Source organism: Pseudarthrobacter linnaei, from assembly GCF_055412825.1.
This window is the reverse complement of the sequence record NZ_JBVAYX010000008.1, coordinates 1-57,671: the sequence shown is the minus strand read 5'-3', so window position 1 is coordinate 57,671 and position 57,671 is coordinate 1. Positions and strand designations below refer to the sequence as shown.

Genomic DNA, 57,671 nt, shown 5'->3' with positions numbered 1-57,671 from the left:
TTCCCTGCTCGGGGCGGCGTTCTTTGTGCTGCTCGCGGCGCTGGCCGGGCAGTTCCAGCTGCAGACGGACTGGGGGCTGCTGTCGGTGGGCGCCGGGCTGCTGTGCATGTTTCTGATCAACATCGCCGCCAAGGCGCTCAAACTGTTCCCGAAGTACGGCTGGATCAGCAACTGGGTCTTCGCCCTCACCATGGCCGGGCTGGTGACCTGGTTCGCGCCGCACCAGTGGACCTGGCTGCCGGTCTCGATGCTGACCGGGGTGCTCGTCCACATTGTCGGGGACATGATCACCACCGGGGGAGTGCCGCTGCTCTGGCCCATCGTGGTCAGGCCGCCGAAAATCCTGCGGAAACTGCCGCTGCTCAGGAACGTCTGGCGGTCCAACGGGGCGTTCTCCATCCCCCTGCTGGGCCGTGCCGGCTCGCGGCGGGAATGGTTCGTGCTGATTCCGGTCAGCGCCTACGCCATGATCGGCATGTTCGGCGCGGTCCTTGCCCTGGCCCGGTTGCACTGGCCGGACGCCGTCGCCCTGGGAACCGGGCTGATCCAAAGCCTCATCGGGGTGCTCGCCGCAGCGTAGCCCGCAGCGCGCCCGCCGAGCGTCATGTCCGGCCCGCGCTACAGTCGGCCAGCGTCGCCGCTTAAACAACTGAAGCCCCGGAAATCCGGAGCTTCAGTTGTTTAAGTACGTGGTGTTTAGAACTCGCCCGCGGAATCCGAGCGGCCGGTGACGGTCTGCGGAATCCAGAATGCCAGGGCGAACAGGACGAGGCACGCGGCCATCGGCCACGGGTTGCCCAGCGTCAGGAAGCTCAGGGAGTACAGGGAACCGGCGAAGAGGACCATCATCAGGACGAACAGGATGATGCTGGAGCCGAGGCTGTTCTCGTTTTGCGGCGTCGTGGCAGTAGTGGTCTTGCTGGACATTCGTTCCTCCTCGGCCCCGTGGGGCTCAAAACTGTGGCGGCTGCCGGAACGGATCAGTACGCGGAGGAACCCTGTTCACCCTTGACGATCGCGATGCCGGAGCTGGCGCCAATACGTGTTGCACCTGCAGCAATCATAGCCTGTGCGTCGGCGAGCGAACGCACCCCGCCGGAGGCCTTGACGCCCAGGTCCGGGCCCACGGTGCTGCGCATCAGCGCGACGTCCTCGGCGGTGGCCCCGCCGCCGTTAAATCCGGTGGACGTCTTCACGAAGTCCGCGCCCGCCGCGACGGCCGCCTCGCAGGCCAGCACCTTCTGGGCGTCGTCCAGCAGCGCCGTTTCGATGATGACCTTCAAGATGGCGCCGCCGTCGTGCACGGCCTCGGCGACGGCCGTGATGTCATCGACCAGGGCGCCCTTGTCGTTGGCCCGGGCCGCAGCAATGTTGATCACCATGTCGACTTCTTCGGCACCGTCCAGCACCGCGCCGCGGGCCTCAAAGGCCTTGACGTCGCTGGGCGTGGCGCCCAGCGGGAAACCGACGACGGAACACGTCAGCACGCCGGAGCCCTTCAGCGCCTTCTTGACCGTCTTGACCCACACCGGGTTGACGCACACGGACTTGAACCGGTACTCGGCGGCCTCGGCACAGACCTTGAGGATCTCGGCCTCGCTTGCCTCCGGCTTGAGCAGGGTGTGGTCAATGTAGGAGGCGATGTTAGCGGGGATGGTGCTTCCGGCAGTCGCGGCGGCTTCGTTGCTCATGGGGTCCCTTCGTGGCTTCTCAGGTGTCCATCTTGCCACAACGGGCCGCCCGCCGAAGGGGCGTCCGCGCGGGCGTTCGGCAGCGGGTCCGGCAGCCTTTCAGGCAGCGTCGGCGAAGGGTTCAGCCAGGCCGGCCCGGAGCAGTTGGGAGGCGCAGACCGAGGCGGCGGAGGAGGCGGCCACGAGCAGTCCCAGCCGGACGCCGTCGAACACGGCGGCATCCCCGATGGCCCAGATCCCCGGGACGGACGTACGGAAGTCACGGCCGATCACAATCCCGCCCTGGCGCCCCGTCCTCAGGCCGGCGCTGACCGCGAGGGCGTCGCGGGCAACCGGCTCCTCGGCCAGGACCACCAGGTCCCCGGCCATGCTGGAACCGTCCTCGAACACAATGCCCGCGGCAGCGAGCGTCGAACCGGCGGGGGTGGGAACGACGGCGGCCGGACGCTGCGTGGTGCGGATCGGGCGGACGCCGCGGGCGCGCAGTACGGCCTCGGCCTGGCCCGCGGCCGTTCCGGTGCCGACCAGGATGCCCAGCGGCCGCCGGCCCAGGACCCGGGTGACATCCTTGACGGCCTCGCCCAGCCGGGCGGCGTCGTCGATGGTGGAGTAGTTCAGGCACCGGCCTACCCCCGCCAGCGGCGCTCCGGCAGGGGAGGACCCGGTCGCGATGACCAGCTGGTCGTAGCTGAATTCCAGGCCGTCCGCCGTCGTGACGTAGCGGCTGTCCGGGTCGATGTAGCTCGCCGGCTGGCCGAAGCGGACCGAAACCTGCGCAAGGGCGGCGAGCTCCAGCAGCTCCTCGGGGGCGTCGTCCCGGTTGCTGAGCACCGTGATCCCGCCGGCGAACGGGGCCCGGGTGAGCTGGCGGACGAGGGCCTGCGCGGCCGGGCCGGCCCCGGCGATGACGATCCGGGGACGGGTCTGGGAATCGGCGGAAACGGTGGGGGTGGCGGACATGGTGAGGCCCTTTCGCTGGTGGCCCGTGGTGTGGCCTGACTGCTTGATGAACCCAGCGTAGGCGGATGATTTTTCCGGCGTGTTTCCCCGGTGTTGCAGGATTTTCGCCGCCCGTTCGCCAATGTTTACCCGCCAGTAATGCCGTGGGTCACACCCGGATCCGGTAGCCGCGCTTCACCACGGTTTCCACGAGCCGGCCGTCCGGCAGGGCGGAGCGCAGCCGGCTCACCGTCATGTCCAGGGCATGGACCGAACCGCGGAGTTGCAGCAGTTCGGACAGCGACTCGCGGGACAGCACCGCGCCGCCGGCGCCCAAAAGGGCCCGCAGCAGCAGGAGCGGGGCGGGGGCCAGCTCCACGGCCTCGCCGTCGACCCGCAGCGAGCGGCCGCGGAGCTCCACGCGGCCCGAGACGGTGTCCAGGCGGCGGACGTGGTTGAGGGCAAGGTGCTCCACGACGAGCCGGATCAGGGCGCCCATCCGGAACCGGTCCGGGACCAGCGGCTGCAGTCCGGCATCGATGAGCGGCTGCGCCGTGATCGGGCCGACGACGGCGGTCGCCACGGTGGTCTTCAGGCTCTCCACGAGCTGCTTGTACAGGCCCATCTCGTGCGCGGTGGACCACATGGCATCCACTGCAGGGGCGCTGGTGAAGGTCAGCACGTCCAGGTTGCCGCTGCACGCGGCCTCGATCAGCCGCGGCAGCCGGTCGGCGCCGTCGGGCTTGACCCAGCGGTTCGGGGTGACGGTGAGGACCGTGGCGCCGGACATCCGGAGGCGTTCGAGCTGGCGGACATCGGTGTAGCCGTGCAGCTGCACCGCGACGGTTTTGCCGCGGACCCCCTCGGCAAGGAGCATGTCCACCAGCGTGGCGGTGGTTTCGTCGCTGCTGATCCCGACGTCGGCCAGTCCGGCCGCCCGGACGGCGCCGCGGGCCTTGGGTCCGCGGACGAACATCCGGGTGGCACCGAGGGTCTCCAGCAGCTGCTCGCCGATCCCGAAGGTGTCCGCGGCCTCGCACCAGCGCCGCATGCCGTAGGCAGTGGTCGCGATGCACAGCTCGGGGCGTGCGGCGATGACTGCCCGCGTGTCCTCGATCAGGTGTGCGTCCTCCTGCACCGGGGCGATCTTCAGTGCCGGCGCATGCAGCACCTCGGCGCCGCGCCGCTCCAGGGCCTCGATCAGGTCCTGGGACCGGCGGTGTGAGGTCACGCCGATCCGGAAGCCCTCCAGCGGCAGCTCCACAGCCTGCGCGGCAGTTCCCGGTGCTGTCTCCGCCACCGTTGTCGTCGCCGGCTCGGGGCTGGGGCCGGGCGGCCCGGCCGGGGCGATGGCGTTGAGAGCGCTCACAGCCCTCACGCTCCCATCAGGGACGCGGCGAGGCGGTCCAGTTCGGCTTCGGCTTCCGCGCAGCCCCGGTTGGCCTCGGCCACCCGGACGACGTCGCCGATCACCAGCACGGCGGGGTTGCTGCACTCCGCAGCCGCGGTGGTCAGGGTGCCCAGCTCGGCGATGGTGGTCCGCTGTCCGGGGCGGTAGCCGCGCTCGACGACGGCCGTCGGCATGTCCGCGCGCATCCCCGCCCGGCGCAGCCCGGCGGCGAGCTGGTGCAGTGTCCCGATGCCCATCAGCACCACGATGGTCCCGCCGAGCCCGGCGAGGTGCAGGTGCTCCTTCTCGGTCAGCGGTGCGTGGCCTGAGACCACGGTGAACATGTGGCTGACATTGCGGTGCGTGACCGGGATCCCGGCCGCGGCCGGCACGGAAATGGCACTCGTGACACCGGAGAGCACCCGGACGGGCACACCGGCCTTCACGCAGGAGGCCACTTCCTCGCCGCCGCGGCCGAACACGTACGGGTCGCCGCCCTTGAGCCGCACCACATTCTTTCCGGCCAGCGCCGCCTCCACCATGAGCTCCTCGATGCCGGACTGGCTGACCGGGTGGTGGCCGGGGCGCTTGCCCACGTCCACCAGCTCGGCCGTGCTCAGCGCGGGCAGTTCCTGGTAGGGGGCCAGCCGGTCGTAGAAGACGACGTCGGCGTCCCGCAAGGCCTTGACCGCGGCGACGGTCAGCAGCTCGGTGGTTCCGGGGCCGCCGCCGACCAGGGTGACGTGGCCGGCGGGGCCGGCGGCCGGCTCCACCGCGACCGGGATGCCGGTTTCGCGGCAGCGGTCCAGCAGCGCCTCCCAGCCGGGCTGGCCGTCGTCGACCGCGGCGACCAGGAAGGGCCGCTCCGGCAGCGGGCCGTCGTGGCGGGCACCACCCGGTCTGCTCAGCCGGGACACGACGGCGCCGGCCGCCCGGTAGCGGCGGACGGCCTGGTGCGCGGCGGCGTCCGAGCCGGTGACAAGGACCACGCGATCGCTGAGATCGATGCTGAGCTGCATGGCTAGACCTTACTTTCCTGGGCGGGGCGTTCCTGGGCGGGGACACCGGTCCCGGAGGGCCGGACCGGGATGCTGGCGGCGATCACAACCGGCTGCTGGGCGGCCAGCGCCTTCTCCTCCGCCGTGGCGGGGCGCATCTGGCCGCGCTCGTCGGGGACGAAGGTGATGGAATCGTCTTTCTGGTCCGGGGCGTTGACGAAGGAGCGAAAGCGGCGCAGGCGCTCGGGATCATGCAGCGTGTCGGCCCACTCGTCCACGTAGGTGTCGACGTGCCTGGCCATGGCGGCCTCGAGATCCGCGGCGATGCCCAGGGTGTCATGGACCACCACGTCCTCGACGTGCCTGATGCCGCCGGCGAGCTCCTCCTGCCACCGCGCCGTGCGCTGCAGGCGGTCGGCGGTGCGGATGTAGTACATGAAGTAGCGGTCGATGTACTTCACCAGCGTCTCGTCGTCGAGGTCCTTGGCCAGCAGCTGGGCGTGCGCCGGGGTGGCACCGCCGTTGCCGCCGACGTAGAGGTTCCAGCCGTCCGCGGTGGCGATGACGCCGACGTCCTTGCCGCGGGCTTCGGCGCATTCCCGGGCGCAGCCGGAGACCCCCATCTTGAGCTTGTGCGGGCTGCGGAGGCCGCGGTACCGCAATTCCAGCGCGATGGCCATGGCCACCGCGTCCTGGACCCCGAAGCGGCACCAGGTGGAACCGACGCAGGACTTCACCGTGCGCAGGGACTTGCCGTAGGCCTGGCCGGACTCGAACCCGGCGTCGACCAGTTCCTTCCAGATTTCCGGGAGCTGCTCCAGCCGGGCGCCGAACATGTCGATCCGCTGGCCGCCGGTGATCTTGGTATAGAGGTTGTATTTCCCGGCCACGGCGGCGATGACGCCGAGCTTCGTCGGGGTGATCTCGCCCCCGGCGATCCGCGGCACCACGGAGTAGGTGCCGTCCTTCTGCATGTTGGCCAGGGCGCGGTCGTTGGTGTCCTGCAGGGTGCCGCGGCCCGCGTCCAGGACGTAGGCGCTGTTCTGGCTGGCCAGGATGTTGGCGATGGTCGGCTTGCAGATGTCGCAGCCGGAACCGGTGCCGTACTTGGCCATGATCTCCTCGAAGGAGGTCAGCTCCAGGACCCGGATGGTTTCGAAGAGTTCCTGCCGGGACAGCTCGATGTGCTCGCAGAGGGCCTTGGAGACCTCGACGCCGGACTTGGCCAGTTCCGTCTCGAGCAGCTTCTTGAGCATCGGCACACAGGAACCGCAGCTGGTCCCGGCGCGGGTGCAGCCCTTGAGCTCGCCGAGCTCCTGGACCGGGGCGTTGCCCTCGCAGGCACCGCAGCCGTTGACGGTATCGCGGATGGTTCCGGCGGCCACGTTGTTGCAGGAACACAGGATGGCGTCGTCCGGGAGTTGGGTCTCCCAGACTTCGTCCCCGGCGTCGCCGCCGCCGGCCGCGGTGAGGTAGGCACCGGGTTCGGTGGGCAGTTCCCGGCCCAGCATGGGCCGCAGCGACGTGTACGGGGTGGCGTCCCCGACGAAGATGCCGCCGAGCAGGGTCTTGGCATCGTCCGTGGTGACGATCTTCTGGTAGACACCGCGGGCCGGGTCGGCGTAGACGATCTCCAGCGCGTGCTCGGTCCGGGCGAAGGCATCGCCGAAGCTGGCGACATCGACGCCGGAGAGCTTGAGCTTGGTGGCGGTGTCGAAGCCCGGGAACGTCGCGTCGCCGCCGTGCAGCCGGTCCGCGACGACCTCCGCCATGGTGTTGGCCGGGGCTACGAGGCCCAGGCACATGCCGCCGAAGTTGGCGACCTCGCCGATCGCCCAGATCCCGGGGACCTGCGTTTCGCAGCCGTCGGAGATGACGACGCCGCCGCGCGGGCCGAGATCAAACAGCGGAGCTGGATCCTCCGCCGCGGTGGTGCCCGCCGCAGCCGTTCCGCCTGCGCCAGCCGGTGCTGTGCCTGCGGGTGCTGTGCCGTCGGCCGCCGGGCCGTTGGCGGCACGGAACAGCTCGTCGCGGGGTTTGACGCCGATCGCGACGATCACCAGGTCGGCGTCGATGACGCGGCCGTCGGCCATCAGCACGCCGGTGACCTGGCCGTCGTCGTCGGCCAGGACCTCGGAGGGAAACACGCCGCCGTGGACGGTGAAACCCTTGGCTTCGATCAGGCGGCCCAGGGCCTGCCCGGCACCCTGGTCCAGCTGGGTGTTCATCAGCCAGGGGGAGCCGTTGATGACGATCGGGGTGGCGCCGAGCTGCTCGGTGCCGGCCGCGGATTCCAGGCCCAGCAGGCCGCCGCCGATGGTGACGGCGGTGACCTTCCGGCCCAGCTTCTCCGTCAGTTCCGCGATGGCCTTGTTGATGGCCCAGACATCTTCCAGCGTGCGGTAGACGTGGGCGAGTTCAGATCCCGGGATGGGCAGGCGGGCGGCGTCGGAGCCGGTCGCGACGACCAGTTCGTCATACGGGTACACGGCGCCGGCCGCGGTGGTCACGGTTTTGCCCGCGGTGTCGATGCCGGTCACGCGCTCGCCGGTCTGCAGGGTCATCGCCTCGTGGTCCCACATGGCGGCGCTGCCCAGGGTGAGGTCGACGTCGGCGTCGGTGAGGGCCTTGCTCAGCGCGACGCGGTCATAGGGGAGGTGGGCCTCCTCGGTGAGGACGGTGATGTTCCAGCCGTCAAGGCCCCGGGCGTGCATGGCGTCGGCGAAACGGTGGGCGGCAGGGCCGCCGCCGGCCACCACGACGCGGCGCGGTGCTGTGGTGCGCTCTGCGCCCTGGTTCTGGGGGCTTGAAGTCTGTCCGGTCACGGTGGGCCTTTCGCAGGGGCCGCAGTCGGTGCATTGCGGCCTTCTCAATCGAGGTGTCCAGCCAGACTAGGCAAGCGCAGTTTCGCTTCAGTTTCCCTTATGTTTCGTGATCTTAACTTCTGCATCACGGACGCGTTTCCGGCGGGGTGAGGTCTCTTTTACCCGCCGGACACATTTACTGCCTTCAGCCGAAACACCCGGGGCCTAGCTTGGGTATGTGGCCGCAGGAGCGGCGGAGCCCGGGAGAGATGCAGCAGAGAGGGGCCGAAAATGACCGCCGTACTTGAGAGCGCAGCACAAAGCTTTGTCCAACACCCCAGCTGCGGGACCGGCTGGCACCGCGTGTGCGCCGTGGAGGACCTGGAGCCGGCCTGGGGCGAGGCCGCCCTGATCGCGGGGCGCCAGGTGGCGCTGTTCCGCACGGTCTCCGGTGGGGTTTACGCCGTCGGCCAGGAGGATCCGGCCACCGGGGCGTGCGTGATGGCCCGGGGCATCACCGGTTCCCGAGGCGCACGCCCGACCGTCGCCTCGCCGCTGCACAAGGAGGTCTATGACCTCCGCACGGGGGAGTGCCTGGGCACGCCGGAACTTCGGCTCCCGACCTTCGGTACCCGGATTGTGGGCGGGTACATTGAGGTCGAGCTCTAACGGCTGACGTGCCGGAAGCTACAGGCCCAGTTACAGCCCCAGCGCCTCGCGGACGTCCGCCAGAACGGCGTCGAGCGCCGCGCGGGCCTCGTGCCGCGCCGCCGGCAGTTCGGCGGCCGAGCCGACGCTGCGGATGACCTCCAGGTAGCACTTGAGCTTGGGCTCGGTCCCGCTGGGGCGGATGATGATGCGGCTGAGGTCCCTCGTCAGGTACAGCAGGCCGTCGGTCGGCGGCAGCTGTGCGCTGCCCTCGGCGAGGTCCGTGACGGTTTCGACGGCGGAGCCGCCGAAGGACGCCGGCGGGCGGACGCGCAGCCGGTTCATCATGGCGTCCAGCAGGCCCAGATCCGCGACCCGGATGCTGAGCTGGTCGCTCGCATGCAGCCCGTGCACCAGGTACAGCTCGTCGAGCGTAGCGAAGATGGACTTGCCGTCGGCCTTCGCCGCCGCCGCGAATTCCGCGATCAGCACCGCGGCGGATATCCCGTCCTTGTCCCGCACCAGCGATGGCGCGACGCAGTAACCCAGCGCCTCCTCGTAGCCGTACAGCAGTCCGGGAACACGGGCAATCCACTTGAAACCGGTGAGGGTTTCCTCATGCGCGTAGCCCGCCGCGGAGGCGATCCGCGCGAGCAGCCGCGAGGACACAATCGAATTCGCGAAGACTCCCGCGGGGGTTTCACCGCCGCCGCTGCCACTGCCCCTGCCGGCGGCCAGTCGCGCCACGATGTGCGCCCCCAGCAGGGCGCCGACTTCGTCGCCGCGCAGCATCCGCCAGGCGCCGGTGTCCGGATCCTTGGCGGCCACCGCGGCGCGGTCCGCGTCCGGGTCGTTGGCGATCACGATGTCCGCATCCACCCGGGCGGCGGTCTCGAGGGCCAGGTCCAGGGCGCCGGGCTCTTCGGGGTTGGGGAAGTTCACCGTGGGGAATTCGGGATCCGGCTCGGCCTGCTCGCCCACCAGGGTGACGTCGGTAAACCCGGCCGCGTGCAGCACGGCCACGGCGGTCCCGCCGCCCACGCCGTGCAACGGGGTCAGGACGATCTTGAGGTCGCGGGCAGGGAAGTGCTCCGGTCGGGCCAGGGCGGCGACGGCGGCCTCGTAGCCGGCGGCGACGGACGGATCCAGCACGGTCCAGCCCTCCGTGGCCAGGGCGACGCCGGAAAGCCCGCCAACGGCGTCGATATCCGCCGCGATCAGGGCATCGTAGGGCGCCACGATCTGCGCGCCGCGTCCGCTCTCCTCGACGGCGTGGCGTCCCAGGTACACCTTGTAGCCGTTGTCCTGGGGCGGGTTGTGGCTGGCGGTGACCATCACGCCGCCGTCGCACTCCAGGGCGCGCACCGCATAGGCGAGCAGCGGGGTGGGCAGCGGGGCCGGCATCAGGAAAGTCTCGACGCCGGCGGCGGTGAGGACCGCCGCGGTCTCCTCCGCGAAGATATCCGAGTTGTGCCGGGCGTCGTAGCCGACAACGGCGCGCGGCCGGGTGCCGGGGGAGGCCCGGGCGACGGCGCCGGTCAGGAAGGCAGTGAAACCCGCGGCGGCGCGGCGCACCACAACGCGGTTCATCCGGTTCGGGCCGGGGCCGAGGGCTGCCCGCAGGCCTGCGGTGCCGAACTGCAGGGTGCCGCTGAAACTGTCGGCGAGCTCCTGGCGGGCCGACGCGGATCCATCGTCGGCCAGCCGGACCAGCTCGGTCAGGGTGGCGGCGGTGGCGGGATCCGGGTCCTGGGCGGCCCAGATCCGGGCGTCGCCGAGCAGGCGGGTGAGTTCGGCATCAGAAGACGTCATAGGAACCAAACTAGCGCCATTCGCCGCGGATACCTCCCCGACAAGCGAGAGTCCGCTCGACTGATCGATCACAGCCGTCCCGGTCCTCAGCCCTTGACAGCCAATTTTCCGGACACGTAGCGTCTGGAATATGAAGATGGGCCGTGGCGTGGAATGGGCCGTGCACAGTTGCGTCAATATGGCGTGGACACCGGCCGGCGAGGCGGTCAACAGTGCCCGGCTGGCGGAGTACTACAAGCTCCCCGGCGCCTACCTGAACAAACAACTCCAGGCGCTGGTCCGCGCCGGGGTCCTTGCCTCCGTCTCCGGCCCGCGCGGCGGTTTCCACCTGGCGCGCCGGCCGGAGAACGTCACCATCCTGGATATCGTCCTGGCCCTGGAGGGCCCCGATCCGGTGTTCCGCTGCGAGGGCATCCTGGCCAACGTCCCGGACGCCGATTCGGAGCATAACTACGTCCGGACCTGCCTGATCTCCCAGACCATGCGCCAGGCCGAACTCGCCTGGCGGCAGGCGCTGGCACGCCAGACGATCGCCGGGATCGCGGACTCGATGGAGCGGCGCTTCCCGCAGGACAAGGCAAAAGCGCTGCGCTACCTGGCCCCGCGGGGCTAGGGACTCAGAGCTTCGCGATGATCTCCGCCAGCAGTTTGGAGATGCGCGGGCCCGCGGCGTGGCCGGCTTCGAGGACTTCCTCGTGGCTCAGCGGCACCGGACTGATGCCGGCGGCGAGGTTGGTCACCAGCGAAATGCCGAAGACTTCCATGCCCGCATGGCGGCCGGCGATGGCCTCCAGCGCGGTGGACATGCCCACCAGGTTGGCACCGATCCGCTTGGCGTACTGCACCTCGGCCGGGGTTTCGTAGTGCGGGCCGGTGAACTGGGCGTAGATACCTTCGTCCAGGCTGGGGTCGACGTCGCGGGCCAGGCCGCGGATCCGTGCGGAGTACAGATCGGTGAGGTCCACGAACGTGGCGCCTTCCAGCGGCGACGTCGCGGTGAGGTTGATGTGGTCGCTGATCAGCACGGGCGTCCCGGGCGTCCAGTCCTCGTTCAGGCCGCCGCACCCGTTGGTCAGGACGAGTGTCTTGCAGCCGGCCGCGGCCGCGGTGCGGACCCCGTGGACGACGGCACGGACGCCCTTGCCCTCGTAGTAATGGGTCCGCGCGCCCAGCACCAGGGCGCGCTTGCCCTCCTTGGTCAGGACGGAGCGGATGGTGCCGACGTGGCCCACCACCAAGGGGGAGGAGAACCCGGGGACCTCGTCCGCGGAGAGCGTGGCGGTGGTCTCGCCGATCAGTTCGGCGGCGTCGCCCCAGCCCGAGCCGAGCACCAGGGCGACGTCGTGCGCGTCGATCCCCGTCTCTTCGGCGATGTAGTCGGCGGCGGCGCGGGCGGCGTCGAAGGGGTCCGTGTTCAGGAATTCTGTTGTACTCACCGGTACAAGTTATCCTGCCGGCGGCGTGCTGCCCAGCAACCGGTCCTGCACCTGGTCCGGCAGCTGGTTCTGCATTCTGCCTGGTGTGACGCGGGTCCGGATTCTTGGTGGTGCCGGTCCGGATGGTGGACAATAGCTGATTGTGACTACGCACCCTGATTTCAGCTCACCCCGCATCGCAATCCTGGGCGGAGGGCCCGGCGGCTACGAAGCTGCCATGGTCGCCGCCTCCCTGGGCGCGAAGGTCACCATCATCGAACGGGCGGGGCTCGGCGGCTCCGCGGTGCTGACCGACGTCGTGCCCTCCAAGACCCTGATTGCCACAGCGGACCTGATGACCCGCGTCGGCGAGGCCGGCGAGCTCGGCGTCAAGTTCGACCTCGACGGCGGTGACTGCACCCCCACAATGCGCGCTGACCTCAAGCACATCAACGACCGCCTGCTGCGGCTGGCCCGGCAGCAGTCCTCGGACATCCAGAAGGGCCTCGAAAACCAGGATGTCCGGATCCTGCTCGGCTCCGGCAAAATGCTGGACAGCCACACCATTGAGGTCCTCACCGCCGACGGCACGGAAATCATCGAGGCGGACGCGATCCTGCTGGCCGTCGGCGCCCACCCGCGCGAGCTGCCCACCGCCCGCCCGGACGGCGTCCGGATCCTGAACTGGGCGCAGATCTACACCATGGACGAGCTCCCCGAGGACCTGATCGTGGTCGGCTCCGGTGTGACCGGCGCCGAGTTCGCCTCCGCCTACAACGGCCTCGGTTCCAAGGTCACCCTGATTTCCAGCCGCGACCGCGTGCTGCCCGGCTCGGACGCCGACGCCGCCGAGGTCCTCGAGGGCGTCTTCGAACGCCGCGGCGTCAAGGTGCTGTCCCGCGCCCGTGCCGAGACCGTGGAACGCACCGAGGACGGCGTCATCGTCACCCTCGGCGACGGCTCCAAAATTACCGGAAGCCACTGCCTGGTCGCGGTCGGCTCCATCCCGAACACTGCCGGGATCGGCCTTGAGGAAGCCGGCGTGGCGCTCACTGAGAGCGGCCACATCAAGGTCGACGGCGTCTCCCGCACCACCGCGCCGAACATCTACGCCGCGGGCGACTGCACCGGCGTGCTGGCTCTTGCGTCCGTGGCCGCCATGCAGGGCCGGATCGCGATCGCGCACTTCCTGGGTGACAGCGTGACCCCGCTCAAGCTGCACCAGGTCGCGTCCAACATCTTCACCTCGCCCGAGATCGCGAACGTGGGCGTTTCCGAGGCGGAGATCGAATCCGGCAAGTACCAGGCCGACGTCGTAAAGCTCTCGCTGCGCAGCAACGCCCGCGCCAAGATGCGAAACCACAAGGACGGCTTCATCAAGATCTTCGCCCGCAAGGGCTCCGGCACCGTGATCGGCGGTGTGGTGGTGGGCCCGAACGCCTCCGAGCTGATCTTCGCGATCTCCCTCGCCGTCACCCAGAAACTGCACGTCGACGACGTCGCGAGCACCTTCACCGTGTACCCCTCGCTGAGCGGTTCGATCTCCGAAGCGGCCCGGCGCCTGCACGTCCACATGTAGCAACCCGTGCACGAAAGGGAGGACCCGGCGGCCGCCGGGACACTGCCGCCTCAGCCCGCTCCTTACGGCACCGGCGCCATCATCCCGGCGAGCCATTCACGCAGTCCCGGGCCGACGTCATCGCGTTCGACGGCGAGGGTGAACGCCGCCTTGAGGTAGCTGAGTTTGTCCCCGGTATCGAACCTCCGTCCGCGGAAGACGACGCCGTAGACTCCCGCGCCCGGCCCTTCCGCGAGGGCCAGAGTCTGCAAGGCATCCGTCAGCTGGATCTCCCCTCCGCGGCCCGGGGGCGTTTCGGCGAGGACATCGAACACGCGGGGATGCAGCACGTAGCGGCCGATCACGGCGAGGTTGGACGGTGCGTCGGCCGGCTCGGGCTTCTCGACCAGACCCGCGATGCGGAGGAAACCCTCACCTCCGGGTGCCGGGACTACGTCGGCGCACCCGTAGGCGCTGATCTCGGAAGGCTCCACTTCCATAAGAGCCACCACGGAGCCTCCTGTGGCAGCCTGCACCATGGCCATGGCGCCGAGGATGTCATCCTGCTCATCAATGAGGTCGTCCCCGAGGAGCACGGCAAACGGCTCATGGCCGATATGCCGCCGGGCGCGGAGCACTGCATGGCCAAGTCCCAGCGCGTCTCCCTGGCGGACGTAGTGAATGTCTGCCAGGGAAGAGGACGCACGGACGGCGGCCAGCTTTGTATGGTCGCCTTTGCGCTCCAAGGCTTGTTCGAGGGAGGGCTCGCGGTCGAAGTGGTCTTCCAGCGGACGCTTGTTCCGCCCGGTGATCATGACGATGTCCGTCAGCCCGGCACGGACGGCCTCCTCCACCACATACTGGATGGCCGGTTTGTCAACAAGCGGGAGCATCTCTTTGGGCATGGCCTTGGTGGCGGGAAGGAACCGGGTTCCCAGCCCGGCGGCGGGTATGACTGCCTTACGCATGAAGTCTCCTTGCGGTGCTTGGGTCGGGGGCGGTGCGGGGATGGTCGGGGGTTCTCGGGAGTGTCTGGGTGGCGGCAGCGAAGTCACGCGCCGACGCGAGGACCCGGTGGGCGGTTTCACCGCTCTCACTGTCGCGCAGCAGGCGGGCGGGTGCCAGGTCCCCCAGCAGCGGGTTCATGCCCTGGAACCAGGCCTGCACGACTTCGGGCGAATGCGTTTCGCTGAGCAACCGGGCGATCTGGTAGGTGTCCCGGAGACGGTTGATGACGGACTGAGCGGGAGTCCGTTCCTTGGCTGACCACTGGCGTACGGCGCGGGCTTCCTTGACCGATCCGATGTAGGCGACGAGTCTGACGCCGAGCAAGTCGCTCAGCGCCTGGACGACGTCTGCGGCGTCCATGCTCATTGCTTCCCGGTAGGCAATCAGCCCAATATCCGGGATTTCTGGTGAAGTCAATGTGTAACTCCTGACTGTTCGGGATGCCTCGGCCGCCAGCCCTTGTGGGGTGGCGGCCGAGGTATCAGTAGGGGAGAAATGGTCTCGCTAGCCGACGCCCACCTCCACCCCGGACGCGGCGGTCTCGAAGTCCAGGACAGTGACGAGCCCGGCGCGGACGGGGCGGCCGAGGGCCCGGTAGTCCCAGCCGGCTGCCTGATAGGCGTCCGAGTCGAGGGCGTGCCGGCCGTCCACGATGAACCTGGTTTCCACGAGCTCTGCGAGCCGGACGGGGTCGGCGTCCCGGAACTCGTCCCACTCCGTGAGCAGCACCACGACGTTGGCGCCCGCTACGGCTTCTTCGAGCGAATCCGAATAGCTGAGGTCCGGGTAGCTGCGGCGGGCGTTGGCCATCGCGGCCGGATCGTAGACGGACACGATGGCGCCGGAGTCGTGGAGCATGCGGGCCACATCCAGTGCGGGTGCGTCCCGGATGTCGTCCGAATTCGGCTTGAACGCGGCGCCCAGGGCGGCGACCTTGACCCCGGCCAGCACGCCGCCATTAAGCTCACGGACGAGGTCCACGGTGCGCTGGCGCCGCCTCTGGTTGATCGCATCGACCTGGCGGAGGAAGGAAACAGCCTGCCCGACGCCGAGCGTCTCGGCCCGGTGGGCGAACGCCCGGATGTCCTTGGGCAGGCAACCGCCGCCGAAGCCAAGGCCCGGCTTGAGGAACCGGCCGCCGATACGTGAGTCGTAGGACAGTGCCTTGGCCAGGTCGCTGACGTCGGCCCCCGTGGTTTCGCAGATTTCCGCCATGGCGTTGATGTAGGAGATCTTCGTGGCAAGGAAGGAGTTCGCGGCGACCTTCACGAGTTCCGCCGTGGCCTGGTCCGTGACGACGACCGGGGTTCCCGCAGCGATGATGGAGGTGTAGCAGGCGGCAAGCTGTTCACGCGCCCACTCCGACTGCGTTCCGAAGACCAGCCGGTCCGGTTCGAGCGTGTCTTTGATCGCGTACCCCTCGCGCAGGAATTCCGGGTTCCAGGCCAGTTCCACGAGGGTCCCGGCGGGGGCGACCTGGTGGACGAGGGCCGTCAGCCGGGCTGCCGTGCCCATCGGCACGGTCGACTTCCCGACAATCAGGCACTTGCGGCGCAGTTCGCGGGCCAGGCTGGTGACGGCCGCATCGACGTAGCTCAGGTCGGCGGCGTCGGAGCCCTTGGACTGCGGCGTTCCCACACAAATGAAATGGACGTCGCCGTGTTCCGCTGCCGTGCTCACGTCGGTCGTGAACCGGAGCTTCCCCGTCGCCAGGACTTCCTGCAGCTTCTCTTCCAGGCCGGGCTCGTAGATCGGGAGGTGTCCGTTGGAGAGCTGTTCGATCTTGGCCACGTCCACGTCGAGGGCGACCACGTCATAGCCCAGCAGGGCCATGCAGACGGCGTGGGTTGCACCCAGATAGCCCGTGCCGATGACGGTGATGTTGGGGTGGTTGTTGACGGCGGATACGGCGGCAGTGGTGCCGGTGGGCTGAGACATGGCCGACCTTTCGTTGGAAGGAGTTGGTGCTGGGCTTATGCCGTGGATCATGGATTCGTGCATTCGATGTTGCTGACGCCCCTCGCTGCGCCAGTGAGGGTGTTGGAGCAGGCGACGGTGTTGTTCATGGCGGGCCAGCTGGCGATGCCGAAACCGGACCCGTTGACGGCGCCCGAGTTGTTGGTGAAGAGGTTGTAGTCCCCCCATTCCTGGAGGATGTTGTGGGTCTCGTACCCGTTCTCGGGAGAGTTCTCGCCGCGGTTTGAATCGATCGTCCAGGCGTTGCCCTTGACGTTCATCCAGGCGGATGCCGCCGTCATTCCCGCGCCGTCAAAGCGGTTCCCTTTGACGATGCCGCCCACGGTTCCCTCCTTGATGTCGATACTCTCGGAGGTGGTGCCGGCGATGACATTGCCGGCGATGATGTTGTAGTTGCTTTGGTCCGGAAGGCAGGCGGTGTAGGTGCACCAGTTGCTGACGGCGGTGCCGATGTAGATCCCTTCGCCAAATTTCTTGTTACGATTCCCGGTGCCGCGGATGGTGTTGCCGGTGATGAGGTTGCTGCTGGAGTTCGTCCGCAGGTGGATTGCCTCGTCGCCGATGGCGGTGACGGCGAGGTTCTGGATGACGGAGCCCGTGCTGGAGTCCGCGACGATCCCCTTCTGTCCATTGCGGATGGTGAATCCGGACAGCACCCAGTAGCTGCTGCCGTCGAGGTGGAAGGCGTATCCCTTGTCCGTGCTGCCGGCATCGAGCACTGCCCCGCGGCCTCCGCACAGGTAGATCCTCTGCGCGGCCGTCCCCGAGTTCGTGGCGGTGAATCTTCCGGAATAGATACCGTCGGCCAGGTGGATTGCGTCTCCTGGTTTGGCGTCGGCCAGGGCCTCGGTCAGTTCTGCCGCCGTCGTAACCTTCGTGGTGTCCGCCGGGCACGGGAGGGCCTGGTCGGAGGGGAGCGGTCCGGCGCCGGGACGGGCGTCCCGTGCGCTCTGGCTCATTTCGGCGTCCCGGTCGACCTTGTCTTTTGAAGACGCCGACCGGGACGAGGTCGCGCCGGAGGCGCCGGCGTCCTCGGTATCCTCGGGGCTGTCGTCCGGGATGGCCGAGGCCGCGGCCGCTGCGGTGGGTTCCGCCGTGACGGCGATTGAGCCGCTGGGCGATTGAGCCGCCGTTGGCGGTGCCGCCGTGCGCGCGGCGACGGCGATGCCTCCGATGACGGCGACCAGGGCGATGACGGTCATGACGGTGGCGATGATCCACGGCACGGCTGTGCGCGGAATCATGAAAACGCTGCTTCCACATGGCCGCCTTCAGCCGGCCGGAACGTGCCTGCCTGTCCCCGATCGTCATCCGCGGTCCTGCGCCCGCGGGGCTTTTCTGACAAATCGGGGGAGGTCTCAGCGTCTGCCGGTCCCAGCGAATCCGGACGGACCTGCAGGGGGTCCAGGTCGGTGAAGGTGCTCATGGGCGCCTGGTCCGCGTACGGGTGCCGGATGGTCCGCTTGAGCCGCCGTCCCCGCAGGGCGGTGAACACGAGGATCAGACCGAGGACCGTCCAGAGGATGGTGAGGGGCTGAAAGAAGGAGGCCACCCTCTGCCAGAACGGCTTGGTCACCGTCCACTCGTTAGTGGTGTTGTGGGAAGTCGTTGCGTTGGTGGCCCGTTTGAGATCGACGGCGCTCGGCCCGCTGCCGGAGATGATGTTCGACCTCACGCTGATCTCCGCCGCCCCCAGGGCCGAGATGCCGTGGTTGCTCATGTTGGTGAAGCGGTTGCTTTCCACATCGGCGGCGGCATCGCGGAGGTACACGCCGACGATGCTGTTCGCGACGGTGTTGTTCGTGATCTTGCCTCCCGTGACGCCGTCCCGGAGGGCGATGGCCTGCGTAGCGAGGTTGCTCAAGTGGTTGTCGTCGACCGTCACTCCGGAGGCTGCATCCTGGACGACGATGCCCATCAGGCTGTCCGAGATGGTGTTTGAACGGACCGTGGTGCTTCGCCCGCCCCGGATCTCCAGCCCGTAGTGGGCGTTGCCCGTCATGGTGCTGTTGATGACCACCACATCGTTGCCGTGCGAACTGATGGAGGTGCCTGTTGCGGACGGACCCGTGGCCAGCGCACGACCGTCGATATAGATTCCGTCGCGGCCGTTGTTTTCGGCCTTGTCCGTGTCGAGCCGGACTGACCGGATTGAGCGGGAGAGCCGGAACCCGTCGACCGCGCTGTGACGTGCGGTGGAGTCGACGATGGTCGCGTTCGAAACGTTTCGGTGCAGCACGAAGCCGTCCATCCGGCTCCGCTCAGCGGTGACATTGTGGATGCTTACCCCCACAGCATTGGCCAGGAAAACCCCATAGACGTTGTCCGTGATCTCGGTGTTTACGACGGAGGCGGTCACGTAGCTGAAGTCCGAGTTCGTGGCCTCGCCCTCCAGCGCGGGGATGATGTCGCTGGGAAGAACAGCCCCCGGCACCGGCTCGCCGGCGGCGTCCTTTTCAACCTCCGGGAATTTGCTGTTCTTGGAGTGGTGCTTGGCCAGCGCGGCCCCCGCAGCGCCGATCGCCCCCGTGATGGGGCGGTCGGATCCTGTCATGGAGAGGCCGCCGGTCCTGCCGCTCCAGAATCCCAGCGACTCGAATGACGCATGCTCGATTGACACCGTGCCGCCAATGGACCTGATGTAGGCGCGCCCGTTGTCGGTGATCTGGCGTGATGTGCTGTGGTCCACGTCCCAGCTGGTGATCTTGACCGGTGCCGTGGCGCTGCCCGCAACGTTCAGCCTGCCGCCGTAGTTGACGATCGAGACGAACTTCTGCGCCGAGCTGACCATCTTGATGGTGAGCAGCCTGGAACTGCTCAAGGAGAGCGTGGCGCCGGACTCAATGACGATGTTCTCGCTCAGCAGGTAACTGCCGTCAGGCTGCCTGACGAACGTCTTGGGCGCGAGGGACAACAGGTCATCCATCGTGTAGTCCTTGGTGCGGGCGGTCAGGACCAGCGTGTATCCCGTTCCTGAGGCGACCCGGTAGGGAACGTTGAGACTGGAGCCCGTCCAGCGGGCAATCGATGCCTGGGTGCGGACCTGGATGAGGCGCTGGTCCTCGCTTGCCACCAGGGCTGCTTCGTTGGTCGGGTTGCCGGTGTAGTTGCTGCCGTCCGTAACCCCGGGGGTGAGATCGGAGGAGTCGTTGGTGCTCTGGGAGACGGCCTGGGAGACGGCGGCCGGTGCGGCGGCCGGCCGATCCGTGCCCGTGGCCCCTGCGGCCGGTGCGGTGGCGAGCAGCACCCCGAGGGCAAGGACGGCGGCTCTGCTCAGGTGTTTCATTTTGCCTCCGCCGTAGTGAGCGTCGATGATGTCTGGCCGGCGCCGCCCGTCTGGTTGTCGGTCCGGGTGAGCCAGCCCTGCTTGTTCATGGTGAAGAGGGCGTAGGTCTTGATCGGTAATGCGATCAGCACGACCATGACCGCCAGCAGCGGCAGGAGGAAGATCTCCCACGGGTGGCGGGACAAGTGGGACCACCCGCGGATCCCGCGGCCCAGGAGCAGCCACCCGATCGCCAGGGTGATTCCGAGGCCGGTAACCTCCAGGCGGCTGAAGAGAAGGTAGCCGATGGTGACGCCCATGGTCACAGGCGTCAGCAGGATCTGGAGCACCGTTACCTTGGTGACGAACGGCACCCGCCAAAGCCAACCCTTCTGGATCGCCGTGATATAGCAGCGATAGGAGTTCCGGCTCCAGCGCACGCGCTGCTTGACGAAGGCGCTGAACGTGTTCGGAAACATGGATATGGCGCGGGCAGTGGATTGGTGCACAGTCTTGAACCCTGCGGCGAGCACGAGCCAGGTCAGCCGGCCGTCGTCGCCGGCGATGCAGCGACGGCCAAGGAAGAATTCGTCTTCAAGGTTCGGGAGCAGGGGCAGCACGACGGAACGCCGGTAGGCTGCCGTCCGTCCGGACAGGCATGCAACTGCGCCGGCAGCACCCATTGCGGGAACGTAGTCGTAGTAGCGCAGGTTGACCAGCCAGTCGGCAATCCGCCGCCAGACGCTGCTGGACCGCTGATAGACGTTCTGCTGGGTTCCCACGCCGCCGACCAGCGGGTCAGCGAATGGCATCTGCACGGCAGCGAGGAGCCCGGGCTCCCAGGACGTGTCAGAGTCGACCAGCACGAGGACTTCGCCCGTGGCCTCCCGAATGCCCCTGCTCAATGCAGATCTCTTTCCCGCATGGCGGAACAGGATCGGGCGGACCGTGGGTTCGTCGCGGACGATGAGCCGCTCGTAGGCCTCCGTGTCCTTGACATCGAGGACGATGATGATCTCCGACGGCGCCTGGACCAGCCAGGTCTCAAGGCACTGCATCAGGATGTCCGGGTCCTCGTGGAAGGACGGGACAACGACCGAGGTGGTCGTGGAGAAGTCGTTGACGGTGGGACGGGCCCTCCTGGACAAAATCACCCGGTACAGCCAGAGCGCCCAGACCACGAGGCCGGCCAGCGCGACCGGCATGTAGACCTGGAACTGGGACAGGTCCGGGATCAGGGGCAGCGCCGCGGGGGCGCTGAAGCCCTGCACGGCCGCTACCACGTCAGCTCCCGGGAAGATTTGCCCGACAGGTGATTGCGGATGGGATTGACACCGGGATCGGCATCGGGTTTGGCCCTGTATTTGGGCAGAAGTGAACGACAGAATTTGCGCATTTTTTGGGTCCCCCTGAGTAGCTTTCGCTCCGACCCTCAAAACATATTTGCGATTCTCCGGGTCCGCCCGAGTAGGGGCTACCCAGATTTCACAGGCGCAGGCCAAGGGGTTGCACTTGGCCTTTTGATGCGACTACGTGCTGCAGATGGGCCGTGCTACCCGTTCTTTGGGGCGACTATCCGTGGGCGCGTAAATGCCCTTGACATCCGCACGGTTCGGGTATCACACGGCCAAGCACTCGTCTATCCCACGTGTTCCGGACTCCCGTGTCGTTCGGCCCTACGTCTGCAGCTACGGGCGCGGACATAGTGGAGGATGGCCAACATCTATGTCCCATATGGGAGCGTTGAAGGACAGACAGCCCAGATCGCCGAGTACATTGCAGAGCTGATCCGGGCCCAGGGGCACCAGGCAGAGCCGGCGGATCTCAAGCACGCCGGGGAGACCCTTCCGGCGGGCTACGACGCCGTTATCGTGGCAGCGTCGGTGCACATGGGCAAGCACGAGGGGTTCGTGACCGACTTTGTGAAGAAGAACCGTGGAGAGCTCGATCGCCTGCCCTCAGCCCTGGTTTCGGTGAGCCTGGCCGCCCACGGGGACGGGCAGAGCGCGGAAGGCTACGTGGAGAAGTTCGAGGAGGAAACGGGGTGGCGGCCCGCGCATGTCGGGCTGTTCGCTGGCGCCCTGCTCTACACGCACTACAACTTCCTCAAACGCCAGCTCATGAAGAGAATCACCAAGGACAAAGGGTCCCCGGACCTGGATACGTCCCGGGACTACGTTTACACCGAATGGGACGGCGTGCAGCGGTTCACCGAGGACTTCCTGGCCGGTTTGTCTGCCCCGGCGGGTTAGCAGCCGGTGCAGGGCTTATCGGTCAGACCCGGGCTTAAGAGCAGGCGTAGGGCGGGATCCTGTCCCAGACGTTGTAGGGCTGGAACCAGTGCTCGAAGCCCAGCCTTTCGGCGTCGTCCTCAAGGACGTCCAGGCTGCCCGAGAACAGCACTTCGCTGTCTGCGTCCTCCAGCAGGACTTCCTCCACCTGCGCCCGCCAGTCCTCCGGGAGGTCGAGTTCGTAGATGTCCTCGGTGATCTCCGCTTGGTCGAGCAGGCACCGGACGGCGAGTTCGGCAGCGAGGCATCCGGGGGCCGCCCAGCCGCGGACCAGGGACGCCGTGACGTCGGCGGCGACCACGATGAACTTTTGGGTGAATTTCGCGTCATAGCTGGCGGTGAACTGCGGCGGCAGCGAGGACAGCACCGAGGTTCCGGCGACGTCGGACGGGGTGAGGGTGTCGAGTTTGCTGAGAATGTCCAGATCCCGGAAAAGCTGGCCGATGAGGATGCTCGAGGAGTTCCACAGCAGGCCTGCCAGCAGGCGCGTCTGGCGCACGGCGTTCTGACGGTCCTCCGCCGGGACGGCGGCCATTTCCTCCAGGTCCTCCGGGTCGAACAGGAGCCGCTGCTCCGGCGTCATGTCATCCGGATGCGGGTCGAGGCCCAGCAGCTCGAGGCTCAGCCCGGTCAGCTTGTCGGCATCGGTCAGGAGTTCTTCGGTGATGTCGTCGTCGTCGGCGCTCATGGCCCCGATGCTACCCGCCATCCGTTCCGCGCCGGATTCGCGTTACGCGGAGGTGCCGGGCCGCAGTGTCACCGGGGCGGCAGTTCCCCTTCGAAAGAAGCCGCCCAATCCACCTCCGGGTTGGGTCCGGGGACCGCCACCCGGACCGTCAATTGGCCGGCGGGAATGACGGCGCTGACTTTGATCTTCTTGGTCTGACCCGGTTGCAGGATCCCCAGCCCTGCATCCGGGGTACTTGTCGCGGCGGCCGGCACGGTCTCGGCGAGCAGGCCGCGTTCGCCGTAGCGGACGATCAGGCTGCCCATTCCGGTGGCATCGAATGCCGCCGCGCTGCCGTTCTTCACCGTGATCTCGAAGACCGCAGCCACGCGGACCGTGCTGCCGGGCCCCGGGGCCTTCGTCCCGGCCGGGGTTGGCGTTGCGGTGGAGGGCAACGGCCCTTCAACGTTTTCGTATCCCAGTGGGCTAACGGAAACTTCAATCCCGCTCCTATAAACGAGCGCGCCGTTCCAGCCGCCGAACTTCATTCCCGGGACACAGCGGGCAATGCCATGGAGGCGGCCTTCGTCAAAATACCGGATGCGTTCAAACGAATCGCCATGATCGGCGCTGGAGGTCCAAGGAGTTTCATCGCCCAGTTCATTGAGACCCGCGGCGAGTTCCAGCGGAACCACGCTTGCCGCCGTGAGCGACGCGACCGGGCCCGACCTGCCGATGATCGTGATCGGCAGCGGCAGCACGCCCAGGGCGACGAGCATCCAGCCGGCCAGCGCGGTCCGCTTCAGGCCGAGCACGGCGGCCGGGAACGACAGTTCCACGACGCTGACGGCGATCACCGGTCCGTTCTCGCTGATGAATTCACGCAGGGCGGCGGGGTCGAAGGCAAGCCACACACGCCGCGATGAAGGCGGACGCGAGAGCGAGCAACAGGGGCGCGGTCGGGCCGGCCAGAACCAGGCTCCGACCGCGAGGATACCGAAATGTGCTGCGGGCAGCGTCGTAATGCTGGCCTGGGTCCTGAGGGCGGGCGGTAGGGGAAATAGACCCTATCTCCGGGCGGGTCGAGTATGCAATGTTGTCGCCATGTGGATCGTCGTGCTGCTCGTCATTGGGGTAGTGGTCGCTCTTTGGCACATCATCCTGGCCGGGCTCGTCCTTTGGGCGCTTGTGGCCTGCATCAGGTGGTGGATCGCGGCCTTCGCTGTAGCGAGGCCGAGCTACCCCCGAAGGCCTGTCCAGACCCGGCCTGTGTCCAGGCCCGGGAGGCCCGGGCCCGTTCGCGAGCTGCCCGCGCCCGACTACCTGCCCAGGTGGACTGCCAGCCGCCGGCTGGACGCCGGCCGCGAGCATGCCCAGTGGCAGGAAAAGTTCGACAGCGCAGCACAGTAAGACCCCGCCGGGCCTTCGACAGCGCAGCACAGTAAGACCCCGCCGGGCCTTCGACAGCGCAGCACAGTAAGACCCCGCCGGGCCTTCGACAGCGCAGCACAGTAAGACCCCGCCCGGCCGGGGTCAGGCAACGGCCCCCTGAAAGTGCTTTTCAATGATCCCCATAATGTCGTCATGGCAGCCGCCGCATCCTGTCCCGGCGCGGGTCGTGCCGGAGACTTCGGCCACCGTCCCGCAGCCGCCGGCCACCGCAGCGGCGATCCTGGTCCCGCTGACCCCCGCGCAGCGGCACAGCGTGCGCTCCGGGTCGGCGGCACCGGCAGCGGCCGCCTGGTCCGGCCCGTCGAGGCGCAGCAGCAGGGACCGGTCCGCTGGGAGCTCCGCGCCGCGCTCGAAGAGCTGCACCAGCTCGGCCCCGGTGCGGGGCATTCCCACCGCCACCAGGCCTTCGAGCACGCCGGCGCGGGTGGTCATCTTCACGTAGCGGCCGTGCTCGGGATCGGCCCACTGGGCGATCTGCAGCCTGGCCCTGCCATTCACGGCACCGGCACTCAAAATCTCCTCGTCCCACGGTTCGGCGGAAACGTCCCCGGCCACGGCCATGTTCATGCCGCGCGCCTTCAGCACCACCACGCCCGGCAGCTCCGCCGGAAGGGCCGGCAGGGCCTCGGCCCCGGGCGAGCCGGACGCGAGCAGCGTCAGGTATTCAGCGAGCCATTCGGCCTGCCGCCAGCCCGGGCCGACCAGACCGGACGGACCGTGCGCGGACCGGCATTGCGTGCAGTCCGGCTCGGGGCAGCGGACCTCGGCGCAGTCGCCGATCGCGAAAATGTGCGGCTCGTGGTGCGCCCGGAGCCGGTGGTCCACCAGGATCCCGGCACCGGTGGAGAGCCCGCAGCCCTCGGCGAGCTCGGTCCGCGGCCGCACGCCGCAGGAGAGCACCAGCAGGTCGCCGTCGATCGCAGACCCGTCATCGAGCAGCAGCGCCGAGAAGCCGCCGTCGGGCGCGGCGTGTTCCACACCGGTGGACCGGGCGTTGCCGGCCACCCGCACGCCGCAGGTCCGCAGCGACGCCGCGAGCACGGCGCCGCCGCCGCGGTCTATGTTGCGGCCCAGCGGATGCGGGCCGTTGTGCACCACTGTCACCGTGGCGCCTTCCTCGGCTGCGGCGAGGGCCGTCTCCAGGCCCAGCACGCCGCCGCCCAGCACCACCACACGCTTGCCGCCGGCCACAGCCGCCTGCAGGACCGCCGCGTCGCGAAGGTCCCGGAGCGCGGTGACGCCGGCAGGCAGCACGGGGGTGGTCGGGTCCGGGTTGAGTCCGGTGAGGTTGGGGATCACCGGTCGGGATCCGGTGGCGAAGACCAGCCGGTCGTAACCGGGGGAGGTGCCGTCGCTGAGGACCAGCTGCTGCCGGGCGCGGTCCACGCGGCGGACCCGGACGCCCAGCCGGACGTCGACGCCGTCGGCAATCAGTGCGGCGGAATCAGAGAGCGCCAGGGCCGACGCCGTGGTCCGGCCGACCCCGAGATCCGCCACGAGCACGCGGTTGTACGCGGCCTCGGCCTCCTCGCCGATCACCGTCAGGTGCGCGAGTCCGTTGCGGACCGCCGGCAGCAGCTCGTCGACCAGCCGCGCGGCCACCGGCCCGAAGCCCACAACAACAATGCGCTCAGTCATGACGCACCTTCCGTCTGCAGTTCATTGGCCGGCAGTTCAATGGCGCGGGGATCAGCAGCACCGGGCTTGACCCAGACGTCGCTGTTCTTGAACTCCGGCATCCCGGAGATCGGATCCGTGGCCGCCTCCGTGAGGCGGTTGGCGCTCTCCAGCTCCGGGAAGTGGAACGGCAGGAACACCGTTTCGGGGCGGATCTCCGTGCTCAGCTCGGCGCGGCAGGACACCTCGCCGCGTCCGTTGGAAATCGAGACAAGGTCGCCCTCGGCGATGCCCTGCGCTGCTGCGGCCGCCGGATGGATCTGCAGCCGCGCTTCCGGCTGGGCTGTGGCCAGCACGGCCACCCGGCGGGTCTGCGCACCGGACTGGTAATGCTCCATCAGCCGGCCGGTGATCAGGGTCATCGGCCTGCCGGACCGGGCCGGGGCGTCCGCGGAAGCCGAAGAACCAGCACGACGGCGGGGCGTCACCGGAGTGAACACCGCCCGCCCGTCCGCGTGGGCGAAGGAGTCCAGGAACAGTCGGGGGGTGCCCGTGCTGCCGGCAGCGTAGGGCCAGTAGGCGGCCTCGCCGCGGTCCAGCATGGCGTAGTCGATCCCGGAGTAGTCGGCCAGGCCGCCGGAGGAGGCGAGCCGGAGCTCCTCGAAGACAGTCTCCGGGTCCTCGCTGAACGTCGAGGGGGCGCCCAGGGCCTCGGCCAGCTGGGCCATGATCCACAGCTCGCTGCGCACCCCGGGCGGGGGAGCGAGGGCGCGGCGGCGGCGGATCACCCGGCCCTCGAGGTTGGTCAGGGTGCCTTCCTCCTCGGCCCACTGGGTGACCGGAAGGATCAGGTCCGCCTCGGCGGCGGTCTCGGAGAGGAAGAAATCGCAGACCACCAGGAAATCCAGGCTCCGCAGTCCGGCGATCACGGCGTTGGCGTCCGGCGCGGACACCGCCACGTTGGCGCCGTGCACGAAGAGGCACCGGACGCCGTCGGGCTGTCCCAGGGATTTGAGGAGCTGGACGGCGGGCAGGCCGGGGCCGGGAATGAGCGATTCCGGCACGCCCCAGACGGCGGCCATGTGGGCGCGGGCGGCGGGGTCGGTGATTTTCCGGTAGCCGGGGAGCTGGTCCGCCTTCTGGCCGTGTTCGCGGCCGCCTTGGCCGTTGCCCTGGCCGGTAAGCGTGCCGTAGCCGCTGCGCGCGGAACCGGGCAGGCCCAGCAGCAGGGCGAGGTTGATGGCCGCGGTGGCGGTGTCCGTGCCGTCGACGTGCTGTTCCACGCCGCGGCCGGTGAGGATGTAGCTGCCGCCCCGCCGGGACCCGTCAGCGAGCCGGCGGGCGGTGTCGCGGATCAGCCGGGCCGGGACGCCCGTGAGGGACTGCACCCGCTCGGGCCAGTAGGGGCCGACGCTGCGGACCAGGCCCTCGTACCCTGTGGTGCGGGCCGCGACGTAGCCAGCATCGGCCAGGCCCTCGTGGATCACGACATGGGAGAGGCCCAGCAGCAGGGCGAGGTCGGTGCCGGGCAGCGGCTGCAGGTGCAAGCCGCCGCCGTCGGAGGTGAAGGCCGCGGTGGCGGAGCGGCGGGGGTCCACCACGATCAGGCCGCCGGCGTCGCGGGCCCCCTGCAGGTGCTGCACGAACGGCGGCATGGTCTCGGCGACGTTGGAGCCGAGCATCAGGACGGTGCTGGCGGCATCGAGGTCTCCCAACGGGAAGGGCAGGCCGCGGTCCAGGCCGAAGGCGCGCATCCCGGCCGCGGCGGCGGAGGACATGCAGAACCGGCCGTTGTAGTCGATCCGTGAGGTGCCCAGGGCCAGCCGGGCGAACTTGCCCAGCTGGTAGGCCTTCTCGTTGGTGAGCCCACCGCCGCCGAAGACTCCGACGGCGTCCGCCCCGTGGCGGGCGCGGGTGGACTTCACCGCGGCGGCGATCCGCTCCAGCGCCTCGTCCCAGCCGATCGGGCGGCGGACGCCGTCGTCGCCCATGAGCAGCGGTTCGGTGACACGCCCGGGGTGGTCCAGCAGCGACGCCGAGGTCCAGCCCTTGCGGCACAGCCCGCCGCGGTTGGTGGGGAAATCCCGTCCGGCCACGTCCAGCAGGGCGGTGGCGGGTTGCTCCGGCACGGGGACTGACCCCGGCTGGGAAGCCGGGGTCAGTCCCGCCGGGGTGGTGAGCGTCATGGCGCACTGCAGAGCGCAGTAGGGGCAGTGCGTGTCGGCGCCGTTGGTCATGTTAGACGTGTCCTTTTCCGTTGCGGTTGGCGTTGCGGATGTAGCAGAACCAGCACACGGCCAGCATAAGGACATAGGCGCCGACGAAGCCGTAAAACGCGGGGGTGTAGGAGCCGCTGGCGCTGTTGGAGGCGTTGAGCACCTGCGGGATGACGAAGCCGCCGTACGCGCCGATGGCCGAGATCAGGCCGAGGGCGGAGGAGGCGAGGCGCTGGGTGGTGCGCGTGCTGGCACCGGCCTTGGCTGCCCGGCTGGAGGTGGCGAAGATGATCGGGATCATCCGGTACGTTGCACCGTTGCCGAAGCCGCTGGCGGTGAAGAGCAGCAGGAACAGGCCCAGGAAGAGCCAGAAGTTCTTCAGCGGCAGGGTCCAGACCATGGTCAGGGTGATGACGGCCATCGCGGCGAAGGCTGCGACGGTCATCCGGGCGCCGCCCATGCGGTCCGCCATGCGTCCGCCGTAGGGGCGGGCCAGCGAGCCGACCAGCGGGCCCAGGAAGGCGAAGGACAGGGCCACGGTGCCGACGCCGATGGAGGAGAACGCCGGGAAGTAGTCCTTGATGAGCTTGGGGAACACACCGGCGAAGCCGATGAAGGAGCCGAAGGTGCCGATGTACAGCAGCGCCATGATCCACAGGTGCGGTTCCTTGAGCGCGGCGAGCGAGCCCGCCACGTCGCCCTTGGCGCTGGTGAGGTTGTCCATGAACTTCCAGGCGCCGAACGCGGCGATCAGGATGAAGGGGACCCACATCCAGCCGGCCATGGGCAGGTTCACGGTGCCGGCGGCCAGCAGGGTGATGGCAATCGGGACGGCAAGCTGTGCGACGGCGGCGCCGAGGTTTCCGCCGGCGGCGTTCAGGCCCAACGCCCAGCCCTTCTCGCGGGCCGGGTAGAAGAAGGTGATGTTCGCCATCGAGCTGGCGAAGTTGCCTCCGCCGAAGCCGGCGAGGGCGGCCACGAACAGCATGGTGCCGAACGGGGTCTCCGGGTTGGCGACGCACAGGGCCAGGCCCGTCGAGGGGATCAGCAGCAGCAGGGCCGAGACGATGGTCCAGTTGCGGCCGCCGAAGCGGGGGACCATAAAGGTGTAGGGGATCCGGAGGGTGGCGCCGACCAGGCTGGGCATCGAGATGAGCCAGAAGATTTCCGAAGTGGTGAAGGTGAAGCCGGCCGCGGGCAGCTGGACCACCACAATCGACCAGAGCTGCCAGACGACGAAGCCGAGGAACTCGGCGAAGATGGACCAGTTCAAATTGCGGCGGGCGATGGTGCGTCCCTGGGACTCCCACTGTTCCTTATTCTCTGCATCCCAGTTGGCAATCCAGCGGCCGGGACGGTACTCAAGGGCGGGACCGCCGAGGGTGGTGCCGGTGTTGAGAGTGGCGGAAATGCCGGTTGGGGCATCTGCTGTGCGTTCAGCAGTCACGGGGACCTCCTTGGGGGATGTTGTCCCTTAAAACTAGGGAAGCCGCGTTTCCGGGACCCTCGCCGTTTGTTAACGTGCTGTGACGTTTGCCTATCGGCGCGTTGGTGGCGGGGTGAGGTGCCCGGTGAGGCGTAGTGTGATGACCACCACGTGAGACAAATCCCGGTATCCAAATAGTGGAACACTTGTCCATTGAATGGACGCCGGAAACTATTATGTAAGCATACGTATCCTCTTCCGGACGGTCTCGAGCAGGCCCCCGGTCTTCATGAAAGCGCCAATACATGTCATCCACTGCCACCTCCACGGAGCATGGGTCCGCCCAACCGGTGAACTCGCGCGGCCGCGTCATCGTCGCCAGCCTGGTTGGCACCACCGTTGAGTTCTATGACTTCTACGTGTACGCCACCGCCGCTGTCCTGGTTTTTCCGCGGCTGTTCTTCCCCGGCCAGAACGAGACCACCCAGCTGCTGAGCTCCTTCGCCGTGTTCGGCGTCGCGTTCATCGCCCGTCCGCTCGGGTCCATCGTTTTCGGCCACTTCGGTGACAAGTTCGGCCGCAAGGGCACCCTCGTGGCGTCGCTGCTGACCATGGGTATTGCCACCTTCCTCATCGGCTGCCTCCCGACGGCGCTCGTCCCGGGCTGGGAGTTCTGGGCGCCGGCACTGCTCGTCGTTATGCGCTTCGCCCAGGGCCTTGCCCTCGGCGGTGAATGGAGCGGGGCCGCCCTGCTGGCCACCGAGAACGCGCCGGCGAACAAGCGAGCCATCTACGGCACCTTCCCGCAACTGGGTGCGCCCATCGGCTTCATCATCGCCAACGTGATCTTCCTGGTCTTCAGCTACGCCCTGACGCCGGTGGCCTTCATGGAATGGGGCTGGCGTGTGCCGTTCCTGCTCAGTGCCGTGATGGTCATCATCGGCCTCTACGTCCGGCTCAAGCTGATCGAGACCCCGGCCTTCACCAAGGTCCTGGAGTCCAACGAGGTCGCCAAGCTGCCGCTGGCCCGGGTCTTCAACACCAGCTGGCGCCAGCTGATCCTGGGCACGTTCATCATGCTCGCTACCTACGTGCTGTTCTACCTGATGACCACGTTCACGCTGACCTACGGCACCCGGGCCTCCAGCCTGGACGCCGCAAAGGCCGCCGCGGAGAAGGCCGGCAAGCCGATGACCGAGGCCGCGGCCGCCGCGTTCGTCCCCGGCCTGGGCTACACCCGCAACGACTTCCTCTGGATGCTGATTGCCGGCGTCGTGTTCTTCGGCATCTTCACCCTGGTCTCCGGCCCGCTGGCTGAAAAGTACGGCCGCCGCAAGATGCTGATCGCCGTGACCCTCGGTATCATCGGCTTCGGAATGCTCTTCGTTCCGCTGTTCAGCGCCGGTTTCGTCGGCACGATGGCCCTGCTGATCATCGGATTCTCCCTGATGGGGCTGACCTTCGGGCCCATGGGTGCGCTGCTGCCGGAGCTGTTCCCGACCAACGTCCGGTACACCGGCTCCGCCATCAGCTACAACGTCTCAAGCATCCTCGGAGCGGCTGTGGCCCCGTTCATCGCCGTCTGGCTCTGGGAGATGGGCAAGGGCAGCCCCGCGCTGGTCGGCGTCTACCTCGCCTCGATGGCGGTGCTGACGCTGATCGCCCTGTTCGTCAGCAAGGAAACCCGCGACCTGGAGTACACCAACAACGTCGCCTGACGTACGTTCCCGGCTGGGACTGACGCTCCAGCCCGGTTACCGACAGAAATGCCCGGCGTGTTCACCGAACACGCCGGGCATTTCCGTGTCTGCGGGAGGAACCGAGAAAGTAACCGGGCAGGAGCGCCGCCGGGCCGTGCACCGGCAGACCGGGCAGGAGCGCCGTCGGGCCGTGCACCGGCGGACCGGGCAGGAGCGCCGTCGGGCCGCCTGGCGGCAGACCGGGCCTAGCGCGCGTACCGCTCCACGAAGTTCCGCAGGATCTTCATCGACTCCGTGGCCGTGAACCGCCGCGCGTCCTCCATCAGCCTTTCGGCGGATTCCGGCGGGAAGTAACCGGCATGGCGGTAGATGTCGATCCTGGTGGCCAACCCCTGCGCATCGAGTTCAGGGTGGAATTGGGTGGCGTACAGGTTGGTTTTGATGCGGAACATGTGCACCGGGCAGGCCGCGGAGCTGGCCAGCAGCACGGCGTGGGAGGGGAGCAGTGTGCAGGCTTCCTTGTGGCCGGTGAAGGCCGTGAAGCTCTCCGGTAGCCCCCGGAGCAGGGGGTCCACCAGCCCCTCTTCCGTGAGCGTGATGGTCACGCCGCCGAGCCCTTCGCCGTAGGTCCGGTCGATGACCGCGCCCTGGTGCCGGCCCAGTGTGCCGACCCCGTAGCAGGCGCCGAGGAAGGGAAAGTCCCGGGGTACGATCCGGTCGAGCAGGGCCGCGAGCTCATGCTCCACCCGGTGCTGGACGTCGCTTTTCTGCTCGGCGGGGTCGCTGGAAGTGAACGGGCTTCCGCCCACAATCACACCGGAGTAGTCGGAGAGGTCAAGCCGGGGCAGCGGAGCGGCTTCCATCCGGATCCGCCTCAGCTGCGAGGGTTCGAGCCCGCCGTAGCGCAGGTAGGCTTCGTATTCATCCTCGGCGGCGGCGTCCTCGGCCCGGGAGGCGAGGAGCAGAAAAGGTTTCACAGACCAAGTCTGCACGGGCGGGACGCGGGGGCGCCAGAGGCGCGCCTGCGTCCGGCCCGTCTAGCTGCTACTCGGCGGCGTCGTCCTCGATCAGCGCGATGATGGCGCCGGCGGAAACGGTCTCGCCCGCCGTGGCGGAGAGTCCGATGACGATTCCGGCGCGGTGCGCGGTGAGCGGCTGCTCCATCTTCATCGCCTCCAGTACCACCACCAGGTCGCCCTCGGCAACAAGGTCACCCTCAAGGACGGCCACCTTCACGATGGTGCCCTGCATCGGTGAGGTCAGGGCGTTGCCGCTGGCTGCCGCCACGGCGCCGCCGCTGCGGGAACGCTTCTTGGCCTTGGCCGGCTTGACGGCCCCCGAGCCGCCTCCGGTCCCCAGCGACGCCGGGAGGACGACCTCAAGGCGCTTGCCGCCGACCTCGACGACGACGCGCTGGCGTTCGCCGGCGTCGGGGGTTTCAGCCTCGGTACCGGACGGCGTCCAGGCGGGAATGTCGTTGACGAAAGCCGTCTCGATCCACCGGGTGTGGATCTTGAAGGGGCCCTCGGCGGGGGCGAAATCGGGGTTGGTGACCACCGCGAGGTCGAACGGAATGACGGTGGGGATGCCCTCCACCACCATCTCCTCGAGGGCGCGGCGGGCGCGCTGCAGGGCCTGCGGGCGGGTGGCGCCGGTGACGATCAGCTTGGAGAGCATCGAGTCGAAGTTGCCGCTGATGACGTCGCCCTGCTCCACGCCGGAGTCGATCCGGACGCCGGGGCCGGTCGGGTTCTTGAGCAGCGTGATGGTGCCCGGTGCGGGCATGAAGTTCCGGCCCGGGTCCTCGCCGGTGATACGGAATTCGATCGAGTGGCCACGGACTTCCGGGTCCCCGTAGCCGAGTTCCTCGCCGCGGGCCAGCCGGAACTGCTCGCGGACGAGGTCGATTCCGGTGACTTCCTCGGAGACGCAGTGCTCCACCTGGAGACGGGTGTTGACCTCGAGGAAGGAAATGGTACCGTCCTGGCCCACGAGGAACTCGCAGGTGCCGGCGCCGAGGTAGCCGGCTTCCTTGAGGATGGCCTTGGAGGATTCGTAGAGCCGGCGGTTCTGCTCCTCGGTGAGGAACGGGGCCGGTGCTTCTTCGACGAGCTTCTGGTTGCGGCGCTGCAACGAGCAGTCGCGGGTGGAGACCACCACGACGTTGCCGTAGGCGTCGGCGAGGCACTGGGTCTCGACGTGGCGCGGGGCGTCCAGGAAACGCTCGATAAAGCACTCGCCGCGGCCGAAGGCGGCAACGGCTTCACGGACGGCGGATTCGAACAGTTCGGGGATTTCCTCGCGGGTGCGGGCCACCTTGATGCCGCGTCCGCCGCCGCCGAAGGCTGCCTTGATGGCGACCGGCAGGCCGAACGTGTCCACAAATTCAAGGATTTCCTCGGCGGACTCGACCGGGTCGGCGGTGCCGGGAACCTGCGGGGCGCCGACCTTTTCGGCGATGTGGCGCGCCTGGACCTTGTCGCCCAGGGCGGAGATCGCGGCGGGGGAGGGCCCGATCCAGGTGATGCCGGCGTCGATCACCCTGGCGGCGAACTCGGCGTTCTCGGCCAGGAAGCCGTAGCCCGGGTGGATGGCGTCGGCACCGGAGCGGTGGGCCACCTCGATCAGCTTGTCCATCACGAGGTAGGACTCGGCGGCGGTGTTGCCGCCCAGGGCGTAGGCCTCGTCAGCAAGCCTGACGTGCAGCGCGTCGCGGTCCGGGTCCGCGTAGACCGCCACTGACGCGATGCCCTCATCGCGCGCGGCGCGGATGATGCGCACGGCGATTTCACCGCGGTTGGCGATCAGCACCTTGCTCAGCGGATGGGTGACTGCGGCGGTGCCTTCTGGGGCTGGTCGCTGCACGGGATTTGCGGACTGCTCCGAATTTGCTGACAAGGCGTCTCCTTCTTTCCTTCAGGGAGCCTAGCGCGGTTTTGTGGGTTCCGCCGATATTACTTGCGGATTCCGCGGGTAAAGCACCCAGCCTTTGTAGGGTTGCTACAAAGCTCTGCGAATTGGCTCACTCAGCCCGGAGCAGTGCGGGATCCGCCGCGCCGGTTGTCCACAATTCCGTGATGGGCACCTGCGCCTGGCCCAGCAGCCCGCGGAGGGTGGAGATGGACAGCCCGACGACGGCGTGCGGGTCGCCGTCGACCTTGCGGATGAAGGCGCCGCCGTAGCCGTCGATCGTGAAGGAGCCGGCGCACTGCAGCGGCTCGCCGGTGGCGATGTACGCGTCGATTTCCTCAGCGCTCATCTCCATGAAGTGGACCTCGGCGGAGGTGACGTGCCCGAGGGTTGCGCCGGAGCCGGCAGCCCCGGATTCATTGGAGTCCCCGGTGTCCCGGCAGTCGACGAGCCAGTGGCCGGTGTGCAGCACCCCCTTGCTGCCGCTCATCCGGAGCATCCGCTCCCTGGCGACCTCGGCCGTGTACGGTTTGCCGTGCGCCTCGCCGTCGAATTCGAAGACGGAATCGCAGCCGATCACCAGGGCGCCGTCGGCGTCGGGCAGGGAGGCGACGGACTCGGCCTTGGCCCGGGCGAGCAGCAGGGCGGTGTCGTGCGGGTCGGTGACGCCGTAGCGGGCCTGGACCGCGTCCTCGTCGACATCCGATACGAGGATCTCGTGCCGGATGCCGGCGTCGGTGAGCAACTTGGTGCGGGCGGGGGACTGGGAGGCAAGAATGAGGCGGGTCACCGCTCCAGCCTAGTTCCTAGGGCTCGTCGTCGCCGTGCTCTTTTTGTCAGAGGTCGATGAGAGCGTTAGTTCATGGACGGGAACCACGGACCGCAAGACGAACTCCTCAGCGCGATAGCGATGTGCGGCCGCGCGTTTGAAGAGGTTACTTTGCCCAAGAGCAACGCAGGACGGATTGAATTGTGGCGGCGGTTGGAGGAGCTGAACTCCGCATTGGCCACTGTCAGGACGCGCCTTGAAGTGGCGCTGGTCCTAAGCCGTGTGCCGACGTCTCCGTCCGAGGTGGGAACCTCCCCAATGGCCTCCGAAGCGGTTGACCGGCTTCTATTGGCCGTCAATAATGTCATAGCCTTCCGGGAAACTTGAGCCATGGACGGGACTCAGTCAACCGCGGCGGCTCTGGCAGCAGTGGGGTGCGACTGCGCCTGTAGTTGCGGGAAGGGGCCGGCAGCGGAAGATGCAGGCCTGGTGCTGCGCGGCGGCGTGCCTGAGGAGGACGGTGCGCGCGTGATTGCTGAAATCCGGTCCCTGGAAGACCAAAAGTCTGCCCTGGCTGCCCGTCAGGCCCGTCTGTCCGTCGCTTTCGACCTGCTCCAGCGCCGTGACCAGGCCGACGCCGGGATGCCAGCCGCGGAGCTGGGCTCCGGGGTCGGTGCGCAGATCGCCCTGGCCCGGCGGGAATCCCCGGCCCGCGGCGGCCGGCTCCTGGGCCTGGCGAAGGCCCTCGTCACCGAAATGCCCCACACGCTCGCGGCCCTGGACACCGGGCAGCTCAACGAATGGCGCGCCACCCTGCTGGTGAAGGAAACCGCGTGCCTGACCGCGGAGGACCGGGCCGCCGTCGACGCCGAACTCGCACCCGACACCGGAACCTTCGACGGCGCCGGGGACCGGGGAATCATCGCCGCGGCCCGCACCGCTGCCTGCCGGCGGGACCCGCGCTCGGTCACCCAGCGCGCCAGCCACGCGGCGGCCGAACGGCACGTCAGCCTCCGCCCGGCCCCGGACACCATGTGCTACCTCACCGCCCTGCTCCCCGTCACCCAGGGTGTCGCCGTCTACGCCGGCCCTGACCCGGCACGCGGACACCCTGCGGGCCTCCGGGGACCCCCGGACCCGCGGCCAGCTCATGGCCGACACCCTGGTCGAACGCACCACCGGAAAGGCCGGCGGGATCAGCGGGATCGAAATCCAGCTCGTCATTACCGACCGCACCCTCTTTCAAGGCGACAGCGAACCCGCCCGCCTCCCCGGCTACGGCATAGTCCCCGCCGGCTGGGCCCGGGAAATGCTCACCAACGCCGGAAAAGACGCTGGGACGGGCACTGAGGCAAAGTGCTCGGCGGGAAAGGGCACAGGCAGGGAGCGAACGGGGGCGGCGGGAACAGGTCCCCACGCGGGGGACAGCACCGGAGAGAAGTCCGGGGACAACGAAATGAACGTCTGGCTCCGCCGGCTCTACACCGCCCCCGGAGCGGGCGAGCTCACCGCGATGGACTCCCGGGCACGGCTCTTCCCGGCCGGGCTCCGCCGCTTCCTCACCGCCCGCGACGACACCTGCCGCACCCCCTTCTGCGACGCCCCCATCCGCCACTTCGACCACATCATCCCCTGGCACCACAACGGCCCAACCACCCGGAACAACGGCGCCGGGCTCTGCGAAGCCTGCAACCACACCAAAGAAACCCCCGGCTGGAGTTCCAGACCACGCCCCGGACCCCGGCACACCCTCGACGTCACCACCCCCACCGGCCACAGCTACCAATCCACCGCCCCGCCACTCCCGGGGTCCCCGGTCCGCCACGCGGAGCCGGACCTGGTCGTGGCAAAGAGCCAGGACCACCGCCGCCAACGCCGCTCCAGGGCCAAAGACCTCCACCGCACACGCAGGCAGAGCCAACTCGCAGCCTGAACGAACAACTGACAGCTTGAACGAACGACTTGCAGCCCGACTAAAGAACGGTGGAGCGCCGCCGGTCTGCCTGGATGGTGCCGCCGTCGGCCTCCGCCTGGTCCGCGGCGGTGCCGCCGCCGCTGGACGCCGGTTTCGCCGAACCTGCCCACAACAAAACCGCCCGCCGATCGGAATGATCGGCGGGCGGCTTGTCGACACCCAATATATGGCGGCCGGATGGCAGCCGGTGACGGCTACCGGGCGGTGGCCTCGGCTGCTTCCGGCACAGGACCCGGGACGTCAGCCGCAGGCTTGCGCAGCTTGGCGCCTTCGACGTCCACGTCCGGCAGGATGCGGTCCAGCCAGCGCGGCAGCCACCAGGCCTTTTCGCCGAGCAGGTACATCACGGCCGGGACGATAGTCATCCGGACCACGAAGGCGTCAATCAGCACACCGAAGGCCATGGCGAACCCGAGCGGCCGGACCATGTTCAGGTGGGAGAAGATGAAACCCGAGAACACGCTGACCATGATGATCGCGGCCGCGGTGACCACGGCGGCGGCGTGGCTGAAGCCCGAGCGGACCGCGTGCTTGGCCGATTCGCCGTGCATGTACGACTCCCGCATGCCGGAGGCTATGAACACCTGGTAGTCCATGGCCAGGCCGAACAGCACACCGATGAGGATGATCGGCAGGAAGCTCAGCACGGCGCCCGGATTCTCGACGCCGAAGATGGGCCCGAGCCAGCCCCACTGGTAGACGGCGACAACGGCACCGAAGGCGGCGGCGAGCGAGAGCAGGAATCCGCCGGTCGCCAGCAGCGGCACCCAGATGGAGCGGAAGACCAGCAGCAGCAGGACCAGCGAGAGACCGACCACGATCGCCAGATACGGCGGCAGTGCGTCGCCGAGCTTGGTGGACACGTCGACGTTCCCGGCGGTCTGGCCGGTGAGCCCGATGCTGACGCCGGTGGTGTCCTTGATCTGGCCCTTTTCGGCGCGGAGTTCGGAGACCACCTGGACGGTGCTGGCGCTGGCCGGACCCTCGTTCGGGATGACCTGGAACACCGCGGTGCGGCGGTCCTCGCTCAGGGCCAGCGGCACGGCGGCGCTGACATTCCCCGTCCCGCGCAGGATGTCCGCGACGTCGAACTGACTGGCCTGGGCCTCGGCCTCGCTGAGTCCCTCGGGGAGGTCACCCACCACGATGATCGGGCCGGTCATGCCCTCGCCGAAGCTCCGCTTGGTGACGTCGTAGGCCTGGAAGGCCTGCGACGCGACCGGCTCGGAGCTGGCGTCCGGAAGTGCGAGCCGCAGCTGGGCGGCGGGCAGGGCCACCACGCCGAGCAGGACCACTCCGGCCAGCAGGGCCAGCCACGGATGGTTGGTGACGATGCCGCCCCAGCCGTGGCTGCTGCGGTATTCGTCCTTGGCACGGTCCTCGGTTTCGTGGCCAGGCGCCGCATTATGCCGGTCCGCCTTGGCCCAGGACCGCCTGGAGATCAGTTTCCGGCCAATGAGGGAGAGCATGGCCGGCGTCAGGGTCAGGGCCACGACGACGGCGACGGCCACCGTGGCGGCGGCCGAGAGGCCCATGACGGCCAGGAACGGAAGGCCCGGAACAACCAGGGCCGCGAGGGCGATGATGACGGTCAGGCCGGCGAAGAGCACGGCGTTGCCGGACGTGCCGGTCGCCAGCGCCACGGACTCCTCGGCGTCCATGCCGTTGAGGAGCTGGCCGCGGTGCCGGTTGACGATGAACAGCGAATAGTCGATCCCGACGGCGAGGCCGAGCATCAGCGCCAGCATCGGTGAGATGGAGCTCATGTCCGTGGCGCCGCTGAGGGCGAACGTGCCGCCCACGCCGACGGCCACTCCCACGAGGGCCATCAGGAGCGGAAGTCCGGCGGCGATCAGGGTGCCGAGCATGATGATCAGGACCAGGGCTGCAACCGCGATGCCGATTATCTCGGCAGCGCCGAAGAGCTCGGAGATGTCCTCGCTGATTTCCTTGCTGGGCAGTGCGGTGACGTTGGCGGCCGACACCTCCTTGACGATGTCCTGGACTTCCTGGCGGACCTCCGGGTTGAGTCCGTTGATGGAGGTCTTGAACTGGACCTGGGCGATGGCGGCCTTGCCGTCCTCGGAGACGAAGCGCAGGCCCTGCGAGGCCTCCAGCTGGCGGGCGCCAAGGGCGAGCTTGGCCGCGCCGGTTTCCAGTTCCTGGGTGCCGGCGTCGAGCTTTGCCTGGCCTTCGGCGAGGGCCGCTTTCTGCTGGCCGAGCCGTGCCTCGATCGCAGCGGCCGGCATGCCGGCGGCCGCCATCTGCTGTGCGGCAGCGTCCAGCTGGACCTTTCCGGCGGCGAGCTCGGCAGCGGCCGTTTCCAGCTTGGCCTTCCCGGCAGCGGACTGCTCCTTGCCGGCGGCCAGATCGGTGACGGCCGCCTCCAGCTGCGCCTGGGTAGCGAAGGGGTCAACCGTGCCCTGGACGTCCGGGAGGGTTTCGAGCTTGGTGAGCGCGGCCGTGACGGCGTCCTTGCCCGCCTGGCTGAACATGGCGTCGTTGGCTTCGAACACCACGCTGGCGGAGCCGCCGGAGGACGAGGGCAGCTCGGTCTTGAGCTTGTCCGCCATCTGTTGGGTTTCGGTGCCGGGGATCTGGAAGTTATTGGACAAGGTGCCGTGGAAGGCGGCTGCCGCACCACCGACGGCCACCATGACGGCGAGCCAGACGGAGATAACCAGCCAGCGGTGGCGGTAGGAGAACTTGCCGAGGCGGTAGAGCATCAGGGCCATGTCAGTGCCGATCTGGGGAAGGGGTGGCGGTGGAGTTGCCGGCCGGGGTGGTGGCCTGGGTAGCTGAAGGGGCAGTGTCGGCGCGGGCGAATCCGGAGCCCAGCAGGCTCATGGAATCGATCAGGAGGTGCCGGAGGGTGGAGAGGGATTCCGGGGTGAGGGATCCGCCGCATTGGGCGAACCACACGTCCATCGCGGCTTTGCCGCAGGAGATGACTGAGCCGGCCAGGGCGCGGAGGTACAGTTCGTCGAGTTCGACGCCGCCGCCGGCACTGAAGCGCTCGCGGGCCGCGGAAATGATCTGGGCCGTGCAGTGGTCCCAGGCTTCCAGCTCGGACCTGCTGAGTTGCGGATTGGCCTGGCCAAGGCTGTACAGCTCGGCCAGCGGCGCCACGGTCATCGGATCTGCGAGTTCCACGAGGGCGGCACGGGCCGATTCCATGAAGGGTTCCCCGACCGGCCGCAGCCGGAACTGCTGAAGCGCCGTGTCGAGGAAGCCGAAGGTGACGGCGGCAATGGCGGCTTCGGTGCTGCCGAAGTAGTTGAAGAAGGTACGGCGGGAGATGCCGGCGGCGTCGGCAATGTCCTCGACCGTGAAGTTGCCGGGCCCGTTGGAGCGGAGGAGCCCCAGGGCGGCGTCGGTGATCGCCTGTCGCGTGGCGGCTTTGTTCAACTCGCGGCGCGAGGGCACTCCGGACGGGGGATCCGACGCCGGAGGCGTGGCTGGGTGCGGGGAAACGGAAGTGGGCACGTAATTACACTACGTGCATGTTTGCACTCAGGGCAAGGTTTCTTCTGCGTTGGGCTTCGTCAGGTAAACGGACTGGCCGGTGGCGCCGGGTTCGCCCTCCGGAATGGGAATCGCGAACACGGCCGTGCCGTAGGCGCAGACCTCGGTCCAGGTCGTCCCCAGCTGCGAATTGTCAAAGCGCATGGCAACAATGGCGTTGGCTCCGCGCTGCTCTGCCTCGGTAACCATCCGGGCCATGACCTGCTGCCTGCTCTCGGCGAGCATGCGCGTCATCTCGGGCAATTCCCCGCCGCCGATTGAACGGAAACCGGCCAACATTTGGTTGCCGATATCCCGGGCACGGACGGTGAGCCCCATCACCTCGCCAAAAACAGCGTCTATCCGGTGGCCGGGGATGTCATTGGAAGTTACGATCAGCATGCCCTGAGCCTACCCATTCCGGGACGCACTGCCCGAATCAGCCACGGAGACCCGGCGCCATGTCGGCGCGGTGGCCCTTCCCAACTTTCACAGGTAGATGAAAGGTTCTGGACAGCTCCTGCAGAAGCGGCCGCCGGAGACTGGAACTACGTCTTGGAAGAGACAACAACCAATCGCAGCCGTCACCTTGCTGCAGTCCAGGAGATCGCACATGTCACGTACCAAGAGAATAACGCTCGCCATTTCGGCCGGGGCCCTGGCCCTGGGCGCCGGCCTGGGAGTCACCGGGATGGCCTCAGCAGCCACCACCCAGGCCCCCACGTCCAGTGCTTCGGCAGAAGCGGTGCCCGGCCCCTCCGACGGTCAGGGCATGCGCGGCGGCCATGGACCCGGCCGGGGCGGAGAGCGCGGCGGCGCACGGGCGGCCGAACTGGCCGCCAGGCTCGGCGTTGACGAGGCCAAAGTGACCGAGGCCCTGCAGGCCTTCCGGGACGCCAACAAGCCGACCACCCCGCCGGCCGAGGGCGCCAAGCCGGACCGCACCACCAGGGACGCGGCACTGGCGAAATCGCTGGCGGAGTCGTTGGGCCTTGAGGAATCCAAGGTCACCGCGGCCCTGGAGGAGCTGCGGACCGCGGCCCAGGCGGACCGCGCCGCGGCATTGAAGACCAAGCTGGATACGGCGGTCGCCGACGGCACACTGACCCAGGCCGAGGCGGACGCCGTCGCCAAGGCCGTCGAGAAGGGCGTGATTGGCGGAGGCAGGGGCGGACACTAGGCGCCACCGCCGACCCGTCTTGACGCGGTTTAACAGGGGAAGTCCCCGGGAGTTTCCCGGGGACTTCCCCTGTTAGGGCCGGCGCCGTTCAGGGCTGGTGCAGTCGGCTACGCCCTGGTGCCGGCCAGCTCGCGGTCTTCCGGCGATGCCGCGGGAGCGGCGGCAGCGGAGGGGTCGACGGCGGCGGTGTTGACTGCCGCGGCGTCGTCGGCTGTGTTGTCGACTTCGTCACGGAACGGGTCACCGGTGCGCGGTGCGTTGTACAGCGCTTCGTCAAGGATGCCCTGGCGCTTGGCCACGATCGTGGGGATCAGGGCCTGCCCGGCCACGTTGACCGCGGTGCGGCCCATGTCCAGGATCGGGTCGATCGCCAGCAGCAGCCCGACGCCGGCCAGCGGCAGTCCCAGCGTGGAGAGCGTCAGGGTCAGCATCACGACGGCGCCGGTGGTGCCGGCGGTCGCGGCGGAGCCGAGCACGGAGACGAGGGCGATCAGCAGATACTGGGTGACGTCGAGCTGGATGCCGAAAAACTGGGCCACAAAGATCGCCGAGATGGCGGGGTAGATCGCAGCGCAGCCGTCCATCTTGGTGGTGGCCCCCAGCGGGACGGCGAAGGAGGCGTAGGCGCGGGGGACACCCAGGCTGCGTTCGGTCACACGCTGGGTCAGCGGCAGGGTGCCCACCGAGGAGCGCGAGACGAAGGCCAGCTGCACGGCTGGCCAGACGCCGGAGAAGTACTGCTTGATGGACAGGCCATGGGCGCGGACCAGGACCGGGTAGACAACGAACAGCACGAGGGCCAGGCCCACGTAGATGGCGAAGGTGAACTTGCCCAGGGAGCCGATGGTGTCCCAGCCGTAAATTGCCACAGCGTTGCCGATCAGGCCGACGGTGCCGATCGGGGCGATCCGGATGATCCACCAGAGGACCTTCTGGATCACGGCCAGGGCGGAGGCGTTGAGCGTCAGGAAGGGTTCGGCCGCCTTGCCCACCTTGAGCGCCGCGATGCCGACGGCGACCGCGATCACCAGGATCTGCAGGACGTTGAAGCTCACCGCGGTGGTGGCGACGCCCTCGGTCACGGTGGTGCTGGCGCCGAGGCCCAGGAAGTTCTTCGGGAACAGCCCGGTCAGGAACGCCCACCAGTCACCGGACTTGCCGGCGTATTTGGCTTCCTGCGTGATTCCGGTGTTGGCGCCGGGCTGCAGGAACACGCCCAGGCCGATGCCGATCAGCACGGAGATCAGTGCGGTGATGGCGAACCAGAGCAGCGTGTTCCAGGCCAGCCGGGCGGCGTTGGACACGGCCCGCAGGTTGGAGATGGAGCTGACCACGGCGGTGAAGATGAGGGGCACGACGGCAGTCTGCAGCAGCGAGACATAGCTCGAGCCGATGGTCTGCAGTGTGGCGCCGAGGGCGTTGGGGCTCGCCTTGGTGCTGCCCGTGTACTTGGCCAGCAGGCCCAGTCCCAGGCCCACGATCAGGGCGGCGATGATCTGGAAGCCGAACGAGCCGGCCCATTTGGGCAGCTGGAAGCCGGTCTTTCCGGCGGGTGCGGGGGTGCTTGTCTGAGTGCTCACCGGATCACGCTAGGTCCGGCGCCACTAGCACGTCGAACGGATGTTGAGAAATATGACGCGGCACCTTTTCGGCCAATGAGGCCGGAACCCTGCAACGGCGCCGGAGGACACCCCGTGTGTGAAGTTATTCCCGGGCCGGTTGTGGCGATTGTCTCCCACGTTGCCCGGGATTTGAGCCGAGGTGACAGTTCGCGCCCGTGGGGTGGACGATCATGGGCGCGAACTGTCACCTCAACGGTGCTGACTCGGCAGTGCGCTTGCCGGCGGCGCTGACTCGGCAGTGCGCTTGCCGGCGGTGCTACCCGAGCAGGGCGCTTGCCGGCGGCGCTACCGGAGCAGGGCGCGCTTGAGGGTGTCGAGGCCGACCGAGCCGATGTTGAGGGCCTTGGTGTGGAAGGCCTTCAGCTCGAAGCCGGGGCGGGATTCAAGCTCGGCGCGGATCTGCTCCCAGAGCCGCTGGCCCACCTTGTAGGACGGCGCCTGGCCCGGCCAGCCGAGGTAGCGGGTGAACTCGAAGTTCAGCTGGCCTTCGCTGATCGCGAGGTTCTGCTGGAGGAACCCGTAGCCCTTGTCCGGAGTCCAGGTGCCCGACCCCCAACGCTCGGGCACCTCCAGCTCCAGGTGGACGCCGATGTCGAACACCACGCGGGCGGCCCGCATGCGCTGCATATCCAGCATGCCCATGTGGTCACCGGGATCCTTGAGGTAGCCCAGCTCCTGCATCAGCTTCTCGGCGTAGAGTGCCCAGCCTTCGCCGTGCCCGGAGGTCCAGCAGACGTTCCGGCGCCACTTGTTGAGCAGTTCGCGGCGGTAGGTGGCGGTCGCTATCTGCAGGTGGTGGCCCGGGACGCCCTCGTGGTAGACCGTGGTGGTCTCGGCCCAGGTGGTGAAAGTGTCCTCGCCCGGCGGCACGGACCACCACATGCGGCCCGGGCGGCTGAAGTCGTCCGAGGGGCCGGTGTAATAGATGCCGCCCTCGTCGGTCGGGGCGATCCTGCACTCCAGGGTCTTCATGACGTCGGGGATGTCGAAGTGCACGCCGGAGAGGTCGGCCACGGCCTTGTCGGAGAGTTCCTGCATCCACACCCGGAGCGCCTCGGTGCCCTTGAGCTGCCGGGCGGGATCGTTGTTGAGGACTTCCTTGGCTTCCTCGATCGTGGCGCCGGGGCGGATTTCCCCGGCCACCCGCTCCTGTTCGGCGATCAGGCGGTCGAGTTCCTGCACGCCCCAGGCGTAGGTTTCCGCTAAGTCCACGGCGGCGCCGAGGAAGACGCGGGAGGCCAGTGCGTAGCGTTCGCTGCCCACAGCGTCCTTCTCCGGCGCTGCGGGCAGCAGTTCGGACTCCAGGAAGCCGGCCAGCCGGGAGTAGGCCACCCGGGCATCAGCGGCGCCGGCGTCGAGCCTGGCCTGAAGCTCCGGCGAAAGCGGCCCTTCGGCTATCTTGGCGCCGGCCGCGAGCTTCGCGAAGAAGCCGTCCGGTGCGGCGTACTTGGTGGTCTGCTCGATGACGATTGCGACCTGTCGGGCTGCGGAGACCTTGCCGTCGTCCTTGGCGGCGCGCAGGGACTTGATATAGCCGTCGATGGCGCCCGTGACGCTGTGTGCCCGGCCCGCGATGTGCTCCCAGTCCTCGGCGGTGGCCGTGGGCATGAGATCGAAGATGGCGCGGATCTGCTGGGCGGGCGACTCGATGTTGTTCAGCTCGGCCAGGTCCCAGCCGGATGCGTGGAGTTCCAGTTGCAGGCCCAGGCGCTCGCGCATGGCATCCAGGGTGACGGCGTCGACGTCGTCCGCCGGCCCCAGGCCCTCCAGCGCCGCCAGCGTCTCGCGCGCGGCGGCGGCGAACTCCTCGTGCCCGGCGGGGGAGAAGTCCTGGTATTCGGTCTCGTGCCCGGGGATCCCGAGCTCGGTGGCGAAGCTTGGGTTCAGCCGGATCAGGGTGTCCGTGAAGGCATCGGCGACGGCATCGATGGCGGTGTGCGGGCGCACTGGAACGGTGTTGTTGGCGGCAGTGTTGTCAGTGGGTTCGGTAGTCACCCGAAAGACATTAGCCGGGCCGGCGCCGTTATGAAAGGGTTGCTGCACTTTTCCCGGGCCCGGCCGGCCCCGGTGGCCCGGAGGCTTTAGCCGCGGCTGCGCTTCCAGGAACCGGGTCCTGGCTTCGGTGCCAGCTGCAGCTGCTGCCGGCGGATCCAGTGCCGGGCGCTTGGCTTCTGCGGCTCGGCCGGTTCGCCGCCGCCCACGGACAGCACGACGGCGGCCAGCGCCGCAAGTTCCTCCGGCGTCGGCTCGCCCTTGACGACGGCGAACAGCGGCGGCCCGGCCGCCGGCGTCTCCCCGGGCTCAACCGCGGGGTGGGTGGACGTCACAGCGGGATGTTCCCGTGCTTCTTGGCGGGCAGGCTGGCGCGCTTGTCCCGCAGGGCACGCAGGCCCTTGATGACCTGCACCCGGGTCTCGGACGGGGCAATGACCGCGTCCACGTAGCCGAGCTGGGCGGCCTGGTACGGGTTGAGCAGCTCTTCCTCGTACTGCCGGATGACCTCGGCGCGCTTGCCCTCGACGTCGCCGCCCTCCGCCGCGACCGCTGCGAGCTCGCGGCGGTACAGGATGTTGACGGCGCCCTGGGCACCCATCACGCCGATCTGCGCGGTGGGCCAGGCCAGGTTAAGGTCCGCGCCGAGCTTCTTGGAGCCCATCACGATGTACGCCCCGCCGTAGGCCTTGCGCGTGATGACCGTCAGCTTCGGCACGGTGGCCTCGGCGTAGGCGTAGAGCAGCTTCGCGCCGCGGCGGATAATGCCCTGGAACTCCTGGTCCTTGCCCGGCAGGAAGCCCGGCACGTCCACGAGCGTGATGATGGGGACATTGAAGGCGTCACAGTGCCGGACGAAGCGGGCGGCCTTCTCCGAGGCGGCGATGTCCAGGGTGCCGGCGAACTGCATCGGCTGGTTGGCGACGATGCCCACGGTGTGGCCCTCGACCCGGCCGTAGCCGATCATCACGTTCGGGGCGTAGAGGGACTGCATCTCCAAAAAGTGCGCGTCGTCCACGATCTGTTCGATGACCTTGCGCATGTCGTACGGCTGGTTGGCCGAATCCGGGATTAGTGCGTCCAGGGCGAGGTCATCGTCCTCGAGCTCCAGCTCCTGGGTGTGCTCCAGCACGGGGGCTTCGGCGAGGTTGTTGGAGGGCAAAAAGTCCAGGAGTTCGCGGACGAACTCGATGGCGTCGGCCTCGTCTGAGGCGAGGTAGGTGGAGGTGCCGGTGTTGGCGTTGTGCTGCCGGGCGCCGCCGAGGGTCTCCATGTCCACGTCTTCGCCCGTGACGGTCTTGATTACGTCCGGGCCGGTGATGAACATGTGGGAGGTCTTGTCCACCATGACCACATAGTCGGTCAGGGCAGGGGAGTAGGCCGCGCCGCCGGCGGAGGGACCCATAATAAGGGAGATCTGCGGGACCACGCCGGAGGCATGGACGTTGTTGCGGAAGATGTCCGCGAACATCGCGAGCGACGCAACGCCTTCCTGGATTCGGGCGCCGCCGCCGTCGAGGATGCCGACCACGGGGCAGCCGTTGCGCAGCGCGAATTCCTGGACCTTGACGATCTTCTCGCCGTTGACCTGGCTCAGCGAGCCGCCGTAGACCGAAAAGTCCTGGCTGTAGACGGCCACGGGGCGGCCGTCCACGGTGCCGTAGCCGGAGACCAGGCCATCGCCCAGGGGCTTCTTCTTCTCCATGCCGAAGGCGGTGGAGCGGTGCACGGCGAGTGCGTCGAACTCGACGAAGGAGCCGGCGTCCAGCAGCAGATCGATGCGCTCGCGGGCAGTGTTCTTGCCGCGGGCGTGCTGCTTCTCGATCGCTTCCGGGCCGGAGGGCTGCTCAGCACGGGCCTGGCGGTCGCGGAAATCGGCAATCTTTCCCGCGGTCGTGGTCAGATCGTGGCTCATCAAGTGTCTCCGGCTCTGTCGCTGATAGTCTGCTGAATCGTGTGGTGCTGGCGGTGCTGTGGTGCGCCGGCCCTGTGCCGCGTGGCGCTTTAGCTGGTATCCACAAAAGCCGGGCCTTGATGGCAAGTCTAGTGACGCTATTGGCCCATGCCGCTGTAGAAAACCTACAAGATTCACCCCCACTCCCACCGGAACCACCACGTGGGCGCGGGCGCCGATTGTCCGGACGGGCGCGGCGCGTCAATGTTACTCACCAGTAACTTGTGTCGGCTAGAGTGTGCTCATGACTTTGAGCAACGACGCTTCGGGCACCGCCCCGCAGTCCCAGCAGCCAGGGCCCTACCAGGCCGCCGGTTCCCTCCAGGGCCGCACCCTCCTCATCTCCGGCGGAAGCCGCGGGATCGGCCTGGCCATCGCCACGCGCGCCGCGCGCGACGGCGCCAACATCGTTCTGATGGCCAAGACCGGCCAGCCGCACGCCAAGCTGGAGGGCACGGTCTACTCCGCCGCCGAACAGATCGAGGAAGCTGGCGGCCAGGCCCTGCCGCTGGTCGGGGATGTGCGCAACGACGCCGACGTCGCCGGTGCGGTGGCCGCCGCCGTCGAACGCTTCGGCGGGATCGACATCGTCATCAACAACGCCTCCGCGATCGACCTGTCCAAAACCGACAACGTCGACATGAAGCGCTACGACCTCATGCAGGACATCAACGTCCGGGGCACCTTCCTGCTCTCCAAGCTCGCCCTGCCCGCGCTGCGCGAATCCCATGCCGGCCAGATCCTGACGCTCTCCCCGCCGCTGAACCTGGACCCGAAGTGGGCCGGCATGCACCTGGCGTACACCATGGCGAAGTACGGCATGAGTCTGACCACCCTGGGCCTCGCCGAGGAACTGAAGGTCGACGGCATCAGCGTGAACTCGCTGTGGCCCTGCACCCTGATCAACACGGCCGCCATCCGTAACCTGCCGGGCGGCGACCGGATCGTCCAGGGCGCCCGCGGCCCCGAAATCATGGCGGATGCGGCCCACGCCGTCCTGACCAGCAGCAACGCCATCCCGGAATCGGGCAGCTGGAGCGGGAACTTCTACACCGACGAACAGGTCCTCGCGGCCGCCGGCGTCACGGACTTCACCCCTTACAGCCTGGGCGCCCCGGAAGAGAAGCTGATTCCTGACATCTTCCTCTGAGTTTCCTGCGGCTTCCGATGGTCCAGTGAACAGCCAGCACCGCCGAAATTACCCACTATTGCGGGTTCGACGCCGGAAATCCGCGGTGTTTCGGCCCAACCCGCCGTTGGTGGCGTTGAGAGGTGGGGACGTTCCTTCGGGCGAGTGCCGGAGCCGACGGCAGCGTAACTCGGTAGGATTCAATGCATGGAAGCCGCGCAGGAAGTCCCGGACCGTCCGCCCCTTGATGTGATCGCCCTCAGTGATGAGGCGTTCCTCTCCGCCAACGGCATTCCGCGGCTCACGGTGCTGGGCTCCACCGGCTCCACGAACGCGGACCTGCTGCGCGGCGTCACCGAGGATCCCGCCGCATACCCGGATCTCACCGTGCTCACCGCCGAATACCAGAGCGCCGCCCGCGGCCGCCTGGAGCGCCGCTGGGAAGCGCCGGCCAACAGCTCGGTCTCCGTCTCGCTGGTGCTGCGCCCGGTCAACGCAGAGGGACGCCCGCTGCCGACCCAGAGCTACTCCTGGCTCTCGCTGCTGGCGGCCCTGGCCCTGCGCGAGGCGCTGCTGGAGACGGCCGGCATTCCGGCGGAACTCAAGTGGCCCAACGACGTCCTGGTGCGCGGCCGCAAGATCGCCGGCATCCTGGCCCAGCTGGGCCCGATGGCCGGCGGCGCTGTGCCGCCCGTCGTGCTGGGGACCGGGCTGAACGTCACCCTTACGGAAGCCGACCTCCCGGTACCCACCGCCACGTCCGTCCTGCTGGAACACCCGACGACGGTGGACCGGACCGAGTTGCTTAAGAGCTACTTATCCCGGTTCGCCACGCTCTACCGCAGCTTCTGCAACGCCGACGGCGATCCCGCCGCCGGGATGGCCGGCGGCCCCTCGCTGCACAAGCGGGTCGAGCACCTGCTGACGACGCTTGGCAAGCAGGTCCGCGCCCAGCTGCCCGGCGACCACGAACTCATCGGCCACGCCACCCGCCTGGATGACTACGGCTCGCTTATGGTGGTCGATTCCGGGGGACACGAGCACGTGGTGACGGCCGGCGATGTGGTGCACCTGCGGCCCTGGACACGTCCGGACCAGAATGCAGGTCACGAAAGCGGTTATGCGTAAAGGGCTCCTCCCGGGCGAGCAGGTAATTGTGGTGACCCGGCCGCAGCCCAGGACCCTGATTGCCCCGGCGCTGCTGTTCATCCTGGTTCCGGCGCTGGCCGCCTACGCCAGCGCCTGGATTGTGAAGGGCGGGCCCGCCCGGCTGGCCCCGCTGATGAAGGCGTCCACCAGGGAGTGGACGCCGTGGCTGATCGGGGCGTGCGTTACGCTGGCGGCCTGGGTGCTGCTGGGCTACTGCCTGCCGAGAGTCATGAGCTGGCACGCCACCAAATACATCCTGACGAGCCAGCGGCTGGTGGTCCGGTACGGCATGCTGCGGCGGCGCGACCTGCAGGTCTCCCTGGCCACCATCCGTAATGTGGTCATCCATCAGTCGTTGTTCCAACGCGTATTGCGCTCCGGGAATATATCCTTGGATACCGGGTACCCCTCCAGCACGGTGGTCCCCGACGTTCCGGAAGCCGCGACGTTCCGCAACTTCATCCTCGACGCCATTGACGACCTGCCGCAGGGCGGGGTCCTGGGTGCCGGGGGAGGGCCGTACAGTGCCGACGGGGCCTGGCCTGAGGAGACGAGAGAAGGTGGAAGAGATGAGCGCTGAGAACGTACGCCACGACACGGGACTGCTGGCCGAGGAGCCGTCACACGTCTCGGATGCCTTCGTCGAGACCGCCAGCCTCGAAGCAGCCGTCCTCGATTCCCTCGCCGAAGGCTCGGATGACGCCGCGGACTCCGCCGCCGGCGAGCAGACCGGCGCTGCACCGGCTGAACCCGACGACGCCGATTCCGTGGACACCGACTCGGACCCGTCCGATGCCGAGTTCGCGGCGGACACCAATTTCGACGCCGACGCCGACGCCGACAGTAAAGCAGAGACGGCTGCCGCCGCGCCGCCGACCGGAACCATGTCCGCCGAACGCGTTGCCCTGAAGGCCCTCGAGCAGCGGCTGCTCGGCGGGGAACGCAAGCTCCGCCGCCGCGAAGTCGCATCCGGCGCCGGACTGTCCCTGCTCTCCGCCCGGAAACTCTGGCGGGCCCTGGGCTTTCCCAACATCGGGGACGAGGACGTCGCCTTCACCGAACGCGACCAGGCCGCGCTGAACACCATCGTGGACCTGGTCCGCGCCGGCAAACTCACCGAGGAAGCCGCCATCTCCGTGACCCGCGCCATCGGCCAGATGACGGACCGCATGGTGGTCTGGCAGGTCGAGGCCCTCGTCGAGGACATGGTCCAGAACCAGGGCGTCACCGACGCCGTGGCCCGCAAGCGCCTGGTCGGCGAACTGCCGTCCCTCGTGGACGCGCTCGAGGAAATGCTGCTCTACTCCTGGCGCCGCCAGCTCAACGCCGGCGTCCAGCGCCTTGCCGTGCGCGCGGAGGCCGGGCTGGCGTCCAGCGAGGAAGGCCGTGAAGGCGACGAGGATGACGCCCCGCTGCCGCTGGCACGGGCCGTCGGCTTCGCGGACCTGGTCTCCTACACGAGCCTGTCCCGCCGCATGAACGAAAAGACCCTCGCGCAGCTGGTGCAGCGCTTCGAGAACAAGTGTGCCGAGATCATCTCGGTGGGCGGCGGGCGCCTGGTGAAGACCGTCGGCGACGAGGTCCTGTACATCGCCGAGACTCCCGCCGCCGGCGCCGAGATCTCCCTCGCCCTCTGCCAGGCCTTCACCGACGACGAAATCCTGCCGCAGGCCCGGGTGGCCATGGTGTGGGGCCGCATCCTGTCCCGGCTGGGGGACATCTACGGTCCGACGGTCAACCTGGCGGCGCGGCTCACCGCGCTGGCGGATCCGGGGACGGTGCTGGTGGATTCCATGACCGCGGCCGCGCTGGAACAGGACGACCGGTTCGTCCTGTATCCGCGACCTGCCGAAGACGTCCGGGGCTTCGGTGAGATCCACCCGGTGCAGCTCCAGCGCGGCAGCGGCCGCGGCCTCGTCCTGGACTAAAAAACCCCCGGGCTGCGCCGATGCTGTTCCGTGCGGACGCGACGCGCCCGGGTTTTTCAAATCGATAGCTAATATGCGATAGTCGAAGCTATCCGACACCAGCCAGGGCCGATGCCCCATGCTTGGATGCCGTGACCCGGGGGGACACCGCACATATGAAGACCTTTCTGTCGGCACTGCGGCCAAAAACCCGCCGACCGGGTGCGGCACGCCCTCTCACCGCCCGCCGCCGGCGTTTTATGGCCGGAACCGGCCTTGCTGCCGCCTCCGCCGTCCTCATCACGGGCGCCATCATCTATCCGGGGTTTAAGACCACTGAGGTGGAGTTGAACGATGGTGGGGTGTGGGTGGTGTCGAAGTCGAAGAATGCTGTGGGGCGGTTGAATTATCCGTCGCGGGTGCTGGATGGGGCGGTGACGCCGGCGAGTACGACGTTTGATGTGTTGCAGGATGCTGGGACGGTGTTTGTTGATGACAGTGCCGGTTCGACGTTGAACCAGGTGTCGGCGGCGAACATGCGTTTGGGTGGGGATAAGAAGCTGCCGGGGTCCGCGGCGGTGAGTTATGGGTCGAAGGTCATGTCGGTGACGGATGCGGCCAAGGGGACGGTGTGGGCGCTCTCGCCGTCGACGGTGAATGGTTTTGATGAGGAGAGTTCGGAGCCGGTTTTGACGGGCTCGGCCGGGACGGTGTCGGCGGTCGGGGCCGATGACCGGATTTACAGTGCGGATCCGAAGTCCGGGCAGGTCACGGTGACGAGTGTGGATGCCGGGGGTGCGGTGACGGATTCAGCGGTGAGTTCGTGGGACGGGCTCAAGGGTGCCGGGGATCTGCAGTTGGCGGTCGTGGGGGACCAGCCGGTGGTGCTGGATGCGGGGCGGGGGAAGTTGTTCCTGCCGGGCGGACGTGAGCTGGCGTTGGCGGAGGCGCGGGATGCGAAGCTGCAGCTTTCGGGTCCGGCGGCGGATGCGGTGGCGGTCGCGACGCCGAAGGCGCTGCTGCGCCAGCCGCTGGATGGTTCGACGGCGAAGACGGTCACGTTCGGCGGGCAGGGTGTTCCGGCGGCGCCGGTGCAGCTGGCCGGGTGTGTGCATGCGGCGTGGTCGGGGGCGAACAAGTATGTCCGTGAGTGTGTCAATGATGCCGATGACAAGACCGTGGATGTGCCCAAGGCCAGTGCGTCGCCGTCGTATGCGTTCCGGGTGAACCGGGACCTGGTGGTCCTCAATGATGTGAATTCCGGCAATGTCTGGCTGGTCAACCAGAACATGCAGCTCGTCAACAACTGGGACGACGTCGTCCCGCCCAAGCAGACCTCCGACGACGCGGACAAAGATTCCGCCGACGAGGTCCAGCAGACCGTCCTGCCGGACCGCACCAAACCCAACAGCGCCCCCGTGGCCAATCCGGACAGCTTCGGTGTCCGCGCCGGCAAGACCACCATCCTCCCCGTACTCGACAACGACACCGACCCCGACGGCGACATCCTCACGGTCCAGGCCCCCGACCCGGTCAAATCCGGACTCCTGGCGCCGATCTACGGCTCCACCGGCTTCCAGGTCAGCGTCCCGGCGGAGCAGACCGGCTCGGAGACCTTCAAATATTCGGCAGACGACGGCCGCGGACTCTCCGCCACCGCCGATGTCACGCTCACCGTCATCCCCGCGGGGGAGAACTCCGCGCCGCGGCAGAAACCCAACCGGAACACCTCCCTCATGGTGCAGTCCGGCAAGCTTGTCACCCAGAACATTCTCCCGGACTGGATCGACCCCGACGGCGACGACCTCTACGTCGTCAGCGCCACCAGCAGCGACCCCCGGGACCAGGTCAAGGTCCGTCCCGACGGCCTGCTCAGCTTCCAGGATGCCGGCGCCGAGCCCGGCCGCAAGATCGTCACCGTCACGGTCTCCGACGGCCAGTCCAGCACCGAAGGCAAGATCACCGTCGACGTCCGGGCACCCGGCGCCCTGCCGCCGATCGCCAACGCGGACCACCTCGTCGCCGTCGCAGGGATGGACACCGTCGTCGCCCCGCTCAAGAACGACTCGGATCCCCAGGGCGGAGCGCTGCGCCTTGCCCAGGTCACCCCGGACGGCAACTCCACCGCAACGATGGGCGCGGACCAGCAGACCTTCACGTTCAACTCCACCGCCCAGGGCGCCCACTACGTCACCTACCTCGTAACCAACGGCCCGGCCAGCGCCCAGCAGCTGGTCCGGGTCGACGTCGTGCCCGGCAACGGCGACGGCGCCCCGGTGGCCGTGCGGGACACCGCCCTGCTCCCCAGCGGCGGCAGCGTGCTGGTGGATGTCCTGGGCAACGATTCCGACCCCTCCGGCGGTGTGCTGGTGGTCCAGTCCGTCACGGCCGAAGACGGGCAGCCCGTGAGCGTCTCCGTGCTGGACCACTCGGTGGTCCGGATCACCGACATCCGCGCGCAGGGCCAGCTCAACGTCACCTATACTATCTCCAACGGCAAGTCCTCAGCCAGCGGCGAGATCGCCGTCCTCGTGGTCCCGGCCCCCGCCAAACTCCAGGCACCGCAGGCCAAACCGGACGAAGCGACCGTGCGGGCCGGCGACGTCGTCACCATCCCCGTCCTTGAGAACGACACCGACCCCAACGGCGGGAAGCTGACCCTCGAACCGGTCCTCGCGCAGCAGCCCGACGCCGCGGACGGCCGCATCTTCCCCTCCGGCAACACCCTGCGCTTCATCGCCGGCGAAGCGCCCAAAACCGTGTACGCGATCTACAAGGTCACCAACGACTCCGGACAGTCGGACTCCCAGCAGCTCACCATCCGGATCCAGGCCCGCGACGACGAGCGGAACACCCGCCCGGTGCCGAAAAACCTGACCGCCCGCGTCGTGGCCGGGATGGTGGTCCGTATCCCCGTGCCGCTGGACGGCATCGACTCCGACGGCGACTCCGTCCAGCTGATCGGTATCGACAAGGCCCCCGCCATGGGAACGGCCGTGGTCAAGGACGGCTACCTCGAATTCACCGCCACCGGCAACGCTGCCGGGACCGACACCTTCAACTACCGTGTCCGGGACCGGATCGGCGCCGAAAACACCGGAACCGTGATTGTCGGCATCGCCCCGCCGGAAGCCAACAACCAGAAACCCATCGCCATGGACGACGCCGTCGACGTCCGCCCCGGCCGGAAGATCGCCGTCGACGCCCTCAGCAACGACTCGGACCCCGACGGGGACCCGATCAGCCTGGTCTCCAACGCCTTCGAAGCCCGCCCCGAACTGCAGGTGGAAGCAGCCGACGGCGGCAAGGTGCTCCTCACCGCCCCCGGCACCGCCGGCAACGAGAGCGTCAGCTACAAAATCCAGGACGACAAAAAAGCCCAGGGCAGCGCCGTGATCCGCGTCCGGATCAGCCCGGACGCAGCCCTCAAGCTCCCGCTCGCCAAGGACGACGTGGTCACCCCCGCGGAGACCCTCGGCAAGTCCGCCGTCGACGTTCCAGTCTTGAAGAACGACTCGGACCCCGACGGCGTCGCCTCCGAACTCAAGGTCTCCCTGCCTGACGGCAACCCGAACGCGCGCGTCGGAGGCGACGGCAACGTCGTCGTGGCCCTGGTCCCGAAGGACCAGCTGGTCCCGTACACCGTCACCGACGTCGACGGTCAAAGCTCGACGGCGGTCATCTGGGTTCCCGGGCAGGGCGAGCAACACCCCAGCCTGGCGCGCACCGACGTCGTGGAAGTGATGGCCGGCCAGGAAATCACCCTCGACCTGAACGAATACGTCCGGGTCCGGGACGGGCGCACCCCGCGCATCACGCAGGTGGACAAGGTCCGGGTGCAGGGGGCCGCGACCGAGAACGTCGTGGCCGGGAACGGCTCCGCGCTGCGCTACGCCGCGCTCGAGGACTACGTCGGCCCCGGCTCCGTGACGTTCGAGGTCACCGACGGCACAGGACCGGACGATCCGCAGGGCCTCACCTCGACCCTGAGCATCATCACCAAGGTCCTTCCGGACCCGAACGCCAACCACCAGCCCACCTTCAGCGGCACCGATCTCGAGGTGCCGAAGGCCGAATCCGTCAGCCTGGAGCTCGGCAACCTCGCCAAGGACGTGGACTCCGGGGACCAGGAGAAGCTCAAGTTCGAGCTCGACGGCACCCTGCCGGACGGGTTCAAGGCAACGATCGACGGCCACGCCCTCAAGGTCACCGCGGAAGCCACGCTCGCCGCGGGACGCCAGGGGACCATCCCGCTGAAGGTCACCGATGGCCGCTCCGAACCGGTCAAGGCTACGGTGGCCGCCACCGTCGTCGCCTCCAACCGGCCCCTCCCGACGGCCAACGAGGACGTCATCGAGGGGGCCAATGCGGGCAGGACCGAGACCATCAATGTCCTGGCCAACGACTTCAACCCCTTCGGTGAGACCCCGCTGAAGATCATCTCGGCGACGGTCGAAACCGGCTCCGCCGCCGGCGCCCCGGCCGTGAACGGGGACTCGATCACGGTCACTCCCGCCGAGGGCTCCAAGGGCGTGATGGTGATCCGCTACACCGTGCAGGACAAAACCGAGGACCCCACGCGTCAGGCGAGCGGCCGGGTGCGCATCACGGTCCGGGATAAACCGGATGCCCCCTCGGCGCCGTCCGCGACGGACGTCCGCAGCCGCACCGCCGTGCTCAAGTGGGCGCCGCCGTCGGACAACGGCGCTGCCATCAGCAAGTACACCGTCAGCTCCAGCGGCTTCAGCCAGGACTGCCCCACCACCACGTGCACGCTTAGCGGCCTGACCAACGACGTCAAGTACGTCTTTACCGTCACCGCCACAAACGAGGTGGGGGAGTCAGCGCCCTCGGCGGCGTCCAACGAAATCCGGCCCGATGAGAAGCCGTCCCCGCCGGAGGCCCCGACGGTCAAGGCCGGCGACAAGAACATGGTGATTAACTGGGCCCCGGCCAAGACCGAGGGCTCGGCCGTCAAGAGCTACAACCTGGAGATCTCCCCGCCGCCGGCGACCGGGATTGGCGTGAAGAACGGCGTCACCGGCCTGAACTACACCTGGCCGGGACTGACCAACGGCGTGCGCTACAAGGTGCGTGCCCAGGCCGTCAACGAGCTTGGCCCGTCTGAGTGGGGGATCTACTCGGCGGAGGACAACCCCGCCGGTGTCCCGGCAGCCCCGGCGGCACCAACGACGGCAGTTGACTCCGCCGTGGGCACCTCGAACCAGCTCAAGGTGAACTGGGCCGAACCGAACACCAACGGCGACGCGATCAAGAACTACTACGTCACCATGAGCGGCGGCGGCGGGACCACCCAGACCCAGATGGTGGCGGGGACGGTCCGGACAGCGAACTTCACCGCGAACAACTCCGAGGCGTCCTACACCTTCACTGTCCAGGCCGAAAACAAGGCCGGCAAGGGCGCGGTCAGCGCAGCGTCGGCGCCGCGCCGTGCCACCGGCAAGCTCTCGACGGTCTCCGGCGTCAGCGTCGTACCTGCCAACACCGGCGGTGCGGGCCGGGCGGTGACGATCGACTTCCGGGAACTCACGAGCGCAGAGCGCAACGGCTCCGCGGCCAATGAGGTCAGCTACGCGTACAGGGCCAGCACCGGCCAGTCCGGCCCCATCCGGCCCGGGCAGACCGTGGGCGGGTTCGCGAACGGGGCCGCCACGACCATCACGGTGACCGCGAACTCCACGGTGGCCCCCAGCTCCAATGGCAGCGCCGGCGCGTCCACGACCCCGTTCGGTGCTCCCGGGACGCCCTCGGCCTCCGGTCAGAACGGGGCTGAAAACCAGAAGGCGCTGACCCTCAGCTGGTCCTCGCCATCGACCTCCACCAACGACGTCGCCAAGACCCAGATCAACATCGACGGCGGAGGCTGGCAGGATGTGAGCCCCTCCGGCAGCAGGACGGTCAATACCGGAGGCTACGACGAGCCGCACTCCATCCAGGTCCGGACGGCCAACTCGGTAGGAACCTTCGGTGCGACTGCCACGGCGACCGCGAAGTCCGGTCCGCCGCAACGCGTCTGGTCCACCCGGGTCAAGACTTCCGATCCGAACTTCGTGCGCACCTGCACGTACACGCTGGGCGGCTCGAACTACCGTCCCACGCCGTACTTCGACTGCGACGGCGTCAACAACGGGGACTCGCCCCCGTGGTTCTACAAGAACAGCGGGGAGACCATCGTGGTCAAGTGCTACGTCGTGCAGAACGACAACTGGACCAACTCCCCGGACACCGAGTGGTACCGGGTGGAATCTGGTTCCAACCGGAACGTTGGCCGGTACATAATCGCGGGGCACACCCAGCTTGGTGCGCCGTACAGCCTCGGGATCCCCCGATGCTGAGCGCGGCAGGGAAGTCCTCCCCATCGCAGGCCCCGGGCACGTTCGGTAGGCTGTCGCGGGAAGTGGGGGCCTGGTCTCGGGTCCGCCACGGGAATCACTACCCCTTATTGAAGGAAGTCTGAAGCTGTGACACGTCTTTTCGCCACGCTGGGGTCCAGGAAGCCGGGCTCTGGTCATCCGGGGTCACACAAACGGCGCAACAAGCTCATCGCCGTCACCGCCTCCATCTCCGCTGCCGCGGTGCTGGTCACGGCTGCCGTCATCTATCCGGGGTTTAAGACCACTGAGGTGGAGTTGAACGATGGTGGGGTGTGGGTGGTGTCGAAGTCGAAGAATGCTGTGGGGCGGTT

The 57,671-nt window shown here is 68.2% G+C and carries 43 protein-coding genes and 1 pseudogene (1 of these 44 running past the window's edge); 15 read left to right on the top strand and 29 right to left on the bottom strand.

Annotated elements, in window-relative coordinates; genetic code table 11:
- Positions 1-580, top strand: the 3' portion of a protein-coding gene (locus tag ACZYZ3_RS09790) for a metal-dependent hydrolase (RefSeq protein ID WP_463963635.1). 251 nt of this gene lie to the left of the window's left edge; the window shows 580 of its 831 coding nt (coding positions 252-831); its start codon lies beyond the left edge, outside the window; the stop codon is at positions 578-580.
- 116 nt (positions 581-696) lie between these two features.
- On the opposite strand, the gene ACZYZ3_RS09785 is transcribed toward ACZYZ3_RS09790, so the two are convergent.
- The 6 genes from ACZYZ3_RS09785 to nirB all read right to left on the bottom strand — a co-directional run bounded on the left by ACZYZ3_RS09785 (position 697) and on the right by nirB (position 7,843).
- Entirely contained in the window at positions 697-927 is a 231-nt protein-coding gene (locus ACZYZ3_RS09785) for a hypothetical protein (RefSeq protein ID WP_463963634.1), read from the bottom strand.
- A 53-nt stretch (positions 928-980) separates the two neighbouring features.
- Entirely contained in the window at positions 981-1,691 is a 711-nt protein-coding gene (deoC, locus tag ACZYZ3_RS09780; protein WP_463963633.1) for a deoxyribose-phosphate aldolase, read from the bottom strand.
- 99 nt (positions 1,692-1,790) lie between these two features.
- Positions 1,791-2,651: an FAD-dependent oxidoreductase gene (locus ACZYZ3_RS09775; RefSeq protein WP_463963632.1), complete on the bottom strand. Its 861-nt coding sequence runs from the start codon at positions 2,649-2,651 to the stop codon at positions 1,791-1,793.
- Positions 2,652-2,799: 148 nt separating this feature from the next.
- Entirely contained in the window at positions 2,800-3,930 is a 1,131-nt protein-coding gene (locus tag ACZYZ3_RS09770) for a uroporphyrinogen-III synthase (RefSeq protein ID WP_463963709.1), read from the bottom strand.
- 74 nt (positions 3,931-4,004) lie between these two features.
- Positions 4,005-5,039, bottom strand: coding sequence for a uroporphyrinogen-III C-methyltransferase (gene cobA, locus ACZYZ3_RS09765; RefSeq protein ID WP_463963631.1), 1,035 nt, complete (start codon positions 5,037-5,039; stop codon positions 4,005-4,007).
- A gap of 2 nt (positions 5,040-5,041) precedes the next feature.
- The gene (gene nirB, locus ACZYZ3_RS09760) at positions 5,042-7,843 is read right to left on the bottom strand and encodes a nitrite reductase large subunit NirB (protein WP_463963630.1); all 2,802 of its coding nucleotides are present in this window, start codon (positions 7,841-7,843) and stop codon (positions 5,042-5,044) included.
- Between the two features lie 270 nt (positions 7,844-8,113).
- Between nirB and nirD the strand changes: the two genes are divergently transcribed.
- A complete protein-coding gene (nirD, locus tag ACZYZ3_RS09755) occupies positions 8,114-8,491 on the top strand; it encodes a nitrite reductase small subunit NirD (protein ID WP_463963629.1) in 378 nt (125 codons plus the stop codon).
- 30 nt (positions 8,492-8,521) lie between these two features.
- Here the strand turns inward: nirD and ACZYZ3_RS09750 are convergent, their stop codons facing one another.
- Positions 8,522-10,282: a phospho-sugar mutase gene (locus ACZYZ3_RS09750; protein ID WP_463963628.1), complete on the bottom strand. Its 1,761-nt coding sequence runs from the start codon at positions 10,280-10,282 to the stop codon at positions 8,522-8,524.
- A gap of 130 nt (positions 10,283-10,412) precedes the next feature.
- Between ACZYZ3_RS09750 and ACZYZ3_RS09745 the strand changes: the two genes are divergently transcribed.
- Complete coding sequence (locus ACZYZ3_RS09745) at positions 10,413-10,895, top strand: RrF2 family transcriptional regulator (RefSeq protein WP_463963627.1); 483 nt, start codon at positions 10,413-10,415, stop codon at positions 10,893-10,895.
- A 4-nt stretch (positions 10,896-10,899) separates the two neighbouring features.
- Here the strand turns inward: ACZYZ3_RS09745 and ACZYZ3_RS09740 are convergent, their stop codons facing one another.
- Complete coding sequence (locus ACZYZ3_RS09740; protein ID WP_463963626.1) at positions 10,900-11,718, bottom strand: purine-nucleoside phosphorylase; 819 nt, start codon at positions 11,716-11,718, stop codon at positions 10,900-10,902.
- A gap of 142 nt (positions 11,719-11,860) precedes the next feature.
- On the opposite strand from ACZYZ3_RS09740, the gene ACZYZ3_RS09735 reads away from it, so the two are divergent.
- Entirely contained in the window at positions 11,861-13,276 is a 1,416-nt protein-coding gene (locus tag ACZYZ3_RS09735; protein WP_463963625.1) for an NAD(P)H-quinone dehydrogenase, read from the top strand.
- A 62-nt stretch (positions 13,277-13,338) separates the two neighbouring features.
- Here the strand turns inward: ACZYZ3_RS09735 and galU are convergent, their stop codons facing one another.
- The 6 genes from galU to ACZYZ3_RS09705 form a co-directional block, all read right to left on the bottom strand.
- Positions 13,339-14,223, bottom strand: a complete 885-nt coding sequence (gene galU / locus ACZYZ3_RS09730) for a UTP--glucose-1-phosphate uridylyltransferase GalU (RefSeq protein ID WP_463963624.1) — start codon at positions 14,221-14,223, stop codon at positions 13,339-13,341.
- Complete coding sequence (locus tag ACZYZ3_RS09725; protein WP_463963623.1) at positions 14,216-14,680, bottom strand: hypothetical protein; 465 nt, start codon at positions 14,678-14,680, stop codon at positions 14,216-14,218. The genes galU and ACZYZ3_RS09725 overlap by 8 nt, the downstream gene beginning before the upstream one ends.
- Before the next feature lie 87 nt (positions 14,681-14,767).
- A complete protein-coding gene (locus tag ACZYZ3_RS09720; RefSeq protein WP_463963622.1) occupies positions 14,768-16,201 on the bottom strand; it encodes a UDP-glucose dehydrogenase family protein in 1,434 nt (477 codons plus the stop codon).
- Between the two features lie 47 nt (positions 16,202-16,248).
- Positions 16,249-17,484, bottom strand: coding sequence for a right-handed parallel beta-helix repeat-containing protein (locus ACZYZ3_RS09715; RefSeq protein WP_463963621.1), 1,236 nt, complete (start codon positions 17,482-17,484; stop codon positions 16,249-16,251).
- Positions 17,481-19,526, bottom strand: a complete 2,046-nt coding sequence (locus ACZYZ3_RS09710) for a right-handed parallel beta-helix repeat-containing protein (RefSeq protein WP_463963620.1) — start codon at positions 19,524-19,526, stop codon at positions 17,481-17,483. Before ACZYZ3_RS09710 ends, ACZYZ3_RS09715 begins: the two co-directional genes overlap by 4 nt.
- Entirely contained in the window at positions 19,523-20,788 is a 1,266-nt protein-coding gene (locus tag ACZYZ3_RS09705; RefSeq protein ID WP_463963619.1) for a glycosyltransferase, read from the bottom strand. Before ACZYZ3_RS09705 ends, ACZYZ3_RS09710 begins: the two co-directional genes overlap by 4 nt.
- Positions 20,789-21,217: 429 nt before the next feature.
- Between ACZYZ3_RS09705 and ACZYZ3_RS09700 the strand changes: the two genes are divergently transcribed.
- On the top strand, positions 21,218-21,757 hold the full coding sequence (locus ACZYZ3_RS09700) for a flavodoxin domain-containing protein (RefSeq protein WP_463963618.1): 540 nt from the start codon (positions 21,218-21,220) through the stop codon (positions 21,755-21,757).
- Between the two features lie 34 nt (positions 21,758-21,791).
- On the opposite strand, the gene ACZYZ3_RS09695 is transcribed toward ACZYZ3_RS09700, so the two are convergent.
- Positions 21,792-22,484 carry a hypothetical protein gene (locus tag ACZYZ3_RS09695; RefSeq protein WP_463963617.1) on the bottom strand — a complete coding sequence of 231 codons (693 nt, stop codon included), beginning with the start codon at positions 22,482-22,484 and terminating at the stop codon, positions 21,792-21,794.
- Between the two features lie 68 nt (positions 22,485-22,552).
- Entirely contained in the window at positions 22,553-23,377 is an 825-nt protein-coding gene (locus ACZYZ3_RS09690) for a hypothetical protein (RefSeq protein WP_463963616.1), read from the bottom strand.
- Positions 23,378-23,567: 190 nt separating this feature from the next.
- On the opposite strand from ACZYZ3_RS09690, the gene ACZYZ3_RS09685 reads away from it, so the two are divergent.
- Positions 23,568-23,873, top strand: coding sequence for a hypothetical protein (locus ACZYZ3_RS09685; RefSeq protein WP_463963615.1), 306 nt, complete (start codon positions 23,568-23,570; stop codon positions 23,871-23,873).
- Positions 23,874-23,996: 123 nt separating this feature from the next.
- Here ACZYZ3_RS09685 and ACZYZ3_RS09680 read toward each other — a convergent pair whose 3' ends face one another.
- From ACZYZ3_RS09680 to ACZYZ3_RS09670, 3 genes are read right to left on the bottom strand one after another with little or no spacing between them, the layout of a single operon-like run.
- A complete protein-coding gene (locus tag ACZYZ3_RS09680) occupies positions 23,997-25,553 on the bottom strand; it encodes an FAD-dependent oxidoreductase (protein ID WP_463963614.1) in 1,557 nt (518 codons plus the stop codon).
- Entirely contained in the window at positions 25,550-27,769 is a 2,220-nt protein-coding gene (locus tag ACZYZ3_RS09675; RefSeq protein ID WP_463963613.1) for a molybdopterin oxidoreductase family protein, read from the bottom strand. Before ACZYZ3_RS09675 ends, ACZYZ3_RS09680 begins: the two co-directional genes overlap by 4 nt.
- 1 nt (position 27,770) lies before the next feature.
- On the bottom strand, positions 27,771-29,195 hold the full coding sequence (locus tag ACZYZ3_RS09670) for an MFS transporter (protein ID WP_463963612.1): 1,425 nt from the start codon (positions 29,193-29,195) through the stop codon (positions 27,771-27,773).
- A gap of 284 nt (positions 29,196-29,479) precedes the next feature.
- On the opposite strand from ACZYZ3_RS09670, the gene ACZYZ3_RS09665 reads away from it, so the two are divergent.
- Positions 29,480-30,892, top strand: a complete 1,413-nt coding sequence (locus ACZYZ3_RS09665) for an MFS transporter (protein WP_463963611.1) — start codon at positions 29,480-29,482, stop codon at positions 30,890-30,892.
- A 227-nt stretch (positions 30,893-31,119) separates the two neighbouring features.
- Here ACZYZ3_RS09665 and ACZYZ3_RS09660 read toward each other — a convergent pair whose 3' ends face one another.
- The 3 genes from ACZYZ3_RS09660 to ACZYZ3_RS09650 form a co-directional block, all read right to left on the bottom strand.
- The gene (locus tag ACZYZ3_RS09660) at positions 31,120-31,851 is read right to left on the bottom strand and encodes a glutamine amidotransferase (RefSeq protein ID WP_463963610.1); all 732 of its coding nucleotides are present in this window, start codon (positions 31,849-31,851) and stop codon (positions 31,120-31,122) included.
- Between the two features lie 67 nt (positions 31,852-31,918).
- Positions 31,919-33,739: an acetyl/propionyl/methylcrotonyl-CoA carboxylase subunit alpha gene (locus tag ACZYZ3_RS09655; RefSeq protein ID WP_463963708.1), complete on the bottom strand. Its 1,821-nt coding sequence runs from the start codon at positions 33,737-33,739 to the stop codon at positions 31,919-31,921.
- A gap of 157 nt (positions 33,740-33,896) precedes the next feature.
- Positions 33,897-34,574 carry a Maf family protein gene (locus tag ACZYZ3_RS09650; protein WP_463963609.1) on the bottom strand — a complete coding sequence of 226 codons (678 nt, stop codon included), beginning with the start codon at positions 34,572-34,574 and terminating at the stop codon, positions 33,897-33,899.
- A gap of 369 nt (positions 34,575-34,943) precedes the next feature.
- Between ACZYZ3_RS09650 and ACZYZ3_RS09645 the strand changes: the two are divergent.
- Positions 34,944-36,486, top strand: a pseudogene (locus ACZYZ3_RS09645) (HNH endonuclease).
- 236 nt (positions 36,487-36,722) lie between these two features.
- Here ACZYZ3_RS09645 and ACZYZ3_RS09640 read toward each other — a convergent pair.
- Genes ACZYZ3_RS09640 through ACZYZ3_RS09630 form a run of 3 tightly spaced genes read right to left on the bottom strand, consistent with a single transcriptional unit; the run spans position 36,723 to position 40,434 of the window.
- Complete coding sequence (locus ACZYZ3_RS09640) at positions 36,723-39,263, bottom strand: MMPL family transporter (RefSeq protein ID WP_463963608.1); 2,541 nt, start codon at positions 39,261-39,263, stop codon at positions 36,723-36,725.
- 1 nt (position 39,264) lies between these two features.
- The gene (locus tag ACZYZ3_RS09635) at positions 39,265-40,014 is read right to left on the bottom strand and encodes a TetR/AcrR family transcriptional regulator (protein ID WP_463963607.1); all 750 of its coding nucleotides are present in this window, start codon (positions 40,012-40,014) and stop codon (positions 39,265-39,267) included.
- A 27-nt stretch (positions 40,015-40,041) separates the two neighbouring features.
- Complete coding sequence (locus tag ACZYZ3_RS09630; RefSeq protein ID WP_463963606.1) at positions 40,042-40,434, bottom strand: YbjQ family protein; 393 nt, start codon at positions 40,432-40,434, stop codon at positions 40,042-40,044.
- Between the two features lie 211 nt (positions 40,435-40,645).
- Between ACZYZ3_RS09630 and ACZYZ3_RS09625 the strand changes: the two genes are divergently transcribed.
- Positions 40,646-41,212 carry a hypothetical protein gene (locus ACZYZ3_RS09625; protein ID WP_463963605.1) on the top strand — a complete coding sequence of 189 codons (567 nt, stop codon included), beginning with the start codon at positions 40,646-40,648 and terminating at the stop codon, positions 41,210-41,212.
- Between the two features lie 107 nt (positions 41,213-41,319).
- Here the strand turns inward: ACZYZ3_RS09625 and ACZYZ3_RS09620 are convergent, their stop codons facing one another.
- From ACZYZ3_RS09620 to ACZYZ3_RS09605, 4 genes are all read right to left on the bottom strand, one after another.
- Positions 41,320-42,792, bottom strand: coding sequence for a dicarboxylate/amino acid:cation symporter (locus tag ACZYZ3_RS09620; protein ID WP_463963604.1), 1,473 nt, complete (start codon positions 42,790-42,792; stop codon positions 41,320-41,322).
- A gap of 327 nt (positions 42,793-43,119) precedes the next feature.
- Positions 43,120-44,829 (bottom strand): DUF885 domain-containing protein, encoded by a 1,710-nt coding sequence (locus ACZYZ3_RS09615; RefSeq protein ID WP_463963603.1) that lies wholly within the window; start codon positions 44,827-44,829, stop codon positions 43,120-43,122.
- 86 nt (positions 44,830-44,915) lie between these two features.
- Positions 44,916-45,161 carry an acyl-CoA carboxylase subunit epsilon gene (locus ACZYZ3_RS09610; RefSeq protein ID WP_463963602.1) on the bottom strand — a complete coding sequence of 82 codons (246 nt, stop codon included), beginning with the start codon at positions 45,159-45,161 and terminating at the stop codon, positions 44,916-44,918.
- Positions 45,158-46,741: an acyl-CoA carboxylase subunit beta gene (locus ACZYZ3_RS09605; RefSeq protein WP_463963601.1), complete on the bottom strand. Its 1,584-nt coding sequence runs from the start codon at positions 46,739-46,741 to the stop codon at positions 45,158-45,160. Before ACZYZ3_RS09605 ends, ACZYZ3_RS09610 begins: the two co-directional genes overlap by 4 nt.
- A gap of 283 nt (positions 46,742-47,024) precedes the next feature.
- Between ACZYZ3_RS09605 and ACZYZ3_RS09600 the strand changes: the two genes are divergently transcribed.
- The 6 genes from ACZYZ3_RS09600 to ACZYZ3_RS09575 all read left to right on the top strand — a co-directional run.
- Positions 47,025-47,930: an SDR family oxidoreductase gene (locus ACZYZ3_RS09600; RefSeq protein ID WP_463963600.1), complete on the top strand. Its 906-nt coding sequence runs from the start codon at positions 47,025-47,027 to the stop codon at positions 47,928-47,930.
- Positions 47,931-48,116: 186 nt separating this feature from the next.
- Entirely contained in the window at positions 48,117-49,037 is a 921-nt protein-coding gene (locus ACZYZ3_RS09595) for a biotin--[acetyl-CoA-carboxylase] ligase (protein ID WP_463963599.1), read from the top strand.
- A complete protein-coding gene (locus tag ACZYZ3_RS09590) occupies positions 49,030-49,638 on the top strand; it encodes a PH domain-containing protein (protein ID WP_463963598.1) in 609 nt (202 codons plus the stop codon). The genes ACZYZ3_RS09595 and ACZYZ3_RS09590 overlap by 8 nt, the downstream gene beginning before the upstream one ends.
- Positions 49,628-50,986, top strand: coding sequence for an adenylate/guanylate cyclase domain-containing protein (locus tag ACZYZ3_RS09585; protein WP_463963597.1), 1,359 nt, complete (start codon positions 49,628-49,630; stop codon positions 50,984-50,986). Before ACZYZ3_RS09590 ends, ACZYZ3_RS09585 begins: the two co-directional genes overlap by 11 nt.
- Before the next feature lie 239 nt (positions 50,987-51,225).
- On the top strand, positions 51,226-57,321 hold the full coding sequence (locus tag ACZYZ3_RS09580; protein WP_463963707.1) for an Ig-like domain-containing protein: 6,096 nt from the start codon (positions 51,226-51,228) through the stop codon (positions 57,319-57,321).
- 126 nt (positions 57,322-57,447) lie between these two features.
- Positions 57,448-57,671, top strand: a 224-nt coding sequence (locus ACZYZ3_RS09575; protein WP_463963596.1) for a hypothetical protein, incomplete at its 3' end; no start/stop codon positions are given.

Coding starts and splice junctions, on each gene's coding strand:
- ACZYZ3_RS09785 (WP_463963634.1), bottom strand. CDS start 927: ATGTCCAGCAAGACCACTACTGCCACGACGCCGCAAAACGAGAACAGC.
- deoC (WP_463963633.1), bottom strand. CDS start 1,691: ATGAGCAACGAAGCCGCCGCGACTGCCGGAAGCACCATCCCCGCTAAC.
- ACZYZ3_RS09775 (WP_463963632.1), bottom strand. CDS start 2,651: ATGTCCGCCACCCCCACCGTTTCCGCCGATTCCCAGACCCGTCCCCGG.
- cobA (WP_463963631.1), bottom strand. CDS start 5,039: ATGCAGCTCAGCATCGATCTCAGCGATCGCGTGGTCCTTGTCACCGGC.
- nirD (WP_463963629.1), top strand. CDS start 8,114: ATGACCGCCGTACTTGAGAGCGCAGCACAAAGCTTTGTCCAACACCCC.
- ACZYZ3_RS09750 (WP_463963628.1), bottom strand. CDS start 10,282: ATGACGTCTTCTGATGCCGAACTCACCCGCCTGCTCGGCGACGCCCGG.
- ACZYZ3_RS09745 (WP_463963627.1), top strand. CDS start 10,413: ATGAAGATGGGCCGTGGCGTGGAATGGGCCGTGCACAGTTGCGTCAAT.
- galU (WP_463963624.1), bottom strand. CDS start 14,223: ATGCGTAAGGCAGTCATACCCGCCGCCGGGCTGGGAACCCGGTTCCTT.
- ACZYZ3_RS09720 (WP_463963622.1), bottom strand. CDS start 16,201: ATGTCTCAGCCCACCGGCACCACTGCCGCCGTATCCGCCGTCAACAAC.
- ACZYZ3_RS09715 (WP_463963621.1), bottom strand. CDS start 17,484: ATGATTCCGCGCACAGCCGTGCCGTGGATCATCGCCACCGTCATGACC.
- ACZYZ3_RS09710 (WP_463963620.1), bottom strand. CDS start 19,526: ATGAAACACCTGAGCAGAGCCGCCGTCCTTGCCCTCGGGGTGCTGCTC.
- ACZYZ3_RS09700 (WP_463963618.1), top strand. CDS start 21,218: ATGGCCAACATCTATGTCCCATATGGGAGCGTTGAAGGACAGACAGCC.
- ACZYZ3_RS09695 (WP_463963617.1), bottom strand. CDS start 22,484: ATGAGCGCCGACGACGACGACATCACCGAAGAACTCCTGACCGATGCC.
- ACZYZ3_RS09685 (WP_463963615.1), top strand. CDS start 23,568: ATGTGGATCGTCGTGCTGCTCGTCATTGGGGTAGTGGTCGCTCTTTGG.
- ACZYZ3_RS09680 (WP_463963614.1), bottom strand. CDS start 25,553: ATGACTGAGCGCATTGTTGTTGTGGGCTTCGGGCCGGTGGCCGCGCGG.
- ACZYZ3_RS09675 (WP_463963613.1), bottom strand. CDS start 27,769: ATGACCAACGGCGCCGACACGCACTGCCCCTACTGCGCTCTGCAGTGC.
- ACZYZ3_RS09665 (WP_463963611.1), top strand. CDS start 29,480: ATGTCATCCACTGCCACCTCCACGGAGCATGGGTCCGCCCAACCGGTG.
- ACZYZ3_RS09640 (WP_463963608.1), bottom strand. CDS start 39,263: ATGGCCCTGATGCTCTACCGCCTCGGCAAGTTCTCCTACCGCCACCGC.
- ACZYZ3_RS09630 (WP_463963606.1), bottom strand. CDS start 40,434: ATGCTGATCGTAACTTCCAATGACATCCCCGGCCACCGGATAGACGCT.
- ACZYZ3_RS09625 (WP_463963605.1), top strand. CDS start 40,646: ATGTCACGTACCAAGAGAATAACGCTCGCCATTTCGGCCGGGGCCCTG.
- ACZYZ3_RS09605 (WP_463963601.1), bottom strand. CDS start 46,741: ATGAGCCACGATCTGACCACGACCGCGGGAAAGATTGCCGATTTCCGC.
- ACZYZ3_RS09600 (WP_463963600.1), top strand. CDS start 47,025: ATGACTTTGAGCAACGACGCTTCGGGCACCGCCCCGCAGTCCCAGCAG.
- ACZYZ3_RS09595 (WP_463963599.1), top strand. CDS start 48,117: ATGGAAGCCGCGCAGGAAGTCCCGGACCGTCCGCCCCTTGATGTGATC.
- ACZYZ3_RS09590 (WP_463963598.1), top strand. CDS start 49,030: ATGCGTAAAGGGCTCCTCCCGGGCGAGCAGGTAATTGTGGTGACCCGG.
- ACZYZ3_RS09585 (WP_463963597.1), top strand. CDS start 49,628: ATGAGCGCTGAGAACGTACGCCACGACACGGGACTGCTGGCCGAGGAG.
- ACZYZ3_RS09580 (WP_463963707.1), top strand. CDS start 51,226: ATGGCCGGAACCGGCCTTGCTGCCGCCTCCGCCGTCCTCATCACGGGC.